This is a genomic window from Candidatus Paceibacterota bacterium (assembly GCA_035404205.1).
GTDB lineage: Bacteria > Patescibacteriota > Minisyncoccia > UBA6257 > JAVHQB01 > JAVHQB01.
On the sequence record DAONGQ010000003.1, the window covers coordinates 1 to 43572 of the forward strand.

The following is a 43572-nucleotide window of genomic DNA, read 5'->3' on the forward strand; positions in this document are numbered from 1 at the left end:
TATTTGAAATTTAACTTTGAAATTTTGAAATTCTTGAAAACTTTCAAAAATAGGTAAAGCGTAAAGAAAATAACCGCCATTATTGTGATTAGATATCTCCTGGGTTAAATCGATTTCTCCTAAATTTTGCCATTCATTATGATAAAAATAGCTAATAACTATTTTCCCATCCGTTTGTTTCTCTCCAGCTAAAGAAAACCTCAATTGAACGTTTTGAGAAACCATTTGATTAAAAACGTCCTCTCCCAAATCAAAACCAGATAAAATTAATGCAGAGGAATTTAACCCTTCTTTTTTATCAATCTTGGTCTCTGGTACTGTTGAGGTTGAAGTCTTTAAATCAGTAGAATTTGTGGTCTCTAAAACTGTCTCGTCAGTATTTTTCTCTGACAGTGTAGAAGTAGGTGTAGTAATACCTTCTTCTATTACTGCGGGCTCAGTGGTAGTTTTTGTAACAGTTGTTTCAGGAGAATCTATTGCTGCAACAGGAAGGGTAAAGGTAGTAGAAGCAATTGTAGTTGTGGTTGTAGTCGCAGTGATTGTTGTTGTGGTATCAATAGTAGTAGTTTCCTCTACAATAGTTGTTGTTTCTTCTGCTTTGACCCAAGGGACAAAAAAAGAAAAAATATTCCCAAGAAAAGATATTGGTGAAGTAGTGCTAGTAGTTGACTCGATATTATTTACTGCTGGAGTAGTGATTGTCGTCGTCGGTTCGATGTTGTCTACTACCGGAATCGTACTTGTCGTCGTTGTCGTCGTTGTTGCCGTTGTCGTAGTCGTAGTTGTAGTTGGTACGGTATTATTCAAGATTGTTGTTGCTGTTTCTTCTAGTGTCGTAGCACTTGAGCTATCTAGGGTCGGAATATATGTTGACCCTTGGATAAAGGCAGAATTATTGTCATTAAAATCTCCTATAGATGCATCCTCTGATAAATCTTGATTAAAAACATTTTGAGGATTCTGCCAAGTAACATCACCAATGGATTCTATAGAATAGTTAGAGGGTAAAATTTTTATTTGCTCATCAGCTTTTACAAATTTTTTTAAACACGAGCCTAAAAAAACCAGACCGCAAAGACCTGATGCGATGATACCAAAGGTAATTAAAAATTTTCTGTCTACGTGCATCAAAAATGGAAACCTAAAGATTTGTGAGATAACTAATTATTATAACTCAGTGGTCCGGGTTTCTCAAATAAAAAAATGTCAATCTGAAAGATTACGACCCGCCAATTGCCCGCAAGCTCCACTAATATCTCTTCCAAAACTTACCCTGCGCGTCCAATTGATTTTATTTTTTGAAAGAATATCTTCAAATATTTTTAAAGTATTAGCATCGGGAGTTTTAAAGGTATCCCAATGACCATAATTATCTTTTGTGGCATTATAAACGATCAAGTTTACCATACTGAGCCGCGAAATATTTTTATATTTACCAATAAGTTCAACCAATGTCTCTGCTTGTTTTGGGCTATCGTTAAGTCCTCCCAAAAGCAAGTATTCTATCATTAACTTTCTGTTGGTTTTTAGTACGTAATCATCTAGAACGGGCATTAATTGCGCCAAAGGATAGGTTTTATTTATAGGCATAATTTTTGAACGCAAATCATTGGTAGGCGCATGCAGAGAAATAGCCAAATTAACTTGCCAAGTTTCTTTGGTAAAAGTTTCAATTCCAGGAACAATTCCGCTAGTGGAGACCGAGATATGTCTTTGTCCTAAATTAAAACCGTCTTTATCGTTTAAGAGTAAAATGGCTTTTTTGACATTATCATAATTCAAAAAAGGCTCCCCCATTCCCATAAAGACTACATTAGTAACCCTCTCTCCTTGAGATTTAAGATAGCGAGCAAAAGACAAAACCTGCTCGAAAATTTCATATTGAGTTAGAACCCTTTTGAAGCCCAAGTGGCCAGTAGCGCAAAAAGAACAATTAATTTGGCAACCGGCTTCAGTGGAAACACAAATTGTTCTTCGTCCGTCTTCATGTTTAATGAGGACACTCTCAATAGCAAGTCCATCAGCCGTAAGAAACAAGCGTTTAATAGCGCCATCAGCCGCCTTTCGTTCTGTTTTCAGAGTCAGTTCATTAAACGGAATAAGTTTAGCTAAACTCTCTCTTAGCCCTTGCGGTATATTATCAATAAAATTAAAGCCGTCTTTCAGGTCTCTATAAATAGCTAATTTAATCTGCTGCAACCGATAGGCAGGCTCTCCTAATTCTTCTAAGATTTTTTGCAGTTTGTCCCAATCCATAAAAATGAGTATAACATAGACGCTACAGAAAAATTCAGTTTATAAAGTTCTTAGAGTTCTTGGAGTTTATAAAGTAAGATATCTTAAAAGTCCAAAGTCCAAAGCTCAAAATTTAAATGCTAAAGGAAAGTTTCTCTTGTCAAAAAGGCCTGAAACAGCTAAGATAAATTTATTCTGTTTTTATCGGCTTAAATGAATTTCTCTCTTATTTTACCAATATATAACGAAGAAAGGAATATCGATTCGGCTGTTTCCCTCCTTTTGCAAAATTTTCCAGAAACGGAGCTTATTTTAGTTAATGACGGCAGCACAGACGCGACTGCTTCAATTTTAGAAAAATATGCTAAGACCGCCAAGGTTATAAACTACGCTCGTAATATGGGCAAGGGCTATGCTATCAAACAAGGCGTCCTGGCGGCTACGACAGACTATATAATCTTTTGTGATGCCGATATTCCTTTTGGTATTAATGGTATAAAACAATTAGTGGAAAAGTTAGAAATTAATCCTGGCTTAGACATCGTAATTACAGAAAAAATTAAACCTACCGAAAGCTTTGTTTATCATTTAGCAAAGCAAATTGTGAGAAAAATAATTTTTCTCCTCACCGGCTTAAAATTTAATGATACCCAAGCAGGGCTGAAAGGTTTTAAAAAAGAAGTCGCCAAAAAGATATTCTCCCACAGCTTTATTAATCGCTTTGCCATAGATATTGAAATCCTTTATTTAGCTAAAAAATTCCAGTACTCAGTCGGCACCATATCTATGCCAGTCACGGAGAACTACATGCGTTCCAGCAAATTTACAATGAAGGAAGGTTGGTATCTATTTAAAGACATATTTAAAATTTATTTTCACCATTACAATGTTTAAACAATTGCTAAGCAAAGCAACCCGTGCCAACGGCCCAAAAGACAAAAGAAAAATAAATGAAATACTTTTAACCATTTTTGTCTTTGCTTTCATTTATATTTTTATCTTCACCGCCATTCCCGCTAAATATCTATTTACCAATACCGATTTGGCCGGAGGTGATACTGGTTCTCATATCTACATCCCCTGGTATGCTAAAGAGATATTTCCTAAAATAAAATGGTGGTCACCAGATTGGTACAGCGGTTTCCCCTTTCTCTATTTTTATCCCCCGCTGCTTTATACTGCCACTGTCATGCTTGGTTTTGCGCTCCCATTGGCAATAAGCTTCAAATGGATAACTTTCCTGTCCATTGCCGTTTTTCCTATAGCTGCTTATCTTTGTTTGAAATTTCTTAAGGTTGATTTCCCCGGACCACAAGCAGGAGCAGCTTTCATTACTCTTTTAATGTTCTTTGAAGGTTTTAATACTTATGGCGGAAACTGGCCCAGTACTTTAGCTGGTCAATTTTCCCATACCTTCAGTATTGCCATATTTTTTGTATTCATTGGATTGATGTATAAGGGCATTAAAGAGAAGCGTTACTTGGTTGCCAACGCTATTTTAGGCGCAGCGGTTATTTTATCCCACCCCATTTCGGGACTTTTTCTTATTGCCCTAGCGCCATTCTTTCTTTTGATTAATGGCAATTTTAAAGAAAAGCTAAAATATATCTTCTTCACCTATGTAGGCATTTTCCTCTTGTCAGCTTTTTGGACTTTAAGCATGGTCTGGTACAAGGGCTATTCAGGAACCATGAGTTGGACCAACGAAGTAAAGTGGAGCTTGATTGCCCCCAAACTCTGGTTAGGATGGATTATATTAGCTTCACTGGGAATTATATGGCTTTTTATTAAAAAGGATGATCGGATGAGAATTATGTTACCAGTAGCCATTGGTTCAATGCTTCTCTATCTCTTCTTAAATCACACCACCGTTTGGAATACTCGTTTTCTTCCTTATTACCTGTTTAGTCTTCTTTTAATGGCTGCCTATGGTTTTAGTCTGATAGGACGAATCAAGCTCTTCAAAAAGAACTTGTGGCTCCTCGATATTATTCTTATTCTGACTTTAGTCATTACCCTAAATTACACTAAGAAGGAAACTTCTTATACTGCCTCGTGGTTCAAATGGAACTATGAAGGCTATCAGGTTAAAGATAATTATCAGGACTTAGACAGCTTATATTATTTCCTAAGAAGCTTGCCGCCCGGACGAGTGATGTGGGAATACAGACCAGAATATGATAAGTATGGCACCCCGCGCGTTTTAGAAACCATTCCTATGCACACTGGCCACCCCACTTTTGAGGGATTGCTCATAGAATCCGGTTTAACTGGTCCCTTTCACTTCATTAACCAAGCCGAAACTACCAAAAACCCCACCACCGCTATTGCCGGTTTTGAATATCCACCATTTGATTTCACAAAAGGCATAAAACATTTGCAAGCCTCAGGCGCAGAATATTTTGTTGCCTATACAGAGGAGATTAAAAAGTTAGCCAATGATAATCAAAACCTTACTTTCCTGCAAAATACCGGCGCTTTTAATATCTACAAGGTAGCTAACGCGCCTCTGGTAGAACCGATTAATAATTTTACCATCAAAACCAAAGCTAAAGACTGGTTAAAAGAGGATGCCGTTCCTTGGTATAAAAATGGCGATTTAAAAACACCAATTATTTTCACCAGCTCGCAAGAGGAAAATAATATGTGGCAACAATTGCTTTCTTCGGCTAGACCCCAAGGACAAGCAGCTACTAAGATAGTTGCTACTAATGACTCTTTGAGTTTTGACGCGCCAGTAATAGGTATTCCCTATGTGGTCAAAATATCCTATTTTCCCACCTGGAAGGTTAGCGGTGCCAGGGGCCCCTATTTAGTCTCGCCCGCTTATATGGCAGTGATACCCACTCAAGAGCATGTTACTCTAAAATTTGGTTATGGCCCCATTGATTACATTGGCTATGGCCTTACCCTCCTAGGCGTTCCTTATATATTATTTGCTATTAAAAAAGGCAAAAAGAAAGATAATTAAGGAAGCCGAGGAGAAAACAAAAAAAGAAGGGTTTGAACCCTTCTTTTTAATATTTATAGAGATATGAAAAGAAAACAAAAAGGACCCTTGCGGGACCTAATTGTTACTTGGCAGCTCTTGCGAACTACTAAGCTATTATGAGTTTAGCAAATTAGAGGGTTTTGTCAAGCAGGCCTAAAGGAGATTGCCTGATTGTTACTAAATGGCGTCAAAGCCCATGGATACTGATTTAAAGACCAGCGGCTGCAAGTAATGGAAAAAGTTATCCACAGTCAGCGTTATTTTAAACCAAAACATTATTATTATTTTCATTTTTGCCCTTCTCTAACTCTTGGCTTAAGGATTTAAAAGTATTCTCCGCTTTGGCAATTTGTTCTCGGCAAAATTTAATAATCTCAATGCCTTCTTTAAATTTGTCTAAGCCTATCTCCAAGTCAATATTGGGGCTGTTCAATTCGGAAGTTAAAGCATCTAATTTAGCGAGCGCCTCCCTAAGGGTTATTTCTTTTTTCTCTGTTTTCATAAAATATATAATATTAAATAATTTATTATCTTTAATAATTTAAAAGTCAGCTTTAATTTTTTCTATTCTAGATTCTGCCGAGCCGTCTTTTACTTTGAGCTTCACTATTTCCCCTATCTTTAAATCATTCGCGCTTTTTACCAAATGATTGGCCTCATCATAAATCAAACTATAGCCTCGTTGTAATGGCTTTTCTGGATTCATCTCGGCAAAAATTCTAGCTTTTAAACTTAATTCTTGCTTCGACAGCTCTAAAACATTTGTCACCTTGCTAGATAAAACTTTTTCTGCCTGAGACAGCTGGCTGTAAAACTCTTGAATTTTAAACCGATAACTATTCAAAACATTCGCGAAAGCGCTTTCTTTTAAACGCCAACTTCCGAAAATATTAGTTAGGCCAGTTTTAAGGGTAACGGTTTTGTGGTCAAGCAATAGACTCTTGCTATAAAGATTATTTTCTAAGCTTTGTTTCAGCGCAAATTCGCTTTCCGCCAAAGTCTGCAGAATTTCTTCGTATTGGTTTCTGAAGTAGGCGGCTACAGCTGTAGGAGTAGAAAGACTTTTATCTGCCACCATATCAGCGATACTTAAATCTTTTTCGTGACCGATACCGGTAATTACAGGGATACGAGAATTAAAAATAGCTTCAGCTATTTTTTCGGAATTAAAAACTTTAAGATTCTCGACGCCACCACCACCTCTAATTAATACTATGGCATCAAGATTGCCCTTCAGATTAAGCGTATGCAAAGCTTTAATTATTTCCCCTTCCGCTAAATCACCCTCTACATGAGTATCTATTTGCCAAATAGTGATACCCCAATCACCTAAATTTTTTTTAAAATCAGTAATAGCTGCTCCCGTTTCCGAGGTAATCAGACCAATTTCTCGTACCGGCATCGGTATAGGCCTTTTTCTCTCCGGAGAAAAATAACCCAGTTTTTCTAACTTGACTTTTAATAATTCTAAAGCCTTTTGCCAAGCCCCTTGTCCAACCGGTTCTATCTTCTCCAATCTCAGGTTAAAACGACCTGTTTGGTAAAGACTGGGGCGGCCAGTCACAATTACCTCTAAACCGTTTTCCAATAAATAACTATAATTTTCAAACTCCTGAAACCCCAAAAAGCAATTAATAACGTAATTATTAAAATTGGAATCTTTAAGGTCAAAATAAGCCTTATCTCCTTTAAGACTCAAACCGCCAATCTCGCCCTTGACCGCCACTACCCCCAAACCCCCTAAGGCTTTATTGGCTAGGCTCATAAATTCAGCAACAGTAAGAACCAAAGATTTAGCTCCCGCGCTTGCTGGCTCGGAAATGGTATTCTTTTCCCAAGCATTGCCAGTATCGCTAGAAGAAATTAGCGCTAGATATTCTTGGCCGTAAGCGGCTATTTTCTTTTGCCCCCAACCTTTAATATTTTTTAGTTCTTCTAGATTGGTAGGTCGCGAAGCCGCGGTGCGTTCCAGGGTATCATTACTAAAAACATAAAAAAGAGCTTTGCCTTCCCGGCGAGCTATTTCCTCTCTTTTTCTTTTAAATAAATCTAATAATTGTCTATCATCCATATGCTAATTTTTAATGTCCAAAAGGACTGGACAATGGTCAGAGCCTTTAATATCGTTCAATATTCGGCAATCTTTAACATCTTTAATGCAATCATTATTAACAAAAAAATAATCTAAGCGCCAGCCAACATTTCTCTCTCGGGCAGCGGTTCTGTAGGCCCACCAACTATATTTAATTTCCTGAGGGTGCAAGTAACGAAAAACATCAATGAAACCGCCTGCTAAAAACCTGTCCAGCCAATGTCTTTCTATCGGTAAGAAGCCTGTATGTTTTTCGTTATCCTTGGGCCGAGCCAAATCTATTTCCTTGTGAGCGGTATTAAAATCGCCGGCTAAAATTATTTTCTCTTGGCGCGCTAGCATAGGTTGTAAATAGGCCGCCAATCTGTCAGAAAAATCCAATTTGTAATCAACACGGCTCAGGTCTCTTTTGCCATTAGGGATGTAAACAGAGAAGATATTGCAGTGGTCAATCTTTATTTGGGTAATTCTTCCCTCCTTCTTAAACTCTTCGTCAGTTATCGGTATAACGCTAGCTTTAATATTATTTTTGTATAAGATAGCTGTTCCGCTATAGCCAGCTTTGATGGCAGAATTCCAAGCTATTTTATAGTCCTTGAATTCTTGGTCTAATTGCCCCATTTCTTTATCCCCGATTTTAATCTCTTGCAAACAAATGATGTCGGGGTCATAAGTCTCTATCAAGGGTAACCAATGATGACGCAAAACCGCCCTTAAACCATTTACATTCCAGGTAATAATTATCATATAATTAGGGATGGGTATCCAGTACTTCTTTAATAACTTGAAAATCTTTTTTTAGGTCATCAAACATGTGACTATTGTAAACCGCTACTGCAGGATGATAAAGAGGCACCACCGTATAACTTTTACCAGTTTGCTTGCTTTTCACTGCAAATTTCTTTCCTCTTAGTTGGCTAATACCCAATTGGCTTTCCGCCACACCGAATTGCTCAAGGATAAAATGAGTCGCATAATTGCCTAAAGTGCCTATTACTGTTGGCTCTATAATATCTATTTGCCTTAAAAGGTAAGGAGTACAGGCTAGAATTTCATCTACAGCTGGCTGGCGATTTTGAGGAGGACGGTCTTTCAAGATATTAGCAATATAAACGTTATCTCTTCTGATGGCCACCGAGGTCAAAAGAAGGTTTAGCACTTGGCCAGAACGTCCACAAAACGGCACGCCAGTTTTATCTTCATTAGCGCCAGGGGCCTCCCCAATAAACATGATTTGGGCGTTATGATCGCCCTGACCGATGACTGGTAGGGTACGGGTTTTATACAACTCGCATTTTTTGCAATTAATTACTTCCTCTTTAATGGCTAATAGTAAATTGTCTTTTGGGTCCATAATTATCCACCAAAACTTTTCTGATAAACTAAAGCTTATTAATTTTCACTGTATACACAAATTGGTCTCCTTCTAGTGAAGCAAGCACATAAGTGTCACCATTTTTTAAAATGGCTTCCGGCGGAGGGGCAAAAACTAATCGGCTCTGGTCATTGTGGGTTAAAGTCAGCTCTTTGGCTAGGACTTGCTCACCTGCAGGCATATATAAGAGAATAAGATGTTTTCCGGAATCGAGGCTAACTTGTATTTTGGGATTGCTTAGAGAACATGATATAAATCCTGTATTGAATGCCCCTCGTCCTAAGATTTTATCTATAGCACCCGTTTTTAATAATACAAAAGTTAACTCCAAAAGGCTAATCATGACAAAACCAATCAAAATCGTTTCCCAATAAAGGGACAAAAAATCTCTGAGGCCGATCGGCAAAGAACTTTTGGGAAGAGGGGTAGTGGTAACAGTTGCGTTGCTGGACTTAGAACTGGGGTCATTTATTAGAGCAGAACTCGCGCTCTCCAGGGTACTGGTCGTCTGAGGAAGAGAAGTTGTCGACGTTTCGTCGATAATTATAGTAGAGCTGGCTTTAGTCTCTGTGGTTGAAACAGCTAAAGTAGTAGCAGTGGTAGAAGTAGAGGTAGTAGCTGCAGCCGTAGAAACAGTAGGAACAGTTATATTTACAGATATGGGTTGCGCCTTGGTTGTGCTGGTAGATAACAATGTAACTGCAGTCGTGGGCATTATCTTTGTTGTTTGAGTGGTAGCCTGAATCTCAGCCATAGTCGTTATAGTTGTTGTGGCTTGAGATATTGTAGAGGTAACTATTACTGGCATAGTGGTAGAAGAAGTTGTTGTCTTGGCTGATTGTAAAGAGGTATCAGCAACGGTTATAGGAACGGTAGCAGTGGGTAGGGTGATAGTCGCTAGAGGCTGTCTTGTTACCCTTAAACTGTACATTCTTAAGTCGCCATTTTGGGCTCTGACTGAAATAGTTTTCAATTGATTAAGGTTTAAACTGGTACCGCTGAGGGGCTCAATTTCAGAATAAGGGTCTGATTCCGCCATAATCGTTACATTAGTTAAGTCGGCTTTGAGGGGAAGAGTTAAATTAACCACATTTATTTGATTATCAATAATTGTAGCGCTCTCATATTCTTTAACCCTGAAACTCAATAAAGTATTCAGGGAGCTTTTGGGGGCCTCGACGACTGTAACTGTGTAAGTAGTGGTAGATCCATTTTCGGCCATGACTGTATAAATAACCGGCTGGGAATAATCTCTTGCCTGCTCTGGCTGGGGTGCTAAAGAAGCCTTAGACGAGATACTGATAGTAGGTTTTAAATTCTTAAGGTCTACCCCATTGGGTACCTGTATTTTTATGGTATGGTTTTGCTGGTCAATCGTGCCTACGCTATTAAAATCTGGAAGAGTAAAGGCAATTATTTCTTTCTCAGAGCTTTTTATTAACGAATGATTTAAAATTTTTACCTTGCCCAAATTTGTTAATATTTTAACAAGAAAATTAGGTGCCTTAGTCGTTGAAGGAACGTCGAAATTATCATTAGAATTGTTAATCAAAGTAGTAGTACTTTTTAAGTGACCGGCTAAAGGTTTTTTAAATAAAGAGAATAACCGCGCTAAGCGTATATTAAAAGTTTGCCACCAGGATTGAAAAGTTGTCATCTTCTCTCCTAAAGTCGTGGTTACTGCTAAAGTAGTTATGGGGATACTTACCGTGGTAGGCGCTACTATAGTAGTATTGGTAGTCGCAGGCTCTCCTGGTAGTGTAGTAGAAGGAATAATTACAGCTTTGGTAGTCGCAGTGGTTGCAGTGGTTGCAGACAATGTCAAATTTTTTATCCAATCAAGCCGCGCTTCTCCACTATGCGCATTCAAACCGATTCTGGCATTGTAATCAAAAAAATAGTTCTCTTCTTCTAGCGTATGGTCAACTAGTTGATTCAAGCGTGCCACTGCTCGTTTCGTGAGGCGACCATAAAAACCAGTCACTAGTCCTTCTGGGTAAATAATCGGATTTTGCTTTAGAAGCAATTGCAAACATTCTACTCGCGTATTGAAATAACCAGGATAAAGATTGCTCAGAAAATTTAAGTTGCTGCAACTCGGCAATAACTGCTCTTCCTCTGCCGGGGTAAGAACGGTGGGAACATTTGAAATAGCAAAACTAATAGACGTTGGCATTAAAGTTGCCAAAAATAAAATACAAAAAACGCCTTTAGTTATTTTTATAAGATTACGCCCACTCATGTATGTATGCCTAAAAACTGTTAGCAAAGAATATTCAAATTAAAAACTTTTTATGCTATATTGACCCTATGCTTTGCGGGATCGTCTAACGGTAGGACATGGGCCTCTGGAGCCTAGTATCTTGGTTCGAATCCAAGTCCCGCAGCCTTTTGAGTTCATGGCTTCAAGCGAATCAAGCAAAAGAGAAAAATTAAGCGCTTTTTTCTTGAGGATTGATACCAACGCTATCGATAATAGCTAATTCTAAAGGCAGGGTAGCTAACCCTGCTTTTTTGGTTCGGGATAATTGGTCCATCAATGCTTTAATAAAAGATTCTATTTGGTCTGCAGTTGCTCTTGCAGCCTGTTTCTTTAAAGTATCCAGCTCCTCATCGGTAGTTTCTCTGCTAATCAATTGTTCCGTTGCAGGAGAAACTTTTATCAATAATAACCACCTAAAATAATCTAACAAGGCGCGGCTCAATTCATCAAGATTATAACCTTTCTCATTTAAATCATTGACCATTTGAATTGCCTTGCCAATATCTTTATCGAGAATAGTCGCCGAGAATTTACTTAAAGATGAGAAATTTATAGAACCTAAAATTTTTTGCAGAGCATCCAAGGTAATCTTATCCTTTCCGAACATAGAGGCCACCTGCCCCAACACTGATTCCGCATCTCTCATTCCCCCATTGGCATTGCTAGCAATCAATCTTAAAGCATCGTCTTCTATCTGCAAGCCTTCCTTCTTGGCTACCATTTGGAGTTCGTGAATAATATCTTCAAGGGCAATGCGTTTAAAGTCGTAACGCTGCACTCGAGATAATATAGTGGGCAAAAACTTCTCTGGCTCTGTACTGGCCAAAATAAAAACTGCATAAGAAGGCGGCTCCTCCAAGGTTTTGAGCAAGGCATTAAAAGCGGATTTACTTAACTGGTGGGCTTCATCAATAATAAAAACTTTGTATTTAAATTTAACCGGAGGAAATTTGATGTTTTCTATAAGCTCCCTGATATCGTCTACCCCTGTATGAGAAGCGGCATCAATTTCTATGATATCCAAATTAGTGCCATTTTCCGCTGCCAGACAAGACTCGCATTCATTGCAGGGTTCAAAACTGCCAGCTTTTCTATTTTGACAATTAAGCGCTTTAGCCAAAAGCCTGGCCGTAGTAGTTTTACCTGTCCCCCGCGGACCAGCAAAAAGATAAGCATGAGAAATCTGCCCTTCTTTAATAGCCTTTGTTAAAACCTTAACCGTAATTTCTTGGCCAGTTATTTCCTTAAATAAACGGGGGCGGTATTTGCGATAAAAAACTAAAGACATGACATAAGTTTAAATTAATTCATACGCATACGGTCTGACATCTGCAAATCTATTTCTGTTCTGGGTCGCCCATATTTAAGAGCTGAGAGTTCTTTCATTAGGTTTGCCAGGGTCAAATTTCCTGGCTTTGGTTTAAAGGTTTTATTCAGACTAAAGGGCTCCGTAGTGGCATTATTAACCATGAGGCGAGCATAAGCTTTAAAGTTGTCCAAGTTGACTAAATCATAAGCGTTGACCACGGGACCAAACTCCTTGAGAAGAACTTCTGTATCCATAGGGCCGACTCTGTAGGTAATTAAGCTGCCTACATTGCCAAAAACAGCATTGCGAATATTTTCCGTTAATTGCCCTATATATTGATGGGCAATAGTTAAATTGAGATGATATTTCCGAGCCTCAGACAAGATGGTGGCAACGCTATCGGTGGTAATATTTTGAAATTCATCTAAATAAAGATTGAAATCCTGCCTTTGTGATTCTTCCATATCGGCTCTGGCAAAGGCAGCCATCAGAATACGACTCACTATAATCATACCTAAAATCTGGCTGTTAATATCTCCTATTAGTCCTTTGGACAATTTAACGATAAAGATTTTACGATTATCCATAATATCCCTGAAATCTATTGTCGAGTGTGATTGTCCCACAATATATTTTATTAATTCGTTCGAGAGAAAGGGACTCAGTTTAGAATTAATATATGGAGCCATATTGGCTAGGGAAAAATCTCCACCGGCTTTTTCAGCTTCCTTGATCCAAAATTCTTTGACTAAGGGGTCATTGCATTTCAAAAGAAGATAATGTCTAAAGTCAGGATTAGTTAACACTCTCACCACTTCCATTAGTGTATAACCAGCTTCGGGGTCGCTTAAAAGCAGAAGAAGGATGTTTCTAAAATATTGTTCAAACATAGGCCCGCCCGTGGTTTTAAGATCGTAAATCTTTCCAATAATACTTAAAAGCTCGTTAATGACAAAATTTTTCTCCTCTGGCCGATTAGAATTAATTTCTAAAAAATTCAAACCAATAGGATGTTCGCCGTCAGCTGGATTAAAGACAATTACATCTTGAGCTCGTTCTTTAGGAATATGGGCCAAAATATCTTCTGCATCATCACCGTGTGGGTCAATATAACAAACACCTTTCCCCTGCTCAATGTCTTGGATGATCATCTGCTTGAGTAGCGTAGTTTTACCTACGCCGGTTTGTCCAATAACATAAACATGTCTGCCCCTATCCTTATCAAGCAAATGTACTGGAGTAACCGCTCCCCGATAGACATTCTCTCCGAGAATAATCCCCCCTTCTTTAATTAAATTATTTGGGGCCATAATAGCTTTGGCCTTAAGCCATTTTATACTTGGAGTGTCAGTACAAGGTAAAGGAAAATGCCAAAGACCGGCTAATTCTGCAGAGTTAAGAATTATTGCCTGTTTTTCGTCTGGCAACCTAAAAGCAAAATTATAAACTAATCCCTTTAAAGCTCTCTCACGATTTTTCCATTTAGTGATGTTGAAACTATTGCTATTAGCTGACATAAATTGAGAAAAGCCCGCTGCTAAACTATCAACAATATCTTCAGCCCTGAGAGAGGTTTCTGCTGAAGCTAAAATTCTTATATTGGCAGTCAATAGCGGCCGATTTAGTTTTTTCTGGACTGTTTCTATAAGACCTTGATCGATAACTTTATTCTTTTCTTTTTCTTGTTTATCTTTTTCTATTTGTTCTGCGCTCCGGTTATCCAAAATGGACTTAGCCAAAATTTGACCGACGCTTTCTCCTTTAGCATCTTTGAGAGTTTTTCCCTCTCTTAATAATTGTAAGACGCTTTGCACATACTTTGACGAAGCAGCACTTGCCGGACTAGTTACCAATTGGATAGCGGCTCCCTCTTTACCAAGAGCCACTCTTTCCAAAGCGTTACTGAGAGAGTTCAATGGGTCATTTTCTAATTCTTGATATGACCGCAAAGGGATAGCGTAGTCCTCGCGCAAAGTTAAAACCGCGCCTACTGTTATACCGTTCTCTTGAAAAATTGTGTAATCTTTAGATACCTCTATCTCTGCGTCTGGGAAGAAACCGTTAATTTGCTTTATTATTAAATCGGCATCCTTTTGGGGCACAGCCACATAAAAAGCAATTTGATCAGAATCGGTAGGTACTGCCATTTCCCAAAACAAGGGCTTTTTATAGTTGGCCAAACTCCCAAGTAGCTGGTCAAAAAGACTAATAAACTCAGCTGGTTTCTTTTTAGCGGCCTCCTCAGGAGAAGCTTTGGGCATCAAAACTTGCAACAATCTATACTCCATAGCGCCTGCTAATGAGCGTTTTTTTCTCCATTGCAAAAACAAAATCAGAAAAATGATTAATCCGATTGCAGCAAAAGAAACAAAATACAGATTAAGAATATTCATACTATTTAGAGTCTGTGACTATGCGTTTAATGCAACAAATTTTTGTCACCCTTGGCTATTTCCACGGCGCCATCATGTAGAGCATCTAGTGAATAAAAATCCCCGTTGCGTCGCAACTCTTGGGCGCCCTCATAGACTAATTTATAAAATGTTGGCATATCATCAGTCGCCTTAGCCCGCCATTCCTTAATATTCTGCAGAATCTCTTCTAACCTTTGATTTCTGTTTTCGAATTCTACGGGCAAAATATTTTCAGCTGCAGCTAAGGTTTTTTGCGAAGAAGACACTATTTCCTCTTGATTCCCCGGTAAATCATTAATAGCGTCGGCGATAGCACGCGAAGCCATTTCTTCCGGAGAGAATTTCAAACTTTCTGGCTCGATAGCCCCCGTTTCTATTGGCAAAGGCTTGGTAGTCTCCGGAGAAGAATAAACGTCCTTAGATAGGTTATTTAATTGGGAATTTAACATAGAAGGCATATAAAAATCATACCCTATTCACGGTTTAAAAACAACTGTATTAACGACGGAAAAACCCGTCGGGTATATAATAAATTTTAGGATAGAAGCAAAAATTCATGCTAGCCAACCCCTGCCATTGAGGGTTATTTTTAGTCTGAATTTGCAACTCTTTTACTACTTGCAGGATTTCACTCGCGTCATCGCTAGGTTTAAAAGTAAAATGAAAGCCCAAATTAGTCGTAGCGGAAAAGCACTCTAGGGAACTTTCATCTAATGATATTTCCCGATAACTAAGAATAGTTCCCTGGCATTGGTGGAACCAAGACCGAAGATTATTAATAATCTCTGGCGGCACAATAGAGGAACCCACTGTGATTGGTTGGGAAGTTTCTTTAAATTGCCCTTTCAGCAAAAAATAATCAGCATAAACAGGGTCCTGTAAAAGGGTCTGCTTGTCATTTATAGCCAAGTCTTTAAAATAAAGGCCATTTTCGTCTATGAACCCGCATTTACTGTCATTGCACCAAAGAGCTGTAACCACTCTTTTACTTAAAGAAAGATTCAGGGTTTGCCGCCACCAATCAAAATCAATGTGGCTATCTGAATATTCTGGAAAATTTTCTTCAAAACCTTTTTCTAGAGCATCGAAATTTTGGAAGAGACTGTTTTTGTCATTATACGAAAGCTCCTTTAAAAAGCGAACATACAACGGCCCCATATTCAGCCAGCTTCGGCTTTCTAAAGACGTTGTCAAAAAATTCATCACAGCCTGCCTATCGGCAGGGTCTTCGCCAGAAAGATTGATTTGTTTTATTTTAAAAATTGGAGAAAAAAAGATAATCCATATCACTCCAATTAAAAAACATAAAATAAAGAAGAAAAAACAAAACCACTTAATTTTCTTAAGAATTTTTCGTTTGCGTAAACGTTTTTTTCTATCAGTAGTATTAACCATACTACGTCTAAACCTTGCGCACAATTTCTTTCATACCCCCCATATAAGGTTGTAAAATCTCTGGAACTTTAATATTCCCCTCTGCTGTTTGATAATTTTCTATAATAGCAATGAGCGCTCGGCCAATAGCAAAAGCGGTGCCATTGAGAGTATAGGCAAAATGCAATTCTTGGTCTTGAGGGTCACGGTAACGAATATTCAAACGACGCGATTGAAAATCGGTACAATTAGAAGTAGAGTGCGTTTCTCGATATTCGCCTTCCCCATTGTTTTGACCAGGCAACCAGGCTTCAGTATCAAATTTAGCTGCTGCCGGATCGCCTAAATCTCCGCTGCAAATGTTTAAAACCCTATAAGGGATTTTTAACGCTTGCATCAGCTCCTCTTCCATGCGTAAGAGAAATTGGTGCTCCTCGGCTGCTTCTTCCGGTTTAGTAAAAACAAACATCTCAATCTTATCAAATTGGTGTACCCTCAAGATGCCTTTAGTATCTTTTCCGTAAGAACCTGCTTCTCTTCTAAAACAAGAGGAAAAGGCCGCGTAGCGCAAGGGAAATTTATTATAATCTAGGACCTCATCGCTATGCATAGGACCTACCATTTGCTCGGCCGTGCCTACCAAATATAAATCGTCTTTGGGCAAATAATAGATTTCTTCCCCGCCTCTTTCGACATATCCCATCCCTTCCATCAATTTGGGTTTGAGCATAACCGGAGTAATCAAAGGAATAAATCCTTCTGTAGACAATTTTTGAAAAACAAATTGTAAAAGAGCGAATTCCATCAAAGCTAATTCATTCTTTATAAAGCCGAAGCGAGAGCCAGAGGTTTTGGCGGCTCTTTCAGTATCAATTAAATCTAGTTTTTCGCTTAAACTTACATAATCTTGCGGTTTAAAATCAAATTTAGGCTTATCGCCCACTTCTCTTAAGACAAAGATTTTCTTTCCCGTAGGGTCTACTGGCACTGTATCCAAGGGGGGGTTGGGAATAAGTCTCATGATTCTTAAAAACTCAGCATCCGCGACAGAAGATTTATCCTCTAATTCTTTGAGTGAAGTTTTAGCATTTTTAAGGAACTCCAAATCAGCTGGCTCTTTTTGACCTTGAGCCATTTTCTCTTCTATGAGCGATTTCTGATGCCTTAAATTATCTATTTGGGTAACCAATTCTTTGCGATTGTCATCCGCTTCTATAACCTGGTCTATAAGAGAAGCGTCGCTGCCCTTATCAATAAGTTTTTGTTTAAGCAGCTCCTGGTTATTGTGAATGTATTTTATATCCAGCATATAATTTCTTTTAGTTACGATATGCCCTATTATATAGCAAAAATGCTTTCGAGACAAATAAAAAAGAGCGCCCTCACATGCGAAGGCGCCCGTAAAAATAACCTTTCAGTATTGCTCATACCTCTTCCAGAGGGAAAGGTATCCCCAATTACCAGCCCAGGAGAAAAAAGACATCATCGCAGGTCTCAATGCTATTGGCCAGATGTCAATAAGGAGCGCAATTACACAAATGGTAACTATTAGATCGCGAAGACATAGTCGTTCTTTCTGCAATTCCCGGTCCATCTGCTCGTCAAAGGATACCATCAAATTATTGCCATTTAACAGTCGCTTGTTCTCCGAATCTTGTTCCTCTGCGCATGAAGACAACTCTTTGTCAAAATCACATATAGGCAGCATATTATTCCTCCTCTGATTTAGCTGCTTAGCAGCTACGACCCCCCATTCTCATAACGAGAATGGTCATTCTTAAAAACGTCCTACGACGAATGTTAGTCACCAAACTAGAGAATTACCATTTTTGGCAGAAGACATGATTATCTCCCGCATGCGTTTAATCCTCGCATTTGTAAGTAGGTATGATATATAGAGCTAGTTTAGAAACTGTGACAAATACTTGTAGTTAAAACAACTATAAATACTTGCCACGGTTATCGTTTTAAAAGGACTAGGGAAACTGATCCTGTTGTATTAAACCACTAGCAAACAAGACTGTCAATACAGTCTAATCATTATTCTTGGTGGCAGGAAAGAACACTGTTTCCCTCACTGGCCTATCAACAATAAAGGAAAAAAACCTTTCTGATAAACCAAAACCAGCCGTAGGTGGCATTCCGTATTCAAGCGCTTCTATGAAATCTTCATCTATCATTTGAGCTTCTTTATCCCCGCTTTCCCTTAGTTTCATTTGTTCTTCAAATCTAGCTCTCTGGTCTAAGGGGTCATTAAGTTCCGAAAACCCATTGCCTAATTCGGCCCCAGCCACTAATACCTGAAATCTTTGGGTCCTATTATGGTCATCAAAAAATGATTTGGCTAAAGGAGAAACTTCAATGGGGTGGTTAATTAAAAAACAGGGTTGGATTAAGGAAGGACGACAAACTTTTTTATAGATTAAATCGATTAACCTTCCTTTGCCCAAATTGGAGGCAGGATTAAGTTTTAATGCGCTAGCTTTATTATATAAATCTGTATCTGTGGCAATTTTAAGGTCTAAGCCAGCCTTCTCCTTAAATAATTCGTAATAATCCACTTTGGGCCAGGGTTTAGACCAATCGATATTTATACCATTGTAGGTTGTTACTAAACTACCCATAACCCTCTCCACTACAAACTTATACATCTCCTCGATAAAAACCATCAGTTTATTGTAGTCAGCATAAGACCAATAAAATTCCATCTGAGTATAGTCCTGCAAGTGTTGCGCATCGATACCCTCATTTCTGAAAACTCTGCCAATTTCAAAAACCCTTTCAAATCCGCCAACAATCAATCTCTTAAGCGCTAGCTCCAAGGATATCCTTAAATAGAAATCCTTATTTAAAGCATTGTAATGCGTCATAAATGGCTCTGCGTCGGCGCCGCCAGGGATACTTTCTAAAACAGGCGTTTCTACTTCTAAAAAATTATCTTTCTTGAGAAACTCTCTGATAGCATCCCAAAAAATAGTTTTCTTATAAAACAATTCTCTGGTCTCCTTATTCATAATCAAATCTAAATACCTTTTCCTGAGGAGTGTTTCCGTGTCCTTTAAGCCATACCACTGAGTAGGTAATGGTCGTATCGCTTTCGTTAAAAGAGTAACTGTTTTGGCGAGAATGGTTTTTTCACCCACTTTAGTTATAAAAACGGTTCCCTCTATTTCTACATAATCGCCTATATCTAAATGGTCTAGCCAAAATTTTAGCTTCTCCTCGCCTATTTCATCTGCCTTGAGAAGCAATTGTAACTCCCCTTTTTCATCTTTAAGGTCCATAAAAACGAGCTTTCCATGTGGTCGAATCGAAAAAATTCTTCCAGCAGTAATGATCGTAGTGGCAGATTTTTCTAATTCATCAAATCGCTCACTGACTTGGGATAAATCGAACTGTCTATGGGAAATAGCCGGATAGGGGTCAATATTGTTTTTTCTTAAATCAGTGACTTTAGAGATTCTAGTTTGCCTTAAATCTTCTAGGGGCATAGGACAAAAATTAAAGTTTAAAAATTTGAATTTTTCCACCTTTAGTTACAATACCTCCTCGAGTATACCATAAATACGAAGCCGTCTCAACTAAAAACAGGGTAACAAACCCTGTTTTGAGGCTATTTTATTTTAAGAATCTTATAAGTAGTTTCTCCTTTGGGCGTTTTTAATTTGACAACAGCCCCCTCACTTTTCCCTAAAAGTAACTTCCCCAGAGGAGAAACATTAGAAATTTTGCCAGTCAAAGGATCGGCCTCTTCTACGCCTACTATCATAAATGTTTTTTTATCTTTTTTGGTCATATCCTCAACGTCTACAGTAGCGCCCACCGTTATTATGTCTAGCCGATGGTTTCGAATAGGGGTCGCCCTTCTAATAAGGTCGCTCAATTCCTCAATTCTACCCTCCAAAAAAGATTGAGCGGTACGCGCTTCTTCATACTCAGAATTTTCAGAAAGATCGCCCAGTTCTTTGGCCTCCTGAATCCTTCTCGCCAATTCTAGACGTTTATGCTTGATTAGTTCTTCGTACTCAACCTTCATCTTTTTGTAGGCTTCATCAGTAACGTAATACGGTTCCAGTGCCATAAAATTTAGTTAAAGCAATAAAAAAATATATACAAAGATATATATTCCTCAAAATTTATTATGCTTCATTATACAAAACTTAGGTCAAAAGTCAAACTTTTTGATTTTACAAATTAGAGACCTTTGGCATAACGGTTTTGATTCCACCAGTCCAGTACTTTCCCCACCACAGGAATAGCTACGGCTGAGCCCTCCTTAGGACCTTCAAACAAAACAAGAACCGCAATTTGTGGGTCTTCATAGGGAGCATAAGCGACAAATAAGGCATTAATTTTTTGTCCGCCAGAGACTTGGGGTGTCCCCGTTTTACCTGCCAAAGAAATTCCTAAATTATTTAGGGAAACCGCTGAACCCTCAGTTACCACTGCGCGCATTCCATCTTGAACAATGTGAAAATAATTTTCAGGTAAATTTAATTTTGTAGTTAATTGAGGGTCTTGGGTTTTTATGACGTCTTCGCCATTTTTTATTTGTTTCACTAAATGCGGCTGCCAAAAATTACCATTCTCGGCTATGGCTGAGATATAAGACAATAAAGCCAAGGGTGTTACCTGCAAATCTCCCTGGCCTATACTGATATTATAAGTATCACCGAGATGCCAAACCGGGTCATTGGGGCGAGTTTTACTAAGCAAAGCCTCATCGGCTAAAACACCGGTGCTTTCCCCCGGCAAATCAATCCCGGTCAATTTATCCAGTCTAAATAATTGCCAATACTGCTTTATTCTATCTTTGCCTAAGCCAGTAACACTGCCATAACCACCGCCAACAGTATAAAAATAAGTATTGCAAGAAACGGCTAAAGCTTTTCTTAAATTCACTAATCCATGACCATCTAACTTCCAATCTCTAAATACACTTTCTTTACTAGGGTCGTAGGGATTGGGAATTACTACTCTGCCCTTATCTATTATATTGTCTTGGGGCGGAATAATTTTTTCATTCAAAACAGCCATAGCCATCAGCGGCTTAATGGTGGAACCGGGAGAGTAGAGGCCGCTAATTGCCCTATTAAACATAGGATGATTAGCGTCTTGAAAAATACTTTGAATAACACTGGCACTACCGCCTTGGCTGAAAATATTGCTATCGAAACTGGGCAAACTTACCATGGCTAAAACTTCTCCATTTTTGGGATTCATGGCAATACCGACTGCTTTTTTAACTCCCAAATTAATCGTAGACTCCTTAAGCGACGTATACAAGTAATTCTGTAATTCGCTATCAATAGTAAGAACCAAATCAGAGCCATTTTGAGGTTTTTTCTCTCCAATTGGCTGCAATGTCTTTTGACGAGCGTCTACTTGATAATATTCTTTGCCAGAAACACCATGTAAATAATTCTCATAGGATTTTTCCAATCCCATTTTCCCTACCAAATCTGATAAGGGATAATGGCTATATTCGTCCACTTCCTTGGGAGTAATTTTCCCCACATAACCTAAAACAGTGGCATCAGCTTCACCACCAGAATAAGAGCGCGACCAACTGGGTACTATGGAAAAACCAGGAAAATTGTTAGAAATTGGCTCAAATTTTTGTATTTCTTCCTGGCTTAAATTATTTTTTAAAATAATGGGGTCAATGCTTTTACTTTTTACTACCTTGGTGTCCCACCAACTGTCTTCCTTAGCTAAATTGAAAAAGGTATTGACTTGGGTAAAAAGATTTGATTTAGCCGTAGCATCTGTAGGTAAATCTGCTGGCATAAGCATTAAACTATAAGATTTAATGTTATCAGCTAATTTGGTGCCATAGCGGTCATAAATTATCCCCCTAGGCGCATTGATTATTTTATAGCGAGTGGCATTTCCTAAAGCCAAATTTTCAAAGATGCTAGACTTCAAAACTTGACTTTTGAAAGCCAGAAAACCATACACTATACAAACTCCCAAAACTAAGAACCTTAACAACAAAATAGGTTTACGACTAATATCAGCCTCTAAGTGTTCAAAATTATCCGAAACATCAGTAGAATTAGCTGCCATTTTGTCCATCAAAATTTCTTCCGGTTCCAGCTGATAGTAATTTTTCTCTCGCCGCTTAAACATTTCTTCCCCAAGAGGGTTTAATTAATTTTATGACAATGAAACAACAACTAAAGTCTACCACAAGGTGTATACAGGCGGTAATAAAATTATAATTGGAAATTAACGGGTTAATAAAATTTGTAAAGAGAAACGGACCAACAATCCAAAAACAACTCAAAAAAATAAAAATATCAATTAGTTGTGTAGGCACAGTTTTAATGTTGGCTAAAACTAAACTTCCTAAAATAAATAAATTCCCTACCAAGAAACCGATGGCATAATAACCAAAAGCAGCTGCCCCCAACCAGGTATCTAAAAATATGGTTAGGGGGACCATCATCAGGAAAACCACAGGAAAAATCAAATCTCGTTCCCCCAAACCAAAACACAAGACAACTAAATAGGCAATAAGACTGACAGTGGGCCAATAGTAAAAACCCGTCAGGCCTACCAAGCTATGATTAATCAAAATCCCGCCTAAAATAACAGCCCAGCCAATCACAAATAATAAAACCTTTGCTCGTATAGACATAATTAGTTCTTGCTAGGTTGCATAAGAACCTTAACCATCAAGGCGTCGTTTAAATTCATTAATGGCTCCAGATAATAAGTTTGATTGATGGTATCGGCCTGCGCTACCTTGCCAATAATTAACCCTGCTAAATATTCTCTATTGTCTGCCGTAGAGACCAAAATATCATTAATTTGAACATCGCTTTTTAGTTGCAAATAATCCAAATAGAATTTCCCTTGCGCGTTAACGGTGGCTACTCCCAAAGATTTAGACCGAAGGTCTACAACACTAATCTTGGTTTTGGGACTCAAAAGGTTTTTCACCAGGGCGCTATGGGAATAAACGCTGTCTATTACCCCGAGAGCGTTGTTAATTTCGCCCACCACATTCATTCCTACTTGCAGACCGTCATTGGCGCCTTTATTTATCCAGAAATAATTGCCAGTATTGGTAATATCGCTTTTCAGAATCCTCGCTTCCAATCCATTAATTTCGGCGCTGTTATGAGACAAACCAGCCAGGTTGTTCTGGACATAGTTAACCACTAAATTCTTGTTTTGTATTTTTACATTGTTGTAATCGTTAGTAAAAGCGATCAAATGGAAAAGATTGTAAAACCAAGTATATTGGCCATTTAAGGAAGAAACAAATAAATTAGCGCTTACTAAATGCCTATCTAAAAATAGTCTTACCGGTTTCCACATCAAAAGCAGAGACAATAAAATCAAAACAATAATAGCTAGTTGTAATTTCTTTCTTTGGGCGCTCATGGGCTTAATAATTTATTTTAGAGTCTGCTTCGTTAATATCTATCAAAACAGTATCTAAGCCGTGCCGATTGTTTATAATCCGCACCATTCCCTTAATCACCGCCAAAGTGGGGTCTTCTATCAAGTGAACCGGCAAATCTGTTTCAGCTGCTATGAGTTTATCTAAACCATTAAGCAAGCTTCCCCCACCAGCCAAGATAATGCCCTTATCCATAACATCAGCCACCAATTCGGACGGGGTGCTTTCTATCGTACTTTTGATGCTTTTTATAATAGTCTGTAAAGAACCGCTAATAGCTACTCTCACATCATCATCGGTAATTTTAACTTCCTTGGGCAAGCCGCATGTTAGATCTCTACCTTTAATGGGCATACTCTGACGAGTACCGGTTTCAATAGCGGAACCAATAGCCAATTTTATCTCTTCAGCGGTCGCTTCCCCAATAGCCATTTTGAATTTGTCGCGAACATATTGAATAATATCGCTATTTAATTTATCCCCGGCTACTCTCACGCTACGAAATACCACCACTCCTCCTAACGAAATAACTGCCGCTTCGGTAACGCCACCGCCAATATTTACCACTAAATTACCACCTGGCTCTAAAACAGGAACACCTGCCGCAATCGCTATAGCAATTGGCGATTCGACCAATTTTACTTCATGGGCACCAGCATTTCGGCCCACATCTTCTACGGCCTTTTTTTCTACTTCAGTTCCTCCACAAGGAATGTTAATAACGGCCCGGATTCTCCTGAAAGGTAAAAAATTTAAACCATCACTTTTCTGCAAAGCTAACTTGCTAAAAAAGGCTTTAAGCATTTTCTCGGTAATCTCAAAGTCAGAAATCACTCCCCCATTTAAAGGTCTGACGGCAGAAATATGTCCCGGAGTTTTACCCAACATAAGGTAAGCCTCGTTGCCAATAGCAAGAATCTGACCGGTTTTTACGTTTACGGCAGCAACCGAAGACTCTTGAATTTCTATTTTACCCTCTTTTGAAGCAATGAGAGTTTTGGTGGTGCCCAAATCTATGGCTACGTCTATGAACCAATTTTCAGGCCAATGGAAAAAAGAAGTTTTTTTGACAGAAGAATCGGGCTGAGAATCTTTAGGCATAAGAATATTTTAAAATTGTATTTATTTTATAAGGAATGAGAACAAATGCAGATGGATTATATCTTTAAGGGCAATAACCAAAGAAAGACCCAACAATAAAAGCATGCCAATCCCATTAATCGCTTCCACAACCTTTAGGGACAAAGGCTCTTTTCTTATCTTTTCCACTATAGCCAGAACCACGCGCCCCCCATCTAATGCTGGCAAAGGCAGAATATTCACAATAGCTAGGTTAGTAGATAAGAAGGCTAAAAAGTTAAAGAAGTAACGCCAACCTATATGAGCCATTTGGATACTTAATGAAGCTATTCCGATTGGCCCCGTAACTTGAGGAGTCACCTTTTTGACAAACCAATCTTTTAAGGCCTGAACCAAACCCACAATCATTTCTTGGCTTAAAACTGCCACATGTTTAAATCCCTCCCCAATAGCTCTCAAAAATGGATATCTGTAATAAGCTAGCTCCATTAAAGACACTCCAATAGGACCAACATCCTCGGCATGATTAATCCTGGGGCTAACTTTAACAGTTACAATTTCGCTGCCCCTTCGAATAATTAAATCTAAATTAGAAGTTGCGTTTTCTTTCACAATCGTCTGGAAATCAGTTATTCGCTCGGGAACAAATTCTTGCCCCTTAGCATTACTTACCTTCCAAATAACATCACCCACTTTCAATCCAGCTATTTGGGCGGGAGACTTTTTTTCTATGCTAGTAATAACGATTTCTGCCTTTTGGCCAGGGAGTAAAGTTTCGTTCGAAACATCCATGGGAAAACCAACGGCAAAAAGAAGGGAAAAAATTAATCCGGCCACTAATAGGTTTACGCCCACCCCGGCAACGAGAATGCTTATTTTTTGCCCAAGGCCTTTAGCGGCGAAACTACGATTATTTTCGCGAGCTTCCCCTTCTTCTCCTAGAATACGCACAAAACCTCCGATAGGAATGGCATTAACAGAGTAAACTGTCTCACCAATTTTTTTGCCGAATATTTTGGGAGGAAAACCAATACCAAATTCCTCCACCTTGACCCCATTTTTTTTGGCTGCTAGAAAATGGCCAAATTCATGAGCCATAATAAGAAAACCGAAACACAAAATAAAAATTAAGAGTATCATAATTAAACCGTCATTATCTCTTTCTCCTTGTCATCAAAGAGCTCCTCAATGGTGGCATTAGTCTTAGTAACTAGTTTTTCTATCGTTTCTTTATATCCAAACTTTTCGTCTTCAGAAATTTCTTTATTTTTAAAGGCATCATTTAAAGAACTCATTATTTCATCACGCAAGCGTCTAAGCTCTACCCTAAAGCCCTCCTTGGTCGTACCTAAATTTTTGACAAGTTCCTTTCGGCGGTCTTCAGTTAGGGGAGGCAGGACTATACGGATTAAGTTTATTTCCTTAACAGGGGTTACTCCCAAAGGAGAAATTAAAAGCGCCTTAAAAATGGGGTCTATCGCCCCTTGGTCCCATGGTTGAATAGTAATAGTCATTTGGTTTACGCTAATGCTCGCCAAACCTTTTAGCGGTAATTTTGACCCATAATAATCAACATTAATATCTTCAACCATTTGGGGATTGGCTCGCCCTACTCTTAGTTTAACCAAGGTGGAGCCAATATTACCCTCTAATTCGGTAATTTTATTTTCAAATTGTTTGATAGTATTGTTGTCAAACATAATATAATTTTAATAATTTAACAATGGGCAATAACTAACGAGGTAGCATCCTATTTATTAAAATAAAGAGTTGCCCCTGTCTTTTGGTTGAGGAACATAAGCAAATTTGCCATTTGAGAGCTTTTTAAAGACCGGACAATAAACAGCGGCGCTTCTTTAAAAAATAATGGTATATAATAAATAGCCAAGGCCAAGACTGCAAAGAAAAATAGGGTTTTACCAGCTTGTTTCATTGATAAGAATACTGATATTAATATAGCACTAAAAGCCTGATCATGCTTAATTCTGTCTTAAAAAAATGTTCTCTAACCATAACCTTTTATTAATACCGCTCCGACGGTTCCAATCGAGAAAGCTGCTCAAATCCCCAGCCATAACAGCCAAGTTTTTTTGGGTTAGTTTCGGTGGTGGGCCTTTAAAGGAAAATTGATGAGGACGTTCTTCTAAATAATATTTTAGCAAAAATAACCATTCTAGGAGCGTTGTTTCGATATCTGCCGAGTTTAATTTTGCCAGTTTGTCTAAAAACGGGCTTTGTTTGCAAAACGGCATAGTCAGCAACTCTAGAAACTCTTTATCAGTTTGTCTGTACCACTGTAGCTTTTCCTGATTAGCTATTAAATCTAGAGCCATCCCCGGGAGACCATGACTGCGCCATGCAATTTCAGTTAAATCTTGATTATTATTAAAGTTTTTCTCTAGCCATTTGTTTATCTCGACTAAAGGGATTTCTGTAAAATCCAATTTTAATAACCTCGAGGTAATAGTGTCTGGCAATCTTTTAATATCTGTGACCAAAAAAATTAAAATACTATCTGGAGGAGGCTCTTCTATCGTTTTTAGAAGATAGCTCCAGGCCTCGATATTTAACCTTTCGGCATTATCTACTATAACCACCCTTTTCCGAGACAACTGTGGTTTATATTGCAAAAACTCTAAGAGAGGCTTAATTTGTTCTACTTTAATTTCCTTCGTTTCGGCTAGTTTTTTGGGCGCCACGATATTGTCATCTGCCCCCACTGTCTCTTCGCTATCATCGTCAGTAATCGTCTCGTTGTCACCGGTATCACCAGCAAAGGAGATTTCAAATAGGTCTGGATTTAATTTTTTAGCCAAACTAAGACAACTGGGACAATTTCCACAGGCTTCATCTTTAGTTAAATCCTGACACATTATTTTTTGAGCAAATTCTAGAGCTATCAATCTCCGACCAACTTTTTCCGGTCCCACAAACACAAAACTTTGGGCCGTTAAATTGCTCACTTGTCCATCTAAAAATTTTCTATTGAATGCGTGACCACAGATAGTTGGGTGAGAAGAAACCATTACATCAAAATTTAAAATTCAAACTAGCGCTAAAATTAGCAGTCAGAATTTGCTACAAATCATTTCTCCTGACGCAAAACTTCCTAATCGCCAACTCTTACTAACGACCGCTATGGGTAATAATACTTTTTTTATAAACTTCTAAATTATCCAATACCACGCCAGTTCCCTTAGCGACGCAAAATAGAGGCTCTTCTGCTATATAGGCGTTCACTCCTGTGGCTTTATGAAGCAATTCGTCGATATTGCGCAATTGCGCCCCGCCACCGGAAACAATCATTCCTCGGTCCATCACGTCAGCCGCCAACTCAGGAGGAGTTTCTGATAAAACGTTTTTTACCGCTTGAATGATTTCTTTCATGGGTCCGTTAATAGCTTCGGCAATTTCATTAGCTGCCAAATTTAAGGTACGAGGCAGGCCCTCAGTTAAATCTAATCCCCTGATGTCCATATCGCTTTTTTCTCTCATAGGTAGCGCCGTGCCAATCTTTATTTTTACCTCCTCGGCAGTTCTTTCTCCTACGGCCATGTTATATTTTTTTCGGATATATTCTACTATAGCCTCATCTATCTTATTGCCAGCAACACGTACCGAAGCCGATGCTACTATGCCACCCAAAGCAATCACGGCCACCTCGGTAGTACCACCGCCAATATTGACAATCATATTCCCAGCCGCAGAATTAATAGGGATATTAGCGCCCAAAGCTGCTAAAATAGGCTCTTTAACCACATAGGCCTCATGGGCGCCAGCCTCCCTGGCAGCATCAATTACAGCCCGTTTTTCGGTAGAAGTAATGCCTACAGGCACAGAAATCATCACATCCGGTTGAAAGATATGCCAATTACCCATAGCCTTGTTAATAAAATAGCGCAACATAGCTTTAGTCACGCGATAATCAGCAATCACGCCATCTTTTAAGGGTTTGTAAGTTCTTATAATTTCTGGAGTTCTGCCGAGCATTTCCCGGGCTTCAGCCCCTATAGCCACAACATTATTATCATCAACTGAAATAGCTACTACCGACGGTTCATTGATAACCACCCCTTTCTTTGGTACAAAAACCAAGGTGTTTGCCGTGCCCAAATCGATACCCAATTTACGGATGATCATAAAATAGTTTTACTCTAGTTTAATCGTTCCCCCTATTAAAGCAAAAAACTGGTAAAAATACCAGTTTCTTTTTATTTAAAAAAAGTATATTGCTCTCAAAAAAATCACTTTTTTTAATTAGCAATAACTTCTTTTCTCCTTATATCTGCTCCTAATTTTTGCAATTTTTCATCTAGTTGTTCGTAGCCTCTATCTACTTGGTACGCATTAGTAATGATGCTTTCTCCTTGCGCTAGCAGAGCAGCTATAATCAGGGCGGCGCCGCTTCTAATATCAAAAGAGTTTATGGTTTGACCAAATAACGATGTCGGGCCGTTAATCACGGCTCTGTGAGGGTCGGCAATAATAGCGTTAGCCCCCATTTTATTAAGTTCGTCAATGTATTTTAAGCGTCCTTCAAACATGGTGTCAAAAAGAAGCGATGAGCCAGTAGCCTGGGTAGCTAAAACCCCAAAAACAGATTGCAAATCAGTAGGAATGCCAGGATAAATCTGGGTCTGGATTTTAGAAGCTTTTAATTGATGAGAGGGCAAAACTTGCACATCAGTTAAACCGTTTTTACCTTTTTTAAAAGTAAAAGCGCCGCCCATTTCCATTAATTTTTTAAAAACCAAATCGAGGTGCTCGGGAATTACATTTTTAACCAAGAGATTAGAGTGTAGGGCCATGCCCATAATGATATAAGTGCCCGCCTCATTAGTATCGGGAATCAAGGTATGAGTAGCGCCATGGAGGGTCTTCACTCCCTCTATTTCGTAAATATGAGACCCTTTGTTTTTGATTTTAGCCCCCATTTTATTCAAAAAAGCAATGAGGTCCTCTACGTGGGGCTCGGTAGCAGCAATCTTTAGAGTTGTTTTCCCGGGAATCAAAGAAGCCAACATCAACACATTTTCCGTAGCAGTGACGCTAAATTCTTGCAGGACTACTTCGGCAGAATGTAGATGATTTCGACGAATAAAATATTTATCAGGAAAAACTTGTACCTTAGTCCCTAAGTCCTCTAGGGCAATAAGATGGGTATCAATAGGACGAGCGCCAATAATACAACCACCTGGCTGCCTTAATTCAAAAGAGGAAAAACGATGGGTCAATGGGGCCATTAGAAGAACCGAGGCTCTAATTTTCTTCACCAAGTCTTGGTTAAGCTTTTTTAGGCTTAAATTTTCGGGTACAATTTTAACAGTATGTTTGTCTAGCCACTCTACCTTGGCGCCCAAGCTCTCCAATATTTCAATTAATTTTAAAATATCCTGAATCAAGGGAACATTCTTAATAATAGAAGGCTCTCTAGTAAGCAGCGTAGCTGCCAGAATTGGGATAGCCGCGTTCTTGGAACCAGACACCTCAATCTCTCCCTTCAAAGAATGTCCGCCCTGAATTATAAAAACTTCCGCCATAAATAATCTTTTAAATCAATAATTTACCAACCTTCCTCTTCCAAACCCTATCCTTTTGCCAAACAACCTGACCGTTTATAATGACAACCTCTATTCCCTCCCCCTGATAACTAGGGTTCTGGTAGTCACCCAGGCTTTGGACTTTATCTGGATTAATAATAACTATATCAGCTAAATAATCTTTCTGCAAAAATCCTCTGTTATCCAGTCCAGCCATCAAGGCTGGCTGGCTAGTAATTTTAGCTAAAGCAGATGGCCATTTATCGGCCGGGGTATTACTTAAGTGGGTTTTTAGAAAATGATTCACACCGCTAATAATGTTTGGTCCATAGGAATTATTGTGGACAATAAAAGTTGAATCAAACCCCACATAAGTAAAAGCACTACTCCACCACCCTTCATTTAAATGGTAGGGAATGAGTATCTTAAAATGATTATCGGGAAAGAGGGAATCTATTTTCGACAGAGTATCTTTGGTATTCATATCCCAATTTCTTTTTATTTCTCCCACAGTTTTTCCTTGTAGCATCATGGGAATTTGGAAACCAAAAAGAAAGGATGAATTTATTGTTTTCTCCAAATTTTTTATACTATTTAATTGAGAACCTAGCAGTTTTTCGGCAGCCCGAAGCTCGTACTGGATTGAATCATAGGGCCATACTTGGAAAATTAAATTAGCACCTTTCTTATTTTCTTCTTCGGCAAGAGAGAGAATCATGTCGCTCACCGATGTAAAGCATCCTAAAAGAGGACAATTGAAAGCAATCGTTATTTGGTGGTTCAAAGATAATTCCCCCAGGCTTCTGATTAATAAGGTGTCTGGCAAGCTAAGCGGAAAAAACAACATTAAATTTTTCCCTCTTTTGCTTAAAATGGGGGCGATTTCAGTCAATTGTTTCAGAACCTCCTCTTGATGTTCCTCTCTGACCTCAAGAGATAATCCGGCAAAATTATGTTGAATTTGGTCAAGAAAAAGACTAAATTGCAACGAGTTTTTAATCCCCCAATTATTAAGCGTGGTCCACCCCAAAAACGAAGCCAAATTAAGATTGGGACAAGATTTAATAAACAGCTGTAACACCCTCTCCCTAACATCTCCTTTCCCCAGTTTAGTTTCTAATTTTGTTTTTTGCAGCGGTTGACGGCTGAAATGTTGAAAAATGGATTCGCCCCTGCCGCCAATGACGGCTGTAGTTATTCCTTGTCTTAAAAGAGAAGAATAGTCTTCAGAGCTATTTTGAGAAACGTCATTATCCAATAAACTGCTCAAATCTATAAATCCTGGGGAAACGATGCGACCCTCTCCATTAATAACTTTTGCGCCAAGACGGCTATTTTGTATTGTGCCGATAGCTTGAATTTTACCGTCATGGACCAATAAATCCGACCGAGTTAGCATATTTTCGCCTTGGCCATTAAACACCCAACCATTTTTGATAAGAATATCGGACACTCTAAATAATTTTAATCGATAACGAAAACGTTAAAATTTCGCCACAGGCGTCAAAGAAGATTTTTCTTTTTTAAAAACCCAAAAACGATAACCAATAAAATTAATAATAATGCCAAAGACGCTGGCTACCAAAGCCGCCACAACACCCCAGAGACCTTTATTTAAGGACAAAAAATTAAAGCGATTAATCAGGGAAGCTAGGTTCACATTGATAGCAAAGGAAACTAAACTTACTAAAAGAAATTTTGACAATTGTTCTGCTACGGCAGTTTTATGGGCATCTGCGAAACTAAAGTGGCTATTAAAATAATAACTATTAGCTAAGGCAAAAATAAAAGAGAGTGATTTAAAGAGAACGTAATACCAACCTATAGTTTTAGCAGGATTAAAAAAGAGAAAAAAACTTAAAGCTCCAAGGTCTACTAAGGTATTAAGAATTCCTATAATTAAGAACCGCGCAGTCGCAGTAAGATGAGCATATTTTTCCCCTATTGCAAAAAGGCAGCCATTGCCGATCCAATAGAATAATATCAATAAAAACCAGTATTTTCTCAATAATAAAATTTGAGTATTCAAAATCACACCCCACAGGCCAATGGCTCCTAGAGCGCAGACGATTACCAAGGTTTTTAGACCCGGCTTTAAATTCATAATTCATTACTTAACAAGAAACCGATCTAAAAAATAAAGCATTAATCCCACGGCAGCCATAACACCAGAAACTAACCAGAACCTGGGGGTAATATGAGTTTCAGGGTACTCCATGCCTTGCTCTTTTAACACTGCTTCATAATGGTGGTGAATAGGAGTAGAACGGAAGACTTTTTTGTGCCTTATTTTTTTAGACAGAGTTTGAATAATAACTGAACCCGATTCAAAAACTAAAATAAAGGCAAAGAAAGGTAAGAGCACAGAGGTATTGGTTAGCATGGCTACTACTCCCAAAACAATACCCAAAGACATGGCCCCAGTATCTCCCATAAAGAATTTGGCTGGAAATATGTTGTACCATAAAAATGGCACCAAGGCGCCTACTATAGTTACCAGAAAAGCAGCTAGATCATAACGACCCTCGGTAAAGGCCACCACCATCATAGCAATAAAAGACACCATGAGAACACCGCCGGCTAAACCGTCTAAACCATCGGTTTCATTAGTAGAAAAAGCAGCTGCTACTAGAATAAAAATAAAATACAAAATATACCAAACCCCCAGGGAAAAATTACCGACAAAAGGAATTCTAACTACATCGAATTGTAATTTAACATAAAACCACCAAGCGCCAATAATAGCGATAAGAGTATATAAGAGAATCTTGCGCTTCATGGTTAAACCCCCTCCCTTGCTACCTATATGCAAGAAGCCTAAGACATCATCTGCTAGTCCAATTAACGCAGCAGCCAACATGGCCCCTAAGGGCAAATAGGTCTGCGCCCGAGAAAGAAAAGATAAACTACCCCAAAAGCCATCCAGAGTACGACTTAAAATTGCTAAGATAATGGTGATCAGTAACACAGACCCCCAAATAATTATACCTCCCATGGTAGGGGTACCAGCCTTATAAAGGTGCATATTGGTGTACACTGGAGTATCGCCGTCATTCCTAATTTGCTTACCAGCTTTAATCTTGATCAAAAATTTAAGAGTTAACGGCGCCAAAACGAAACCGCCTACTAAGGCCATAGTACCCAAGAGAATTAAACGAATTATTTGACCAGTAATAGAATTAAAAGCAATTGCCATGGTTTAGAATAATAATTTCATTATAGCACCAACTAAGGTTTAATTAAATTGTCAGCCCAGCTTTTTTGAATTGGTTAAAAATTATCCAAGAATCGCTAACTCGATCAGTGGACCCTAAAACAATGCTGGCTACGGTCTGACCATTGTTCAACCGATAAACTAAAATAAGGCACTCACCTGCATTATCGGTAGTTCCAGTTTTACTCAACCATAAACCGCTAATTTTATCAATTAAGGCATCGGTATTTTTTACATTATGTTGAATTCCGTCCACCGCTTTGAAAGACAGGCTGGGTAAACGGCTTATAATGCCAATTAAGGGGTAATTACGATAAATATAGTCAACCATATTCAATAAATCAGAGGCATTGGAAAAGTTGCCTCTTTCATCTAAACCAGTAGCATCAAAAAAAGCTGTATCCGTCAGCCCAATTTCTTTAGCCTTTCTATTCATTAAACCAATAAAGCGATTATATCCCATTCCTTCGGAAAGGGCTACCGCGGCATCATTGCTAGAAAAGACTAATAAATCTCCAAGAAGGTCTTTTACCGTAAATTTTTCTCCAATTTGTAAATAATCGCCATTACCATATGTGTTCACTGCTCGACTAGAAACTGTTAATATCGCATTCTGATTTAAATTATCTAATGTAACCATGGCCGTCATCAGTTTAGATAAAGAAGCAATATTCACTAAGACATCAGGATGTCTAGAGTAATAAACTTCTTTAGTATCGAGATTAGCTACAATAATAGAGCGGGCTTTTAATTGCGGTTCTAAAGCCAGCCAATCTGGATGAGGCACATAAGTAAAGTTCTTAATGCGGGTATCTCCGTCTGTTGGCAACGACACAGTTTTTTTAGCTACATGGCGCCAGTACCCACAAGCAAAAATAACTATTAAGATTAAAATAGCTAAACCCGATTGCCAGAGTAGCCTTTTATTGGCTGTGTGGTTATTGGCAAAAAAATTTTTAGTCATAAACTACTCAATGGTTTCCATGTTTTCTAGCTTAGTACTAGTGTTATCAGCTAATAGCGATTGTAGGTCTTTGGCATGGTATTCTTGATAATGAGGCAGGTCCTGGATGCTGGACAAACCCAAATGTTTTAAATAATCGGCAGTAATAGAGTAAAGAAAGGCATTGTTCCTATTAGGATTGCTCTGCCTTTCTACCAATCCCCGCAAAACCAATTGATGCAAAATGTAGCCAGAGTTTACTCCTCGGATTAGATCTATCTGAGACCTCCCCAATGGTCCTCTATAAGCCACTATTGTCAAACATTCCATAGCCGTGGGTGTTAATTTTTCCTCGAACACGCCAGAAACCAGTTTTTGCACATAGGCCTGATTAAGAGCCTTGCTTAAAATTTGGTAGCTGCCCTCATGTTCAAATAAAGTTAATCCGCTTTTTTCTTCTTCATACCTTTGTTTTAATTCCGTCAAAGCTTGCTTTACCTCGGCAATGGTAGCTCCCGTACTTTTTACTAAAGTATCCTCCAACAGGGGCTCGCCGCTAGTAAATAAAAGGCTTTCTAAAATAGATATCAAAACCATAGTGTTTAATTAATATTTTCCTTTGCTTCGACTTCTATGTCACCAAAGAGATTCTCTTGTTGCGCATTGATTTTATTATCTTTAAGCAATTCTAACAAGGCTAAAAAAGTAATAACAATTTCTTCTTTAGCGGCTTCACTGCCTACAGATCTAAAACAAATTTTACTGCTCACGTTCTTCAACCTTTCTAAAATACTTATAATTTTGTCTTGGAGAGAAATGGCTGGATGTTTTATTTCAGCTTCTGGTGAATGAATAACAACTTGGCTTTCCAATTTTTCAAAAAGCATAAGGCAAGCTTCGGATAAGTTAGTGCCACTAACATTTGACGGAGGGTCAAACACCACTGTTTTGCCCACCCAGGACGGACGATCAAACATCTGCGTTTGCAGACTCCAATTAGCAGCTAATTCGATTCCCAAATCTTTAAATAATTTATACAGAGCTAGACGCGTCTGAAGGTCTATAATCTCTTCTTTCTCTTCTGAAGTAACTTCCAGGGTGGGTAATATGGAGCGAGATTTAATTAAAAGAAGAGTGGCGGCTACCTGCAAAAAATCAGCTACATTTTCCATATAATTTCCCTGAGCTTGAGTTACCCACGCCAAATAATCTTCGGTCACAGAAGATAACGAAACTTCAGTAATCTCCAAGTGCTTTTCCTCTATAAGTTTCAAGAGAAGCTCTAGCGGTCCGCTAAATTTATCTAAAGTAACTACAAAACTTGTCATAACTAGCTCATTTTGAACAACAAATTTATAACCTGACTTTCCCAATTGTTTTCTAACTCTTTCCAGTATCTATAACTTTCTCGTTTGTATTCCACCAAAGGCTCGTGTTGTCCATAGCTACGCAAGGTAGTGCTATCTGGCAAATCATTCATCCGCACTAGATGATCCATCCAAAGTAAATCACGTAATCGCAAACAAAGATTTAAGACCGTGTTACTCCATGTCTCCCCTAGCCGCTTTTGCTCTTCTTTCAATTTATTGTCTAAAAATTCCTGCAAGATATGCTTTATCTCGCTACGGTTTTGGGATTTCTCTATTGCCTCTATGAGATTAGGGTCAGATGTCGGTAGCCATTGTCCAATTACTTTCAATAAATCGCTTACTCCCTCTGAAGTGACTCTCTCCCCCAGAGTACCGTTCAAGATTAATTCTAATTGGTTATCAATTAGTTCTAACAGCAGGCGCAAAAGATCTTGCTCTGAATGGTGCTCTAGTAAATCTTGTCTTTTGGCATAATAAGCTTGACGCTGTTTGTTGAGTACATCATCGTATTCCAAAATATGCTTACGCATATCGTAATTAACCCCTTCTATCTTGGCTTGCGCCGACTCTACGGCTTTGCTAATTAAAGGATGGCTGATAGCTTCGTCTTCAGGAAGATTCATTTTGCTCATTAAACCAGAAATATTTTGAGGAGCAAAATACTTCATTAAATCATCTTCTAAGGAAATAAAAAACTGGGCAGAGCCTGGGTCCCCCTGCCTGCCAGAACGACCCCGGAGCTGATTATCTATACGCCGTGACTCGTGTCTTTCTGTGCCCATCACATGCAAACCGCCTACAGCTAAGACTTTATTTCTTTCTTCTATAGTGGTTGGATTGCCTCCAAGAATAATATCTACACCCCTGCCAGCCATATTAGTAACAAGGGTAACGGCTCCAAATTTTCCAGCCTGCGCAATGACGGACCCTTCTGCTTCGTGATTCTTGGCATTTAAAATATGATACGATACCCCCTCAATATCTAAAAGCTTTCCTAATTTTTCATTTTTCTCTGGGGAGACTGTTCCTATTAACAAAGGCTGCCCAGTTGCATGGCGATTTTTAATTTCCTTTACCACCGCCATCCACTTCCCTTTTTCGGTTCTAAAAATTTGATCAGGCAGGTCCTTCCTAATTAGCGGTTTATGCGTAGGCAAACTGACTAAATCCAAATGATAGACATTTTTAAACTCTTCGGCAGAAGTAACAGCTGTTCCCGTCATGCCTCCGAGCTTATCATAAAGCCTAAAATAATTCTGAATAGTAATAGTGGCGCCAGTCCTACTCTCTTCCTTGATTTCTACACCTTCTTTAGCTTCTATGGCTTGGTGCAAACCCCCCGTATAACGATGGCCGAATTTAATACGCCCAGTAAATTCATCCACTATTAAAACTTCGCCGTTTTTGACAATGTAATCTACGTCTTTTTTGAACAACTCTTTGGCCTTTAGGCTTTCTTCTATATAATGAACATTGCCAATACCGGAATCGTCAAAAATATCTTTACCAAAAATGGATTCGATTTTATCTAAACCGTCTTCGGTTAAGCTCACTGTTTTAAATTTATGGTCAACAGTATAGTCCTTGTCTAAGTCTAAACGATTGACTATCTTTGCAAATTGCTTATACAAAGCAGCTGCATTTTCATCGGGTACAGCTATGATAAGAGGCGTTCTGGCCTCATCAATCAAGATACTATCTACCTCGTCCACAATAGCGTAATGATGACCTCTGCCAGTCTGCACTTGTTCTTCTAGACTATTGGCTAAATTGTCACGCAGATAATCAAAACCAAACTCAGTATTGGTTCCATAAGTAATGTCAGCCTCATAAGCCTCTCTCCGAGAAATTGGTTTAAGATATTCATCGGTTACCATAAAACTGCCCTGAGTGTCTCGCTGCTTATCCTGATTTTCTAATTGAGCAATAGTTGTTTCCTTTAAAACCAGGGTATGTTCATCGCTGCTTTCAAAAGTATTCTCTCGCTTACCTGCATACAAATAAGATTTGTCTTGAACTATACAGGCAACTGTGAGTCCCAAAAAGTCATAAATCTGACCCATCCAGGTGGTATCGCGACGGCTCAAATAGTCATTAACAGTAACCACATGCACACCTTGACCGCTTAAGGCGTTTAAATATGCGCTCAGGGTTGCTGCTAAAGTTTTCCCCTCGCCAGTTTTCATTTCGACAATCTTGCCATCATTTAAAGCAATACCACCGAATAATTGCTCGTCAAAATGTTGTTGACCCAAGGTTCTGCTAGAAGCTATTTTTACTAAAGCGAAAGCCTCTGGCAGCACTTTGTTCAAAGATTCCCCCTCTTGCACTTTTTTCTTTAAGGTTAGGCTATGGTTTTTAATCTCTAAATCGCTCAATTGGTTAAGTTGAGACTCTAAGAGATGAATTTTATCAATAACAATTCGATTTTTTTGTAAAAATCTTGTATCAGTATCTGGCCACAAAAAATCAAACCAATTTTTCATAATTTAAGTTATCTTAACAATTTTCTTTTAATTCTAAAATCAGAATAATAGACAGAAAATCTGTTTAGCTATTAATGTTTCTTTTTAGATTAATTCTCCTTTCCTTCTTGTCTACCAATTGGGCTTTCAGATTCTTCACACACTTATCTAGAATATATTTGACATCGTCCCCCTCTTCTTCGGCTACCAAATTGTCTTTTAATATTTCTAACGTTAATTTTACTTTGACGCTATAGCCCTTTTCGTGATGCGTACCCAAGGAAACCACGGCTACTTTGAGGAGGGTTTCTGGACCAAAACGTTCAGTTAATTTGCTCAACCCGGCGGTTTTCTTTTCGATTAAACCAATCCAATAATCATTCAACTCAAAACCTTGACTATTTATGGCAGTTTTCATGAGCTAAGACAATTTAAATTGATTTGTCTTATTATATCAAAACCGCCAGTAAAAACCAACCAATTATAACCAAACAAAAAGCGCGAAGGAATCGCGCTTTTGTTAGGATTCAATGTTTACAAGAGGAGGTTACTTTCTCTTTCCGAAAATTTAACATCCTCATTTGACAAGACTATTTCTTGCCGTGCTTTTTAGCAGTTTTCTTTGCTACTTTTTTGGTGGCTTTCTTGGCTACCTTCTTAGTGGCTTTCTTCTTAACCATATTATGAAGATTTAATTTTGCTTTATCTTTTACCGTGCGAAAAACTAAATTGTCGACCAAAGAGACCTAATCAATTTATTTTTCACACTTGGAAAATTGTTTTTTTAATTTCAATCTAATCTCCTTAGATAATTTTATTACAATCATTTTAAAATTCAAGTCCTCCAGTTTCAATGACAACAATTTTTTCACTTCATTGAAAACTGTTTAATTAAATTCTCTTTCATCTAATTTAATTATAACAATTTTTTCACTTCATTGAAAACTGTTTAATTAAATTCTCTTTCATCTAATTTAATTATAGAAGTTTTCAATACAAATGCAAGTGTGAATAACTTTAAAAAACACAAATTTAAAAAAATCGGGTTAAAAACAAGGAACAAGGAAAAAATTTACAATCAATCTTGTTTTTTATTAACAGATTAATCAAATTCGCCTAAAAAATTAATCTCCGGAATTAATTTTAATTTAAATTTTCCCCAAACATTTTTTTGGACCAATTGAATAAGGGCAAATATATCTTGCGCTCGCGCTCCACCCAAATTAACTAAGAAATTACAATGTTTAGGCGAAACTTCCGCATTGCCAATCCTACATCCTTTAAGTCCGCTCCTTTCTATTAGCCACCCTGCAGGAATGGTTTCCTTAAAAAGTGGTAGAATTTCAGCACTGCTCGATAAACTTTTATCTAACTCCATTATTGATACATTTTTAAAGACGCTCCCAGCACTCGGATATTCTAACGGCTGCTTTTGTTTGCGTTCTTTTAAGTGGTCTAAAATAATTTGACGGCCAGTAGTAGCATTACCAACCTCTAGGCGCAGAAAAATAGACCAAATAATTTTTTTCTCTTGTTGAAACAGGCTATGACGGTAACCAAAATGGCAATCATCATTTTTATAAGTCTTAAAAACTCCTTCTCTCAAATCATAAGCATACACCGACCGCACTATATCCTCCATACTTTGGCCAAAAGCGCCTGCATTGCCATAAACCGCTCCCCCCACTAAGCCAGGAATACCGGCTGACCACTCTAATCCAGTAAAAAATTTAGAAGCAGTGTTACAAAATTGAAGTAAACTTCTCAGGCTTAAACCACCGCCCACCCTTAATTCAACATTTCTAGCACTTAACACTTTGCTATTAATTTGTTGGTTAGAAGGTTTAATGACAAGTCCGTCATAGCCCTTGTCAGAAACTAGAATATTACTGCCTCCTCCCAAAATATAAACCGACTGCTTATGTTTTTCTGCCCAATTCAAGGTTTCTAAAAGCTCGCCCGGGGTTGAGGGACGAGCAAAATATCTAGCCTTTCCGCCAATGTTATAAGTAGTGAGTGGGGCTAGAGAAACATTTTCGAGAAGTTTAATTTTCATTTAACTGATACTATTAGGCTAGACCTAAACTCTCGTCAATCGCTTGCATAGCCTGTAAGGTTATAGTAATAAATTCATCTAAAGAGATACCAAGTAATTCATTACATTTTAAGATATTAGGTCTATTTACCCCCCTGGCAAATCCTTTTTCTTTAAAACGTCGCAAAACATTATCTGTTTGCACATCTTTAATTTTACGCGATGGCAACACTAATGTCGTGGCCACAATAAGCCCCGTTAGAGAGTCAACACAATAGATTGCTTTAGCCATTAATGTTACCGGCGGAAGGCCATGGATGTCATTGTGTGTTTTAACGGCTTCGGCAATATCTGTTCCCAGTCCCTTATCAATAAGCATTTGAAACCCCTTGAGGCTATGTTCAGATTCATTATCCTTAGTAGCTTCATAGTCAATATCGTGGAGTAGCCCAGTTAGACCCCACATACTTTCATCCTCGCCGAACCTTAAAGCCAGGCTTTTCATAGCCGCTTCCGTCGCTAAACAATGCTTTAGAAGATTGGGCTCTTTTATTTCTTCTTTTAGCCAATCAAAGGCTTCTTCTCTTGAAATCATTTTATTTTAATCTTTATCCTCGTCATCATCGTTACTATCCTCCTCGTTCTCGGTCTCCCTCGCATCTTCAGGCGCCTCTTCGGTAATAGGCTCAACTAATTTAAAATCACTTTTTCTTCCTACTTTGCATTCTGGACATGTATAATCCTCTGATAAATCCTCAAATTTTTTCCCTTCTTTATCCTCATCATAAACATAACCGCAAATTTGACAGATATATTGCATAAAATATATTTTAAATTAATATGCGCTCTGACTCCTTAATTTTAAGATAATAGATTTAAAAAAGCAATTGTCTTCGTCCTCATTATAGAGTGTTTTTAAAGCATTGACAAATCAAGTATTACCTATTTATAATAACTTTGTGAATGGGCTTTGATGACAGCTCTCATTCACATCCTTTCGAGGTTGAAATAAGGTTGACCTCCCTTGGTCTTTGTACTAGGGAGGAGAATCTTGGTCTCACTTTTGGGTCAGAAGACGGGATGGTCTTATGTCCCCATTATAGACAAATAAGATCGGCTGGTTTGCTTACAGGCGGATGTCTTCTGCGTTATCGTGGTCTCCAAGCCATTTCCAGACCATGGCAGATCTTGTTTCACTGCAAGCAAATACCGACCCTGTTTATCTAGAAGGGGTGACGTTTGATTATCCCGTCTCGTCCCTTGCCCTTTACAATTTAACTTTTGGTGGCATCCTACTTTTTTGACTTTTTGTACCCCCGTATTTCTTTTTTCTTTTTATTCTCTTTTTCATTTTTACTCATCTTTACCGCATTTTCTTTTCGTTGTAGCCACCTTGCTCTTTATATTTTCACTCTTTGCCATCTCCTTGTAGATGGTTTTTCTTTTTTCATATAAAACTGACTTTTAATTTAGGCTCTTTATATTTTTAAGGAATTTTAAAAGTTCCCGTGCTAAACTGTTCTTACAGCCAAAAAATATGCAATCTTCAATCACTCCCAAAAAAATAGTCACTATAGGCGGTGGCACCGGTAGTTTTATGGTTCTTTCTGGTTTGAAAAAATACAATTTTGACCTCACCGCCATTGTTTCTATGTCTGATGATGGCGGCTCTACTGGTATTTTAAGAGATGAATTAGGTGTTCTACCGCCAGGAGACTTACGACAGTGTTTGGTGGCCCTTTCAGATTCGCCTGATATTATGCGTAAAATTTTTAATTATCGTTTCAATAGTGGCAGTTTGGAAGGGCATAATCTTGGAAACTTATTACTTTCGGCTATGGAAAAAATCACTGGCAGCAGCCAGCAAGGGATTAAAGAAATTGGCACTATTTTAAAAATTAAGGGACGCGTTTTACCGGTATCGTTAGAATCTAGCAACCTAGAAATTGATCTTAAAAACGGCTTAAAGCTAATTGGCGAAGACAAAATTAATCACAATTACGCTCTAGACACCATTGGCATAAAAAAAATCTCTCTCAACCCCATACCCACTGCTAATCCGGAAGCTATTCAAGCTATTTTAGAAGCAGATGTAATTATCATTGGACCGGGAAATCTCTATTGTAGCCTTTTACCCAATCTTTTAGTACCAAAGGTCAGCAATGCTATCTCACAGAGTCATGCTAAAATTATCTACATAGCCAATCTAGTTAACAAGCGCGGGCATACCAGTAATTTTAGCCTTGATAATTATATTCAATGCCTGCAAAAATATTTGCATGGCAAAAAAATAGATTTTGTTATTTCTAATGTTCAAAAACCCTCAGCTGCTTTATTAAAAAAATACCAAAAGGAAGGCGATGAGTGGTTAGAAATAAAGGGCGCGAAAAACGAAAACCAGCCTCCCCGCGTCTCTCCCACCATAGTCCAAGCCAATCTGCTGAAGAACACTCTCTATAAACCTGTCGCCGGGGACCATATTAGCAACACCCGTTCCCTTATTCGTCATGATAGCGACAAACTCGCTAAACTTATTAATTTGATTGTAGAATGGTCAGATAATCCAAAAATCCTCAAACAAATTCTCTAGCAACCACTTCACACAAAAACAACTGCTATTTAATAGCAGTTGTTTTTGAGAATAATCTGCTTATAAGCCTATAGGCTATCCAGCCACAGAGTATACCCACGCCTATACCGCCCAAGACGTCCAAGGGCCAATGAACCCCCATAAGAATACGCCCTAAACCCACAAGAAAGGCCACCGCAAAAGCGCCGATTCCAGTTTTCTTATTATATAAGAAGAGAACCATAGCCAGGGCAAAAGCTAGGGCAGTATGACCGGAAGGAAAAGACTTGGTATATTCTGTAACCTTTAAAAAATTTTTATAATTACCAACTTCTGGCATTACGAGAAAGGGTCGCTCCGATTTATAAACGTAATGAATAGCTGGAGTCACCATTACATTGGAAAAACAACAAGCTAAAATTAAAATGGACAACCATTTGATTTTTTCTTGTTTGGGTTCTTTACTTAGAAGCAAATATAATAAAATAACTATTCCCAAAATATAAATAAGATATTCCCCGCAAAACAAACCGATAGGCACATTCGTCGGGAAGAAACGATTTAAGTTATAAATAAATTGAAAGATGTTTAAATTTATTGCCATAGGACAATTCTAACAAAAAATCGCCACTGTGGCGAAAATTATCAACTTGTTATATTAAGGGCTGCGGGACTTGGATTCGGACCAAGATACTGGGCTTCAAAGGCCGAGGATATAATCTGAGATACAGGTTTAATAACCAGTACCCATGTCCTATTATCCCGCCAAAAAGGCGGGATACTTCCACCCCGCCAAATTATTCCTTTCTTGGCAAAGCTGCGGGACTTGGATTCGGACCAAGATACTGGGCTTCAAAGGCCCATGTCCTACCATTAGACGATCCCGCA

38 protein-coding genes and 2 tRNA genes are annotated in these 43572 nt (G+C 38.4%); 4 read left to right on the forward strand and 36 right to left on the reverse strand.

The window, feature by feature from the left end:
- On the reverse strand, positions 1-1128 hold a 1128-nt coding region (locus PK547_00885; protein ID HPR91277.1), incomplete at its 3' end, for a hypothetical protein.
- A 78-nt stretch (positions 1129-1206) separates the two neighbouring features.
- Complete coding sequence (rlmN, locus tag PK547_00890; GenBank protein ID HPR91278.1) at positions 1207-2256, reverse strand: 23S rRNA (adenine(2503)-C(2))-methyltransferase RlmN; 1050 nt, start codon at positions 2254-2256, stop codon at positions 1207-1209.
- Positions 2257-2448: 192 nt separating this feature from the next.
- Here rlmN and PK547_00895 point away from each other — a divergent pair, with 192 nt between their 5' ends.
- Together PK547_00895 and PK547_00900 are read left to right on the forward strand one after the other, a co-directional pair.
- Positions 2449-3129: a glycosyltransferase gene (locus PK547_00895; GenBank protein ID HPR91279.1), complete on the forward strand. Its 681-nt coding sequence runs from the start codon at positions 2449-2451 to the stop codon at positions 3127-3129.
- Positions 3122-5206, forward strand: coding sequence for a 6-pyruvoyl-tetrahydropterin synthase-related protein (locus tag PK547_00900; GenBank protein ID HPR91280.1), 2085 nt, complete (start codon positions 3122-3124; stop codon positions 5204-5206). The genes PK547_00895 and PK547_00900 overlap by 8 nt, the downstream gene beginning before the upstream one ends.
- Before the next feature lie 283 nt (positions 5207-5489).
- Here the strand turns inward: PK547_00900 and xseB are convergent, their stop codons facing one another.
- The 5 genes from xseB to PK547_00925 are packed head-to-tail and all read right to left on the reverse strand — an operon-like array spanning position 5490 to position 10870.
- A complete protein-coding gene (gene xseB, locus PK547_00905) occupies positions 5490-5729 on the reverse strand; it encodes an exodeoxyribonuclease VII small subunit (protein ID HPR91281.1) in 240 nt (79 codons plus the stop codon).
- A gap of 39 nt (positions 5730-5768) precedes the next feature.
- A complete protein-coding gene (gene xseA, locus PK547_00910) occupies positions 5769-7298 on the reverse strand; it encodes an exodeoxyribonuclease VII large subunit (GenBank protein ID HPR91282.1) in 1530 nt (509 codons plus the stop codon).
- 3 nt (positions 7299-7301) lie between these two features.
- Positions 7302-8066 (reverse strand): exodeoxyribonuclease III, encoded by a 765-nt coding sequence (locus PK547_00915; GenBank protein HPR91283.1) that lies wholly within the window; start codon positions 8064-8066, stop codon positions 7302-7304.
- A gap of 4 nt (positions 8067-8070) precedes the next feature.
- Positions 8071-8673 (reverse strand): uracil-DNA glycosylase, encoded by a 603-nt coding sequence (locus PK547_00920; GenBank protein HPR91284.1) that lies wholly within the window; start codon positions 8671-8673, stop codon positions 8071-8073.
- A 28-nt stretch (positions 8674-8701) separates the two neighbouring features.
- Complete coding sequence (locus tag PK547_00925) at positions 8702-10870, reverse strand: hypothetical protein (GenBank protein ID HPR91285.1); 2169 nt, start codon at positions 10868-10870, stop codon at positions 8702-8704.
- 140 nt (positions 10871-11010) lie between these two features.
- Between PK547_00925 and PK547_00930 the strand changes: the two genes are divergently transcribed.
- A tRNA-Gln gene (locus PK547_00930) sits at positions 11011-11081 on the forward strand.
- A 45-nt stretch (positions 11082-11126) separates the two neighbouring features.
- On the opposite strand, the gene dnaX is transcribed toward PK547_00930, so the two are convergent.
- The 27 genes from dnaX to PK547_01065 all read right to left on the reverse strand — a co-directional run bounded on the left by dnaX (position 11127) and on the right by PK547_01065 (position 40935).
- The gene (gene dnaX, locus PK547_00935) at positions 11127-12245 is read right to left on the reverse strand and encodes a DNA polymerase III subunit gamma/tau (GenBank protein ID HPR91286.1); all 1119 of its coding nucleotides are present in this window, start codon (positions 12243-12245) and stop codon (positions 11127-11129) included.
- 14 nt (positions 12246-12259) lie between these two features.
- Entirely contained in the window at positions 12260-14659 is a 2400-nt protein-coding gene (locus PK547_00940; protein HPR91287.1) for a type IV secretion system DNA-binding domain-containing protein, read from the reverse strand.
- 26 nt (positions 14660-14685) lie between these two features.
- Complete coding sequence (locus tag PK547_00945) at positions 14686-15129, reverse strand: hypothetical protein (GenBank protein HPR91288.1); 444 nt, start codon at positions 15127-15129, stop codon at positions 14686-14688.
- A gap of 49 nt (positions 15130-15178) precedes the next feature.
- Complete coding sequence (locus PK547_00950) at positions 15179-16075, reverse strand: hypothetical protein (GenBank protein ID HPR91289.1); 897 nt, start codon at positions 16073-16075, stop codon at positions 15179-15181.
- A gap of 7 nt (positions 16076-16082) precedes the next feature.
- A complete protein-coding gene (gene serS, locus PK547_00955) occupies positions 16083-17363 on the reverse strand; it encodes a serine--tRNA ligase (GenBank protein HPR91290.1) in 1281 nt (426 codons plus the stop codon).
- A 724-nt stretch (positions 17364-18087) separates the two neighbouring features.
- Positions 18088-19584, reverse strand: a complete 1497-nt coding sequence (gene lysS, locus PK547_00960; GenBank protein HPR91291.1) for a lysine--tRNA ligase — start codon at positions 19582-19584, stop codon at positions 18088-18090.
- An 83-nt stretch (positions 19585-19667) separates the two neighbouring features.
- Positions 19668-20135 (reverse strand): transcription elongation factor GreA, encoded by a 468-nt coding sequence (gene greA / locus PK547_00965; protein HPR91292.1) that lies wholly within the window; start codon positions 20133-20135, stop codon positions 19668-19670.
- A 113-nt stretch (positions 20136-20248) separates the two neighbouring features.
- Positions 20249-22186 carry a penicillin-binding protein 2 gene (mrdA, locus tag PK547_00970; GenBank protein HPR91293.1) on the reverse strand — a complete coding sequence of 646 codons (1938 nt, stop codon included), beginning with the start codon at positions 22184-22186 and terminating at the stop codon, positions 20249-20251.
- Complete coding sequence (locus PK547_00975; protein HPR91294.1) at positions 22179-22697, reverse strand: hypothetical protein; 519 nt, start codon at positions 22695-22697, stop codon at positions 22179-22181. The genes mrdA and PK547_00975 overlap by 8 nt, the downstream gene beginning before the upstream one ends.
- Before the next feature lie 2 nt (positions 22698-22699).
- Entirely contained in the window at positions 22700-23449 is a 750-nt protein-coding gene (locus PK547_00980; protein HPR91295.1) for a rod shape-determining protein MreC, read from the reverse strand.
- Positions 23450-23453: 4 nt separating this feature from the next.
- Positions 23454-24569, reverse strand: a complete 1116-nt coding sequence (locus tag PK547_00985; protein ID HPR91296.1) for a rod shape-determining protein — start codon at positions 24567-24569, stop codon at positions 23454-23456.
- 21 nt (positions 24570-24590) lie between these two features.
- Entirely contained in the window at positions 24591-25688 is a 1098-nt protein-coding gene (locus tag PK547_00990; protein ID HPR91297.1) for a M50 family metallopeptidase, read from the reverse strand.
- A 2-nt stretch (positions 25689-25690) separates the two neighbouring features.
- Positions 25691-26248: a ribosome-recycling factor gene (locus PK547_00995; protein ID HPR91298.1), complete on the reverse strand. Its 558-nt coding sequence runs from the start codon at positions 26246-26248 to the stop codon at positions 25691-25693.
- Between the two features lie 279 nt (positions 26249-26527).
- On the reverse strand, positions 26528-27574 hold the full coding sequence (locus PK547_01000) for a hypothetical protein (GenBank protein HPR91299.1): 1047 nt from the start codon (positions 27572-27574) through the stop codon (positions 26528-26530).
- 100 nt (positions 27575-27674) lie between these two features.
- Positions 27675-28685: a rod shape-determining protein gene (locus tag PK547_01005; GenBank protein ID HPR91300.1), complete on the reverse strand. Its 1011-nt coding sequence runs from the start codon at positions 28683-28685 to the stop codon at positions 27675-27677.
- A 116-nt stretch (positions 28686-28801) separates the two neighbouring features.
- Positions 28802-30088: a UDP-N-acetylglucosamine 1-carboxyvinyltransferase gene (murA, locus tag PK547_01010; GenBank protein HPR91301.1), complete on the reverse strand. Its 1287-nt coding sequence runs from the start codon at positions 30086-30088 to the stop codon at positions 28802-28804.
- 10 nt (positions 30089-30098) lie between these two features.
- Positions 30099-31541: a hypothetical protein gene (locus PK547_01015; GenBank protein ID HPR91302.1), complete on the reverse strand. Its 1443-nt coding sequence runs from the start codon at positions 31539-31541 to the stop codon at positions 30099-30101.
- Positions 31542-31571: 30 nt separating this feature from the next.
- Positions 31572-32192, reverse strand: coding sequence for a GtrA family protein (locus tag PK547_01020; protein ID HPR91303.1), 621 nt, complete (start codon positions 32190-32192; stop codon positions 31572-31574).
- Positions 32193-32198: 6 nt separating this feature from the next.
- Positions 32199-33284: a phospho-N-acetylmuramoyl-pentapeptide-transferase gene (locus PK547_01025; protein HPR91304.1), complete on the reverse strand. Its 1086-nt coding sequence runs from the start codon at positions 33282-33284 to the stop codon at positions 32199-32201.
- A 43-nt stretch (positions 33285-33327) separates the two neighbouring features.
- Positions 33328-34266: a serine hydrolase gene (locus PK547_01030; protein HPR91305.1), complete on the reverse strand. Its 939-nt coding sequence runs from the start codon at positions 34264-34266 to the stop codon at positions 33328-33330.
- A gap of 3 nt (positions 34267-34269) precedes the next feature.
- The gene (gene scpB / locus PK547_01035; protein HPR91306.1) at positions 34270-34842 is read right to left on the reverse strand and encodes an SMC-Scp complex subunit ScpB; all 573 of its coding nucleotides are present in this window, start codon (positions 34840-34842) and stop codon (positions 34270-34272) included.
- A 5-nt stretch (positions 34843-34847) separates the two neighbouring features.
- A complete protein-coding gene (locus PK547_01040; protein ID HPR91307.1) occupies positions 34848-35573 on the reverse strand; it encodes a segregation/condensation protein A in 726 nt (241 codons plus the stop codon).
- A 2-nt stretch (positions 35574-35575) separates the two neighbouring features.
- A complete protein-coding gene (gene secA, locus PK547_01045; protein ID HPR91308.1) occupies positions 35576-38101 on the reverse strand; it encodes a preprotein translocase subunit SecA in 2526 nt (841 codons plus the stop codon).
- Between the two features lie 64 nt (positions 38102-38165).
- Positions 38166-38498 (reverse strand): HPF/RaiA family ribosome-associated protein, encoded by a 333-nt coding sequence (locus tag PK547_01050; protein HPR91309.1) that lies wholly within the window; start codon positions 38496-38498, stop codon positions 38166-38168.
- Positions 38499-39182: 684 nt separating this feature from the next.
- The gene (murB, locus tag PK547_01055) at positions 39183-40136 is read right to left on the reverse strand and encodes a UDP-N-acetylmuramate dehydrogenase (protein HPR91310.1); all 954 of its coding nucleotides are present in this window, start codon (positions 40134-40136) and stop codon (positions 39183-39185) included.
- Between the two features lie 13 nt (positions 40137-40149).
- Positions 40150-40710, reverse strand: coding sequence for an HDIG domain-containing protein (locus PK547_01060; protein HPR91311.1), 561 nt, complete (start codon positions 40708-40710; stop codon positions 40150-40152).
- A gap of 6 nt (positions 40711-40716) precedes the next feature.
- Positions 40717-40935, reverse strand: a complete 219-nt coding sequence (locus PK547_01065) for a rubredoxin (GenBank protein ID HPR91312.1) — start codon at positions 40933-40935, stop codon at positions 40717-40719.
- A 717-nt stretch (positions 40936-41652) separates the two neighbouring features.
- Here PK547_01065 and yvcK point away from each other — a divergent pair.
- Complete coding sequence (gene yvcK / locus PK547_01070; protein ID HPR91313.1) at positions 41653-42705, forward strand: uridine diphosphate-N-acetylglucosamine-binding protein YvcK; 1053 nt, start codon at positions 41653-41655, stop codon at positions 42703-42705.
- A gap of 25 nt (positions 42706-42730) precedes the next feature.
- Here the strand turns inward: yvcK and PK547_01075 are convergent, their stop codons facing one another.
- Together PK547_01075 and PK547_01080 are read right to left on the reverse strand one after the other, a co-directional pair.
- The gene (locus PK547_01075) at positions 42731-43288 is read right to left on the reverse strand and encodes a phosphatase PAP2 family protein (GenBank protein ID HPR91314.1); all 558 of its coding nucleotides are present in this window, start codon (positions 43286-43288) and stop codon (positions 42731-42733) included.
- Between the two features lie 213 nt (positions 43289-43501).
- Positions 43502-43572, reverse strand: a tRNA-Gln gene (locus PK547_01080).

What these genes read in the sequence shown, in the direction of transcription:
- rlmN (HPR91278.1), bottom strand. Translation starts at nt 2,256, where the DNA reads ATGGATTGGGACAAACTGCAAAAAATCTTAGAAGAATTAGGAGAGCCT.
- PK547_00895 (HPR91279.1), top strand. Translation starts at nt 2,449, where the DNA reads ATGAATTTCTCTCTTATTTTACCAATATATAACGAAGAAAGGAATATC.
- PK547_00900 (HPR91280.1), top strand. Translation starts at nt 3,122, where the DNA reads ATGTTTAAACAATTGCTAAGCAAAGCAACCCGTGCCAACGGCCCAAAA.
- xseB (HPR91281.1), bottom strand. Translation starts at nt 5,729, where the DNA reads ATGAAAACAGAGAAAAAAGAAATAACCCTTAGGGAGGCGCTCGCTAAA.
- xseA (HPR91282.1), bottom strand. Translation starts at nt 7,298, where the DNA reads ATGGATGATAGACAATTATTAGATTTATTTAAAAGAAAAAGAGAGGAA.
- PK547_00915 (HPR91283.1), bottom strand. Translation starts at nt 8,066, where the DNA reads ATGATAATTATTACCTGGAATGTAAATGGTTTAAGGGCGGTTTTGCGT.
- PK547_00920 (HPR91284.1), bottom strand. Translation starts at nt 8,673, where the DNA reads ATGGACCCAAAAGACAATTTACTATTAGCCATTAAAGAGGAAGTAATT.
- PK547_00925 (HPR91285.1), bottom strand. Translation starts at nt 10,870, where the DNA reads ATGCCAACGTCTATTAGTTTTGCTATTTCAAATGTTCCCACCGTTCTT.
- dnaX (HPR91286.1), bottom strand. Translation starts at nt 12,245, where the DNA reads ATGTCTTTAGTTTTTTATCGCAAATACCGCCCCCGTTTATTTAAGGAA.
- PK547_00940 (HPR91287.1), bottom strand. Translation starts at nt 14,659, where the DNA reads ATGAATATTCTTAATCTGTATTTTGTTTCTTTTGCTGCAATCGGATTA.
- PK547_00945 (HPR91288.1), bottom strand. Translation starts at nt 15,129, where the DNA reads ATGTTAAATTCCCAATTAAATAACCTATCTAAGGACGTTTATTCTTCT.
- PK547_00950 (HPR91289.1), bottom strand. Translation starts at nt 16,075, where the DNA reads ATGGTTAATACTACTGATAGAAAAAAACGTTTACGCAAACGAAAAATT.
- serS (HPR91290.1), bottom strand. Translation starts at nt 17,363, where the DNA reads ATGCTGGATATAAAATACATTCACAATAACCAGGAGCTGCTTAAACAA.
- greA (HPR91292.1), bottom strand. Translation starts at nt 20,135, where the DNA reads ATGGCACTGGAACCGTATTACGTTACTGATGAAGCCTACAAAAAGATG.
- mrdA (HPR91293.1), bottom strand. Translation starts at nt 22,186, where the DNA reads ATGTTTAAGCGGCGAGAGAAAAATTACTATCAGCTGGAACCGGAAGAA.
- PK547_00975 (HPR91294.1), bottom strand. Translation starts at nt 22,697, where the DNA reads ATGTCTATACGAGCAAAGGTTTTATTATTTGTGATTGGCTGGGCTGTT.
- PK547_00980 (HPR91295.1), bottom strand. Translation starts at nt 23,449, where the DNA reads ATGAGCGCCCAAAGAAAGAAATTACAACTAGCTATTATTGTTTTGATT.
- PK547_00985 (HPR91296.1), bottom strand. Translation starts at nt 24,569, where the DNA reads ATGCCTAAAGATTCTCAGCCCGATTCTTCTGTCAAAAAAACTTCTTTT.
- PK547_00990 (HPR91297.1), bottom strand. Translation starts at nt 25,688, where the DNA reads ATGATACTCTTAATTTTTATTTTGTGTTTCGGTTTTCTTATTATGGCT.
- PK547_00995 (HPR91298.1), bottom strand. Translation starts at nt 26,248, where the DNA reads ATGTTTGACAACAATACTATCAAACAATTTGAAAATAAAATTACCGAA.
- PK547_01000 (HPR91299.1), bottom strand. Translation starts at nt 27,574, where the DNA reads ATGGTTTCTTCTCACCCAACTATCTGTGGTCACGCATTCAATAGAAAA.
- murA (HPR91301.1), bottom strand. Translation starts at nt 30,088, where the DNA reads ATGGCGGAAGTTTTTATAATTCAGGGCGGACATTCTTTGAAGGGAGAG.
- PK547_01020 (HPR91303.1), bottom strand. Translation starts at nt 32,192, where the DNA reads ATGAATTTAAAGCCGGGTCTAAAAACCTTGGTAATCGTCTGCGCTCTA.
- PK547_01025 (HPR91304.1), bottom strand. Translation starts at nt 33,284, where the DNA reads ATGGCAATTGCTTTTAATTCTATTACTGGTCAAATAATTCGTTTAATT.
- PK547_01030 (HPR91305.1), bottom strand. Translation starts at nt 34,266, where the DNA reads ATGACTAAAAATTTTTTTGCCAATAACCACACAGCCAATAAAAGGCTA.
- scpB (HPR91306.1), bottom strand. Translation starts at nt 34,842, where the DNA reads ATGGTTTTGATATCTATTTTAGAAAGCCTTTTATTTACTAGCGGCGAG.
- PK547_01040 (HPR91307.1), bottom strand. Translation starts at nt 35,573, where the DNA reads ATGACAAGTTTTGTAGTTACTTTAGATAAATTTAGCGGACCGCTAGAG.
- secA (HPR91308.1), bottom strand. Translation starts at nt 38,101, where the DNA reads ATGAAAAATTGGTTTGATTTTTTGTGGCCAGATACTGATACAAGATTT.
- PK547_01050 (HPR91309.1), bottom strand. Translation starts at nt 38,498, where the DNA reads ATGAAAACTGCCATAAATAGTCAAGGTTTTGAGTTGAATGATTATTGG.
- murB (HPR91310.1), bottom strand. Translation starts at nt 40,136, where the DNA reads ATGAAAATTAAACTTCTCGAAAATGTTTCTCTAGCCCCACTCACTACT.
- PK547_01060 (HPR91311.1), bottom strand. Translation starts at nt 40,710, where the DNA reads ATGATTTCAAGAGAAGAAGCCTTTGATTGGCTAAAAGAAGAAATAAAA.
- PK547_01065 (HPR91312.1), bottom strand. Translation starts at nt 40,935, where the DNA reads ATGCAATATATCTGTCAAATTTGCGGTTATGTTTATGATGAGGATAAA.
- yvcK (HPR91313.1), top strand. Translation starts at nt 41,653, where the DNA reads ATGCAATCTTCAATCACTCCCAAAAAAATAGTCACTATAGGCGGTGGC.
- PK547_01075 (HPR91314.1), bottom strand. Translation starts at nt 43,288, where the DNA reads ATGGCAATAAATTTAAACATCTTTCAATTTATTTATAACTTAAATCGT.